The following is a 57,671-nucleotide window of genomic DNA, read 5'->3' on the forward strand; positions in this document are numbered from 1 at the left end:
TACACACAACGAATGAATCAAAAAGTGGGTGTCCAATAATTTGGGTCCAGTGCATTGCGCCTGCAGGGTCTCATCTACCTCGCTATTCCCGTAGGAGTCCGGCCGCCCTCCGCTGCACTGCACTTTGTGGTTATATGTAAAATCCGATTCTCTGCTGTTAGCGGATAGGATGGGGCTATCATCCATTCCCCGTCCCAATATTAAGGGGTGGGGTGAAAAGAGGATACCGTTCCGTTTCGCTGCGGGAGCCCGCTTTCCACGGGGCGTGCGGTGAGCCTCCTCATACTTGCGGGGTCTCACCCTGCCCGCTATTTCCCGCTGGAGTCGTTCTCCCTCCGCTGCACTGCACTGTGTGGTGGTAGTCAGTTGGAGTTCTCTACTTAAGGGAGTTGGTGACAGGACTATCTTCATTCCCATCCAGTAGGTAGAGGGTGGAGTGAAAAGAGAGGACCGTTTCGTATCGCTGCACTATGTGATGGGGATACCATGAAGTTTCCTCATCCTTCCCCAAATCGTATGAGAAAGACTTATTCCTCACTATAAACCCACCAGTCTAAGGTTCCTTTATCTCTAATCCCGAACCAAAGAGTGGATTGAAGTGGAAGGCGCCTGACTCCAGCGGAAAAGAAGGAGTGGCAAGACCCCGCAGGCACGAGGAGGCTTGACGCCCTTCCCGCAGGAAAGCAGGCGTCTGCAGCGGAAAGGAACGGTCCCAAACCTCAGCACACTATCATGAAGGAAACCGGTTTAGGTAACGGCCAGTGTCCCCCCGAAAAACCAATCAGCTCTGATAACTGTGCAGAAGTAATAAAAACTCACCTCATCTCGAACCAAAGAGTGAATTGCAGCGGAAAGGAACGGTCCCATACCCAAGCACACTATCATGAAGGAAACCGGTTTGGGTAACGAAGAGTGTTTCCCCGATAAACCAATCAGCTCTGGTTACTTTGAAATAGATTTCAGCTTTCTCAGCCATTCACCCATATACCCGTACTTTTTCCCCACCAAAAAGGCTGTCGCTCACCACGACAGCCTTTTACCCTATTTCATTTCTTTCTACTGCTCAGCCGATGAATAATCGACGTTCCTGCGAGGTCACCTGTGATGTTGATGGCCGTGCAGCCCATGCCGACAAGGGCGTCGATGGCGGTCAGGAGGGCAACGGCTTCCATGGGAAGGCCGATTTGGGTGAAGACGGTGGCGATCATGAGGATGCCGGCTCCCGGGACGCCTGCCGTTCCAATGGATGCGAGCGTTCCGACCACTACCACAAGGGCCATATCCGTCAGGCTCAACGGATCTCCGACGACATTTGCGGCGAACACGGCGGATACGGCAATCCGGATGGCGGCCCCGTCCATGTTAATTGTTGCACCAAGGGGGAGACTCAACCCGTAGAGGCTCTTCGGGATCCCCATTTCCCTGGCGGCTTGAAGGGATAAAGGCAGGGTGCCGGTGCTGCTCTGTGTCACGAAGGCCGTGATCATGGGAGTTCGTGCCTTTGAATAAAACGAAAGGGGGTTGATCTTGACCATGACCATGGCAACGGTGTAGAGAAGCAGCTGGACGATGAGTGCGATATAAAGGACCATGATCATATTCCCGAGGGACAGGAGTGTACCCGCCCCCTGTTCTCCCACCGTTTTGGCCATGATGGCGAAAATGCCGATTGGGAGATAGTGCAGGATCGCCTTCATGATGGCGAGGCTTGCTTCATTGAGTCCCTCAATGACTTTAAAGACGTGTTCACCCAGTTCGCCGTATTCTTTCGTGGAACGCAAATAGGAGATGGCGGTCCCGAATACGATGGCGGTGAAGATGATCCCCAACAGGTTCAGCTCGGTAAAGGCCTTTATGATATTGTCGGGAATGATCGACAGGAATACGCTCTTCAAGCCGGGGTCATCGGGAACGTCGAATGACTGAGATTGATCGAGCTCCATTCCGGTCCCGGGTTGGAATATGCTCGCGACGGCTAACCCCACGATGATGGCGAAAGCGGATGAAAGAACGTAGTAGAGGAACACTTTGCTCCCCGTCTTCCCAAGTTCCTTGATGCTCGTTTGGTTCACACCTGTCATGAGTGTGAAGAGGATAAGGGGGATGATCAGGAACGACAGGAGATGGATGAGGATGTCCCCCAGGATGGATATGGAGGCGGCACGCTCTCCGAAGATTACCCCTGCGATGACCCCAAGGACCAGGGCAACGGTGATTTTCGTGATCAGGGATATGCTTTTGTATTTCGTCCATAATGACTTCATAGTTGGTCCCTCTTTTCTTACGATTGTCATCATATAAAAAAGCCCGGAGAGGGGCTTAGAATATGCTTAAATGTCGATTCTTCCCTCGGAGGATCTCAAAGACCCCGTAGAGGAACAGGCCGGCCGCCACGATGGCCAGTAGCCATTGTCCGAAAGGCTGCTGGGCAATTTCGGATAGTGCCCCGTCCAATCCCTTGGTTTTATCGGGGTCAGCCGTGATGGCGGTCCGGATGAAGAAGTATCCTACGAGAAGGAATACGATGCCTCGGGCAGTGAGACCGATTTTTCCGGTCCTTTTACTGAACTTCCACTCGTGCTTTGACATGCTTCCTTTCTTGAATTGCTTCGCGAATTTTTCTGTATAAGCCGAGTAAAGCTCGTGAAGCGCGAATCCGATGATAGCCAGCCCGATGATGCCGACAATCCATTGACCGAAAGGCTGGGAAAGGAGCTTTGCAGACATGGTCTGCTCAGAACTCGAGCCGCCTTTGGCGTGAAGGGCGATGGCAATGGCATTGAAGCCGAGGATCCCGTAAGCTGCACCCGTAAAGATGTGGGTAATCCTCCGTACGATGGATTTCCCCTGATCTCCGTGGTATTCAGGATCGGTAATGGCTTGGATTAAGCTCCAGATGACCACGCCGAGAAGTCCGATGCCGACGATCCATAATAATACCTCACCGAAAGGCTTGGATGCAATGGCTGCGAATGCGCCGTTCGAGTCAGATGTGCTTCCGCCCACTCCGAAAGCTGCCATGACGGCCAGGGCGCCAATCAGCATGTAGACGAGTCCCCTTGATATGAATCCTATGCGGGCGAACCCCCTGATCCATGGTTTGATATCCTTTGAGTTGTCCTTACCGGAAGGCAGGACCGATGTAATGTCAGCCATGGCTACTTCTTCCCTTCAGTTTGCATTTTATAAGCAATATTCCCTAAACGCAGGGTTCGAAACCATGGACGGAGCAAGTAAATGATGGTGGTTCATCCATTTCTCATTCCCCGCGAAAAAAAGGCTAAAATAGTTATAGACAACGAATGTGTCTAGGAGTAATATATCTATCATCAAAGCTGGTTGCTTTATATCATATCATCGCTTAATTCTGCAAAGAAGCGGGGGACCCGAGTTCATTAGGGGTGAATCCTTTTTAAGGTAGGGCTGCTTCCATGGCCCGAATCCGTCAGCTAACCTCGTAAGCGTAAATGGGAGTGAATGAACCTTGGAATCGTATAGACGATGGCCACAGGCTTAGTTCCTGCGGTCTTTTTTGTGCCTTCATTTAATGAATCAGCATGATTCATCATGGAAGATGAATGAACAAGTGGAAAACAACAAAAGATACGAAAATATCAGTAAAGTCAGTTGGAGGAGTACATCATGAAAAAGCAATTCGCCGTTATCGGTCTTGGAAAATTCGGGGGGAACCTGGTGGAGGAATTGAGCAGGCTTGATACAGAGGTGCTGGCAATCGATCTGCACGAAGAGGTGGTTCAGCGCTACGCGGATGTGGCGACTCACGCCGTCCAGGCCAATGCCATGGATGAGTCCGTATTGAGATCCCTCGGCCTCCGTAATTTCGATCACGTGATCGTATCATTCGGAGAAAGCGTGGAGGCGAGCATCCTGACGACACTGCTTCTGAAAGAGCTGGGTGTCAAGGAGGTCTGGGTGAAGGCGTCGAATGCGTACCATCAAAAGGTGCTTGAAAGGATCGGTGCCGACAAGGTCATCCATCCTGAACGGGACATGGCGAAAAAAATCGCTCATCATATGACATCGGAGAAAATCATCGACTACATCGAACTTTCAAAGGAGCATAGCATCGTAGAGGTCAGGGCTTCGTCCAAAGTTGCGAACCGTACGCTCATGGATCTTGACGTCCGTGCGCGGTATGGATGCAATATCATTGCCATCCATCGCGGGGATGAGGTCATTGTCTCACCGAGTGCAGACGATACGGTTGAACTGGGAGATCTGTTGATTGTGATCGGCCATAATCGCGATATCAATCGATTTGAAAAAGAAGGGGTATAACCATGAAGTACAGGGTCATCCATTTAAGTCCACCGCAGCTGCTGGTGGCAGTCTTTGCCTTTTTCATCATGGTGGGTATGGCTCTCTTGAAGCTTCCCATCTCGACGACAGAGCCGATCACGTGGCTCGAAGCCCTTTTTACGACAACCTCAGCCATGACCGTGACGGGGCTTGCCGTTGTCGATACCGGTTCCGTCTACACCATTTTCGGTCAGATTGTCGTCATGTGTCTGATCCAGCTTGGAGGGCTGGGCATCATGTCGTTCGCTGTCCTGATCGTCATGATGCTCGGGAAGAAGATCGGATTCAAGGAACGGCTGTTGCTGCAACAGTCGTTGAATCAGACCTCTGTGGGCGGGGTGATCATGCTCGTGAAATACCTTTTCACCTTTTCATTGCTGGTGGAGGGGATCGGAATGACCTTCCTTGCCACTCAATGGGTGCCCCGATACGGGTGGTCAGAAGGCTTGTTTTATAGCCTTTTCCATTCTGTTTCCGCTTTTAATAACGCCGGATTCGGTTTGTGGCCCGACAACATGATGCGATTTGTGGGGAATCCGGTCATCACCTTCACTCTATCCTTCCTTTTCATCATCGGTGGGATAGGATTCACCGTCTTGGTGGACGGGTGGAAATCACGTGCGTTTAAGAAGCTGTCCCTCCACTCGAAGATCATGATCCTGGGTACGCTTTTGATCAATGTGGTAGCAACGATCATCATCTTCGTCCTGGAGTATAACAACCCGGGTACACTGGGACCTCTTTCTCTCGGTGACAAAGGATTGGCTTCCTACTTTCAGGCCGTGACACCGAGGACCGCAGGGTTCAATACGCTTGATTATGGTGAGATGGAAAGTCCGACTCTTTTCTTTACGGTCCTTCTCATGTTCATCGGGGCAGGAAGTGCATCCACAGGTGGGGGGATCAAGCTTACGACATTCCTCATGATCCTTCTCGCGGTAGGTGCCTTCTTGAGGGATAAAAAAGAAGTCAAGATCTTCCGGCGCTCCATTGATCAAACGGTCATCCTGAAATCCCTGGCGATATCCACCCTTAGCGTCCTTTTGGTTGTAGGGGCCTTATTCATCCTTACCATCTCGGAAAAAGGAGCGGATTTCCTCACGCTATTATTCGAAGTGGTATCGGCATTCGGCACCGTCGGCTTATCCATGAATTTCAGTCCGGAGTTAAGTACCGTCGGGAAGTGGGTCATCATCTTCGTCATGTTCGCAGGGAAAATGGGTCCGTTGACCCTCGCATACTCCCTCTCGCGACCGGGTAAAGAGAAAATCCGATACCCGAAAGAAGATATCCTTACAGGATAAGGCAGCTATTGCTGCCTTATTTTTTGTGTTTGAGTGATTATTCCAAAAACAATAAGAACCCCGCAATTTTTGCGCTATCTCTTAAAATCTTACTTCGTAAGCGTTTTCTTCGTTCGTCAGGGTTGTTGACGAATGTCATGTTTCTTCATATACTTTGGAAAAATTCTGAACGATTGTGTAGGTGGTGTTTTTGTTGAAGCAAGTGTTCAATTTTTCTGCAGGTCCAGCCGTTCTTCCCCGTCCAGTATTGGAAAAAGTGCAACAGGAATTATTGAACTACGACGGGACGGGCATGTCTATCATGGAATTGAGCCATCGTTCCGGTCCGTTCGAAGAAGTCATCGAGGGGGCAGAAGCCCTGCTGAGGGAGCTTATGACCATCCCTGAAGAGTATGAAGTCCTTTTCCTTCAGGGAGGCGCTTCTCTGCAGTTTTCCATGGTCCCGATGAATCTTCTTGCTGAACATGGTGTCGCTGACTATATCGTGACGGGAAGCTGGTCGAAGAAAGCGGTCAAGGAAGCGGGAAAACTCGGAAGCATCCATCAAATTGAGTCACCGGAAGATATCCCTGCGTATACAAAAGAAGATTTCTCTCCTGATGCAGCGTACGTCCACATCACGTCCAACAATACAATAGAAGGGACAAGGTACGCCACTTATCCCGAAACAGGCGGCATTCCCCTCGTGGCGGATATGTCATCCCATATCCTGTCGGAACCGATCGATGTGTCTTCGTTCGGCCTGATTTATGCCGGGGCCCAGAAGAACCTTGGTCCATCGGGTGTCACCGTTGCGATCGTCCGCAGAGATTTCATCGGGAAAGCACCGGACACATGCCCGACCATGTTGAATTATGAAACGTACGTGAAGAACGGATCCATGTTCAATACGCCTCCTACCTTCGCTATCTATGTGCTTAAGCTCGTTCTTGAGTGGGTGAAGGAAAACGGCGGGGTGGCAGGTATGGAGGCACTCAACCGGGAGAAAGCGGGGCTGCTATATAGCTGTATCGACGAATCAAGCCTGTTCTCCAATCCTGTACCTGAAGCAAGCCGCTCACTGATGAACATCCCGTTCACCACAGACAGTGATGAACGGAACAAGCTCTTCCTGGAACAAGCGAAAGAACGCGGGTTCGAGTTCCTGAAGGGACATCGTTCCGTTGGCGGCATGCGGGCGAGCCTCTATAACGCCATGCCCCTTGAAGGAGTCAGGGCATTGGTGGATTTCATGAAAGAATTCGAAGCAGACCAAGGAGGAACATCACATGTTGACCATTAATACATTCAATGCCATCAGCCAACGGGGGTTGTCCCTTATTGAAGAAGATTTGAATTATTATCTGAACGGAAGCGGTGATCCCGATGGAATTCTTGTCAGATCCAAGAATCTCCATGACTTCGAGTTTCCACAATCTGTGAAAGCCATTGCGAGGGCCGGTGCCGGAGTGAATAATATCCCCATTGACGAGTGTACGGAAAAAGGGATTGTCGTATTCAATACGCCTGGTGCCAATGCCAATGCCGTGAAGGAACTCGTTCTTGCCAATCTCATTGCTTCTTCGAGGAATCTTTTTTCGGCGGTGGGATGGGCAAAAACCCTTCAGGAACATGGGGATGATGTGGCAGCTGTCGTGGAAGCGAAGAAGAAGGAGTTTGTAGGAAGTGAAATCAAAGGCAAGAAGCTGGGCGTCGTCGGTCTTGGGGCCATCGGTGTCCTTGTGGCCAACGATGCACTCGCCCTTGGGATGGACGTGGTTGCGTATGATCCGTTCATTTCGGTGGATGCGGCCTGGAGGCTTTCGCGCGACGTCAATCGTGCCATGCACATCGATGAAGTATGGGCGGAATGCGATTTCGTCACCCTTCATATCCCGTTGACTGATAAGACAAATCGCCTCGTGAACGAATCGAGCTTCAACAAGATGAAACAAGGAATGACCATCCTGAACTTCTCACGTGGTGAGCTGGTGGATGAGAGTACCCTCGGGCAGGCTCTCGAGTCCGGAACGGTAAGTAAGTATGTGACCGACTTCCCGAATTCCCGGGTCCTTTCCATGAAGAATGTCGTCCCCGTACCCCACCTGGGCGCTTCGACCGTGGAGTCCGAAGAAAACTGTGCCGTCATGGCGACGAAGCAGTTGAAGACCTATCTGGAAACAGGGAACATCAAGCATGCCGTGAATCTGCCTGATGTCGAGCTTCCGTACAGCGGAAAGATGAGGCTCACCGTCATGCATCAGAATATCCCGAACATGGTGGGGCAGATCACGACGGCCCTCTCCGGCTTCGCTGTCAATATTGCCGACATGATCAATCGAAGCAAAGCCACATGGGCCTACACGATGATCGATCTTGATCACGTCCTGACCGAAGAAGAGCAGGCGGGACTGAAACAGAAGATTGAAGGCATCGATGGGGTCGTATCGGTCAGATTGATTTAATATAGACCCCACAAATCCTCCCTTGCACCGTGCAGGGGGGATTTGTTTATATTCAGGTAAGCGGGGAAGTCTATGGCAAAGGGCTTCTGCCATTGGCAATACATCCGGCACATCATAGTATGCCTTAGAGAGGAGAATCGAAATGGGGATCCATCACTACTTTAAAAGTCTATCAGACCTCGAGACGCTCATCCGTTGTCCAGGTCGGTTCAAATATCATCAGCACAATGTGGCCAGCCACTCTTTCAAGGTGACGAAGATTGCACAATTTCTCGGAACCGTGGAAGAACAAGAGGGACAGGATGTCGATTGGAAGTCCCTGTATGAAAAGGCGTTGAATCATGATTATGCAGAGCTTTTCACCGGGGACATCAAGACGCCTGTGAAATATGCGTCGAAGGAACTCAGGGAACTGTTCAGCCAGGTGGAGGATCAGATGGTGAAAAAGTTCATCACAACAGAATTCCCTCCGCAATTCCATGATGTATACAGGAATCGCTTCAAAGAAGGGAAGGACGAGACACTGGAAGGCAGGATTTTATCCGTAGCCGACAAAGTTGATCTTCTGTATGAATCGTTCGGCGAGATCCAAAAAGGGAATCCGGAGCCGCTTTTTATGGAGATCTATCAGGAAGCCCTTTCGACGATCATTAAATTCAAGGAGCTTGCGAGTGTGAAATACTTCCTTGAGTACGTCTTGCCGGACATGCTGGCCGAGAAATTCATCCCCCACAGTGAATTGAAAGAGAGGACGGAACGGATTCTGTCATCAGGGGTCTGATGCCTCTTTCCAGAAGAGGGAATATCCGTTAAACTAATTGATATTCCTTCTTTAAGGAGAGTTGAATGTGTCCAAGATCATTCTGGCAGCCTTCCTGCCCGGCCTCCTCGTCGTATTCTTTTCGAGGGTGACCTATAATCGATATATCGGACTTCTCTTGACCGTGGCACTGATCGCCGCTTCCGTTTCCAAAGGATATACGGACTCCATTCTGCTGATCGTGATCGACGCAGCCAGTTTGACAGCGGGTTTTTGGTACAGCGGGCGGATGAAGGGAAAAGGGCGAAAAAGTGAATAACCGGGCATTCCCAGTAGGGAGTGCTTTTTTTGTTTTCTTGAGTTATGCACAGTTTGTATGCGTTCTCAATTTTAAAGTACACAAGAATTTTGACGAATTGTGGGTAAAGGGTCTTCTTTTCCACAGCACCATAGTGGTTATCAACAGATATATCCACAAGGTGTGTGTAAAAGTCGTCGAATGCTGTCGATTGCCAGCAGGAAGATTGTCGAACCGGAGATTGTCCACAGTTTAAGGCGTCCTGTGGAATAAAAACGAACTTTTGTTCGCTTATTGATGGTTAAATTCCGACCGATTGTGGTAAAATGGGAAGAGACGAATGGACAGTGCAAGGGATGGGTATAGACAAGCATAGAACATACTGTTCCTTACCTATAGGAGGTTTCACGGTGAAAGATCAATTCGAGCTAAAGTCTAAATACAAACCTGAAGGGGACCAGCCCCTGGCAATCAAGAAGCTGGTAGAGGGCATCAAGGAAGGCAAACGCCACCAGACGCTCCTCGGGGCGACGGGAACGGGAAAGACGTTCACCGTTTCCAATGTCATCAAGGAAGTGGAGAAGCCCACTCTTATCATTGCCCACAATAAAACGCTGGCCGGACAGCTCTACAGCGAGTTCAAGGAATTCTTTCCCGACAATGCCGTAGAGTACTTCGTAAGTTACTACGATTACTACCAGCCGGAGGCATATGTCCCTCAGACCGATACGTTCATCGAGAAGGATGCGAGCATCAATGATGAGATCGATAAGCTTCGCCACTCTGCCACCTCCGCACTGTTTGAACGGAAGGATGTCATTATCATCGCAAGTGTATCCTGTATCTACGGGTTGGGTAATCCGGAAGAATACAGGGAGCTTGTCCTGTCCCTGCGCGTTGGGATGGAAATTGAACGTAATCAGCTTTTGAGGAAGCTTGTGGATATACAATATGAACGAAATGATATCGACTTTCAGCGCGGGACGTTCAGGGTCCGCGGTGACGTGGTGGAAATCTTCCCGGCATCACGGGATGAACACTGCATGAGGGTCGAGTTTTTCGGTGATGAAATCGACCGGATCCGTGAAGTCGATGCCCTCACGGGGGAAATCATGGGTGACCGCGATCATGTCGCGATTTTCCCGGCTTCCCACTTCGTCACCCGCGAAGAGAAGATGAAGGTGGCCATCGAAAACATCGAGAAGGAGCTTGAAGAACAGCTCAAGGTCATGAGGGAGGAAGATAAGCTCCTCGAAGCACAGCGTCTGGAGCAGCGGACCCGATATGACCTTGAGATGATGAGGGAGATGGGCTTCTGTTCAGGAATCGAGAACTATTCCCGTCATCTTACGCTGAGACCGCCCGGCTCTACGCCTTACACCCTGATGGATTACTTCCCGGAAGACTTCCTCATCGTCATCGATGAGTCCCATGTGACGCTTCCGCAGGTCCGCGGTATGTTCAACGGGGACCAGGCGCGTAAAAAAGTGCTCGTGGACCACGGATTCCGCCTGCCATCCGCCATGGATAACCGTCCGTTGAAGTTCGATGAGTTCGAAGGGAAGACGAATCAGCTTCTTTACGTGTCTGCGACGCCGGGTCCTTATGAGCTTGAGCACAGTCCGGAAATGGTCGAGCAGATCATCCGTCCGACGGGTCTGCTTGATCCGATTATCGAAGTGCGTCCCATCGAAGGGCAGATCGATGACCTTATCGGTGAAATCAATGAACGGGTGGAAAAGGACGAACGTGTCCTTGTCACCACCCTCACGAAGAAGATGTCCGAGGACCTCAGTGCCTATCTGAAGGAAATCGGCATCAAGGTCCAATACCTGCATTCCGAGATCAAGACCCTGGAGCGGATCGAGATCATCCGTGATCTCCGCCTCGGAAAATATGATGTTCTCATCGGGATCAACCTCCTAAGGGAGGGGCTGGATATACCTGAAGTGTCCTTGGTGACGATACTCGACGCCGATAAGGAAGGTTTCCTCCGGTCCGAACGATCCTTGATCCAGACCATCGGACGTGCGGCCCGTAACAGCGAAGGGAAAGTCATCATGTATGCAGATAAGATGACCGATTCCATGGAGAAGGCGATCAGCGAGACGAAGCGTCGCCGGGAAATCCAGGAAGAATACAACGAGAAGCACGGCATCACCCCGACGACGATCCAGAAGGAAATCCGTGATGCCATCAAGGCCACTCGCGAAGTGGAGGATACAGAGGAGATGGACGGAGGTCGCACAAATGTGTCGAAACTGTCCAAACCGGAGAGACAAAAACTTATTGCCAGCCTAGAAGGGGAAATGAAGGAAGCGGCCAAAGCCCTCGATTTCGAACGGGCAGCCCAGCTTCGCGATACCATTCTCGAGCTGAAAGCGGAAGGATGAACGACTTATGGCGCAGGAAAATATTATTGTACAAGGAGCTCGCGCTCATAATCTTAAAAATATAGATATCACCATCCCGAGGGATAAGCTGGTCGTATTGACCGGCCTTTCGGGTTCAGGGAAATCATCCCTTGCCTTCGACACGATCTATGCGGAAGGTCAAAGGCGTTACGTGGAGTCCCTGTCTGCCTATGCCAGGCAGTTCCTCGGTCAAATGGATAAGCCGGATGTGGATGCCATTGAAGGGCTGTCACCGGCGATTTCCATCGATCAGAAGACGACGAGCCGGAATCCCCGTTCCACAGTAGGGACCGTAACCGAGATCTATGATTATCTCCGACTCCTGTATGCAAGGGTAGGGAAGCCGATCTGTCCGAATCATGGAATCGAAATTACTTCACAAACGATCGAACAGATGGTGGACCGCATCCTTGAGTATCCGGAACGCACGAAGCTACAGGTGCTTGCTCCCGTTGTATCGGGCCGCAAGGGAACTCATGCGAAGACCCTTGAGGATATCAAGAAGCAGGGATACGTAAGGGTGCGGATCGACGGAGAGGTGGAAGACCTCGGCGAAGAAATCACCCTTGAGAAAAATAAAAAGCACACCATCGAAGTCATCATCGACCGCGTCGTGGTAAAAGAGGGCGTGGCGGCCCGCCTATCGGACTCCCTTGAATCAGCACTGCGCCTTTCCGACGGTCAGGTGATCATCGATGTGATCGGGGAAGAGGAGCTTCTGTTCAGCGAGCATCATGCGTGCCCGTACTGCGGATTCTCGATTTCAGAGCTCGAACCGAGGATGTTCTCATTCAACAGTCCGTTCGGGGCATGTCCGACATGCGACGGTCTTGGAACGAAACTCGAAGTCGATAAAGAGCTTGTGATCCCGAACTGGGATAAGACCCTTGATGAGCATGCCATCGCTCCGTGGGAGCCGACAAGTTCACAGTATTACCCTTCCCTGTTGAAGGCGGTTTGTGATCATTACGGGATCCCCATGGATGTACCGGTGAAGAACCTGCCGAAGCACGATATGGACAAAATCCTTCACGGGAGCGGAAAAGACGAGATCTATTTCCGCTATGAGAATGACTTCGGTCAAGTCAGGGAGAATTACCTTCGGTTCGAAGGCGTCATGGCGAACGTGGAGAGACGTTACCGCGAGACAAGCTCCGATTACGTGCGTGAGCAGATGGAGAAATACATGGCTACACAAAACTGTCCGAGCTGCGATGGTCACAGGCTCAAGGAAGAGTCCCTCGCCGTGAAGGTCGATTCCCTTCATATCGGTCAGGTAACGGCCTTCTCGATCCAGGAAGCAGATCAATTCTTTGATGCGCTGGAACTTTCGGAGAAAGATATGCAGATCGCGAGACTTATCCTGAGGGAAATCCGCGAGCGTCTCGGTTTCCTCGTGAACGTCGGGCTTGAATACCTGACCCTCAGTCGGGCTGCCGGTACACTGTCAGGCGGGGAAGCACAGAGGATCAGGCTTGCGACCCAGATCGGTTCGCGTCTGACTGGCGTCCTCTATATCCTCGATGAGCCGTCGATCGGACTTCATCAGCGCGATAATGACAGGCTCATCGATACCCTCAAGAATATGAGGGATATCGGAAACACCCTCATCGTCGTCGAGCATGATGAAGACACGATGATGGCCGCCGACTATCTCGTCGATATCGGTCCTGGTGCAGGGGCCCACGGGGGAGAGATCATCTCGGCCGGAACCCCTCAGGAAGTCATGGATGATGACAAATCTTTGACCGGACAATACCTGTCAGGGAAGAAATTCATCCCGCTTCCGCAGGAAAGACGCAAACCGGACGGCCGTTATCTGGAGATCCTCGGAGCGAAGCAGAACAACTTGAATAACGTAAAAGTGAAGCTGCCCCTCGGTCTGTTCATGGCGGTGACTGGCGTCTCGGGTTCGGGTAAGAGTACCCTTATCAATGAGATCCTCCACAAATCCCTTGCCCAGAAGCTTCATAACGCCAAGTCGAAGCCTGGGATTCATAAAGAAATCAAGGGGATCGAGCATCTCGATAAGGTCATCGACATCGACCAATCCCCGATCGGCCGTACGCCTCGATCGAATCCAGCGACCTATACGGGGGTATTCGATGATATCCGTGACGTATTCGCTACCACGAATGAAGCGAAAGTGCGCGGTTATAAAAAAGGCCGCTTCAGCTTCAACGTGAAGGGCGGTCGCTGTGAAGCCTGCCGCGGTGACGGGATCATCAAGATCGAGATGCATTTCCTTCCTGATGTTTACGTCCCTTGTGAGGTTTGCCACGGAAAACGATATAACCGTGAAACCCTCGAAGTGAAATACAAAGATAAAAATATCGCCGATGTCCTTGAGATGACGGTGGAGGACTCCCTGCAGTTCTTCGAAAACATTCCGAAGATCAGAAGGAAGCTTCAGACCATCTATGATGTCGGCCTCGGCTACATCACCCTCGGACAGCCTGCCACGACCCTTTCCGGAGGGGAAGCGCAGCGCGTGAAGCTTGCATCCGAGCTTCATCGCCGCTCGACGGGCCGCTCCCTGTATATCCTCGACGAGCCGACGACGGGCTTGCATGTGGATGATATTTCACGTCTCCTTGTCGTCCTTCAGCGTCTTGTGGAAAACGGAGACACGGTCCTTGTCATCGAACACAACCTCGATGTCATCAAAGCCGCCGACTATCTTGTCGACCTTGGTCCTGAAGGGGGAGATAAAGGAGGCACGATCGTTGCTACCGGAACTCCTGAGAAGGTGGCCGAAGCGAAGGGGTCGTATACAGGTAAATACTTGAAACCTGTCCTCGAGCGTGAGCGCGAACGGATGAAATGGAAAGTCAGGGAAAAAGAAGGCGTGACGAACTGATAGAAGCGGAGGTGCCCGGTGCGCCTCCGTTTTATTTTTTTGTCAGGAGGGTATGGGACAGTGATGATATTTTTTTACGGGAATGAAACCTTTGGGCGCTTAAAACGTACATACTATAGAAGCAATGAATGACGGATCAGGTATAACTTTGCCTCGTCGGTTATATTCATGATAGTACTCAGATAATCTGAAAATGGGAGTTGAACGGGTATGAATGAAGAGCGTAAACGTATTTTGGATATGTTGGAGAACGGAACGATTTCTGCTCAGGAAGCCGTGGCCCTTTTGGAAGCACTGGAAAAGAAATCGGAAGAACCGAAACCGAAGGAGAAAAGCTTCGTGGATGAATTTGTTTCGATCTTCCAGGATCCGGACGATAACCACAAGCAAAAGTCGACAACATCCGGTTCGTCTAATTCCAAGGATAAAGTCGTTGATTTCATGAATACGGCCCTCAATAAGATTAAAAACTTCGATTTCGATTTCCAATGGAGTCAATCGGTCGAAGTGTCCCATGTGTTCCAGCAGCCCGAGGTATCCTTTGATAAGATCGATATTGATGTGGCGAACGGCAAGGTCGAGATCCATCCTTGGAGCGGTGGGGAGGTCCGGGTGGAATGCGACGCAAAGGTATATCGGACAGAAGACCGGGAAGAAGGCCTTAAGCAGTTCCATGATACCTCTTCCTTCTCCATTGACGGTGATACGCTTTATTTTGGCACCCAGTCCAAATGGATGAAGGTGAATGCGAAATTCTATGTGCCCGAACATCAGTATAAAAAGATCTCTGTCCGACTGTTTAACGGAGGGCTGAACGCAAACAACCTGGAAGTGGAAGATCTGAAGGCAAAGGCGGCAAACGGTAAGATCATCGTCGAGGGATTGAAGGCGAAGAGGGCCGATGTGGAAACCTCCAACGGAGCCATCACCCTCACCCGTGTCTCAGCCGAGCATGTGGAAGCAGAGTCCATCAACGGGAAGGTCCTCGTCGAAGGTGATATCCTTCATACGGATGCCCAGTCATTGAATGGGAACATCGTCTGCTCCCTGACGGGTGAGAAAGCCGATACCGTCCATGCGAAGACCGTGACGGGAAGCGTCGACTTCTACGTACCGGAGAACATCAACATATCCGGTGAAGCGAAATCGAATCTCGGTGGTTTCAAAATGGAACTTGAGGGTATCGATGTATTGGAAGAAAAAAATGAAGTGGTGCAGAAATCGATCCGCTTCTCTCGTAAAACTGCCTCTCCGGATAAGCTTCATCTCTTTGCTGAAACAAAAACCGGTTCCGTGCTCATAAAAAAGTACGAATCGAAGAATGTTAATAGCAACAAAGAGACGAACTAGAAAGAGGGTATCAACATGAAGAAAACATTGGCACGAACAAGGTCTGATAGAAAGCTGGCAGGGGTGCTCGGGGGCTTGTCGAGGACGGTGGGGATCGACCCCATCATCCTGAGGGTGGCCTTCATCCTGCTTTTGATCCCGACGGGCTTCTTCCCCCTGATCGTGGTGTATGCCCTACTTGCCTTTGTACTGCCAAATGAGGAGGATTCCATCAGATAATGAGGTGGATTATAGGTATACTTATTAATGCAGTCATCTTTATTGCATTAGCCGGTTTTTTTGAAGGATTCCAGGTGACGGGGATCGGAGCCGCCATCTTGGCGAGCATCATCCTGTCATTCTTGAATGTGCTTGTCAGGCCGATCTTGATCATCCTGACGCTGCCGGTTACGATTCTTTCCCTCGGACTATTCCTGTTTGTCATCAATGCCATCACCTTGATGCTGACGGATAAGATCATGGGAAGCAGCTTTGAAATTTCAGGATTCGGAATGGCCCTCGTGGCGAGCATCATTCTATCCGTGTGCAACCTGATCATTCAAAAAGCGGTATTCGAACCGAAACGATAAGCATAAGTAAGTGGCCCGTGCCATCATCAGGCACGGGCCGCTTTTTTGCATGCTTACCATTACCTTGCGCTTTTCCACATAATTGCTAAAATAGGTTAGAGGTACAGCAAGTTGAAGGAGGAGTAAAGAGTGGCAAAAGTGCGCACAAAAGACATCATGGATAAGTTCCATCTTGAGCTTGTAGGTGGAGAAGAAGGATTACATAGACCGATCACGATGAGTGATATTTCAAGACCCGGCCTTGAAATCGCCGGTTATTTCAACTATTATCCTGCAGAGCGGATTCAGCTCCTTGGGAAGACGGAAATCACGTTCCTTGACTTGCTAGACGACGCAGAGCGGAAAAGAAGGCTCGAATCCCTCTGTACCGATATCACCCCAGGCATCATCATCTCTAGGGAACTGGAAGTACCCCCTGAATTGATCGAAGCGGCCAATCGCTATGATGTTCCGGTCATGAGATCACCCATGAAGACGACGAGATTTTCTTCGCATCTCACGAACTACCTGGAAAGCAAGCTGGCACCGACAACGGCGATCCACGGGGTCCTTGTCGATATCTATGGAGTCGGCGTACTCATCACCGGTAAAAGCGGCGTCGGTAAAAGTGAAACCGCACTCGAACTTGTGAAACGCGGCCACCGCCTTGTTGCCGATGACTGTGTGGAAATCAGACAGGAAGATATGGATACCCTCATCGGGAATTCCCCTGATCTCATCGAGCATCTCCTTGAGATCCGTGGTCTTGGCATCATCAACGTCATGACCCTGTTCGGTGCGGGAGCCGTGAGAAGTCATAAGCGCATCACCCTTTGCATCAATCTCGAGCTTTGGGATAAAGCGAAGCAGTATGACCGCCTCGGTCTTGACGAAGAGAAAATGAAAATCATCGACACGGAAATCACGAAGCTGACGGTGCCTGTACGACCAGGACGAAATCTGGCCGTCATCATCGAAGTGGCCGCCATGAACTTCCGTTTGAAGCGGATGGGTGTGAACGCAGCCGAGCAATTCACCAATCGTCTATCAGATGTCATCGAAGACGGCGACCATGACGACATGGATTGAAAAACCGGGTCACGGGCCCGTTGACGAAGGAGAAAAACTATGAACGAGACAATCACGCCGATCGATCCCATTGCCTTTCAGCTCGGTCCCATCTCGGTCCATTGGTATGGGGTCATCATCGGCCTTGGCATCGCACTCGGGATGTATATGGTCATCCGCGAAAGCAAACGCCAGGGACTTCACCCTGATACATTCATCGATCTGCTCGTATGGGCGATCCCCATCGCCATCATCTCTGCCCGCATTTACTATGTAGCATTCGAGTGGAATAACTATTATGCCGACCATCCAGAGGACATCATCAAAATCTGGAACGGCGGGATCGCTATCCATGGAGCCCTGATCGGCTCCGTACTCACGACCATCATATTTGCCAAGGTGAAGGGACTTTCCTTCTGGAAGCTCGCCGACATTGCGGCTCCGAGTCTGATCGTCGGCCAGGCAATCGGACGCTGGGGGAACTTCATCAATCAGGAAGCCCACGGCCGTGAAGTATCACGTCAGTTCCTTGAGAATCTGCATCTGCCGAGATTCATCATTGATCAGATGTATATCGACGGATCCTACTATCACCCTACATTCTTGTATGAATCACTCTGGAATGTTGTCGTCCTCATCCTTTTGTTGATCATCCGCCGGAAGGTGAAATCACTGAGAAGGGGAGAATTGTTCCTGACGTATGTAATCGGATATTCGATCGGTCGTTTCTTCGTTGAAGGCATGCGTACGGACAGCTTGATGCTTGGAGACTTCAGATTTGCACAGGTCATTTCCATCGCTCTGATCGTTGTAGCAATCGTGACGATGATCTATAGAAGGAAAACAGGTCTCGCCAATCACTACTACGAAGAGAAAGAAAACGCAAAAAGTTAAAGGGGGAAGATAGCATGCTCGGATCGATCAGAACTGGCGGCCTCGTCGGCTTGAAAACGACCTGGTCCCTCGGGAAGGTGATCTTCCCGATCACGCTTCTCGTCTTCATTCTCCAGTACACCCCTGTCCTGCCGTGGGTCATGGACAGGATCGCTCCATTCATGAAGGTCCTCGGCCTTTCTGGGGACGCGGCGATTCCATTGGTTCTGGGGAATTTCCTGAACCTCTACGCAGGAATCGGGGGAATCCTTTCCCTGGACCTGACGGTGAAGGAAGTGTTCATCATTGCCGTCATGCTGTCTTTCTCCCATAATCTATTCATCGAATCCACTGTGGCTTCCAAAGTTGGCGTGAAGATCTGGCTGATCCTGCTCGTCAGGATCGGCCTTGCCCTCTTGTCTGCCATTGTCATCAACCTTGTATGGGATGGCGGAGCAGAGCTTGCCCAGTACGGAATGATTCCTGCGGAGCAGGCTGACCCTGATGGCTGGGGACAAATCATCCTCCTTGGACTGCAAAAAGCGGGATATGGGGTGATTCAGCTCGCCATCATCGTCATTCCCCTCATGATGATCATCCAGATCATGAAGGATCTCAAGTGGATGGATGTTTTCTCGAGATGGATGGCGCCTGTCACCCGTGCCCTCGGTATGAATGCCAACACGTCCTCCACCATGGTGACGGGTCTGGTCGTGGGTCTTGCCTACGGGGCAGGGGTCATGATCCAGGCGGTGAAAGAAGAAGGTGTAAGCAAGCGGGATGTGACCCTTGCCTTCATCTTCCTTGTTGCCTGCCATGCAGTGGTAGAGGATACGTTGATCTTCATCCCTCTTGGAATCCCGGTGTGGCCGCTGCTGGCCATACGACTCACCACGGCCATCCTGCTTACGGTGACAATCGCCTACTTCTGGCGAAAAGTCGATGTGAAGAAAGAAAAGGAGCGTCAATATGAGGAAGATTACAACCATACTGTTTGACCTGGACGGAACACTGATCGATACAAACGAACTGATCATCTCTTCGTTCCTCCACACCTTGAATCACTTTTACCCGGGTGATTATGATCGCGAGAGTGTCCTCCCGTTCATGGGGCCGCCCCTTCAAGAATCATTCGGAAAATTGAATCCGGAAAAATGTGATGACATGTGTGCCCACTACCGGGAGCACAACCGGGCGCACCACGATGAACTCGTAACGGAATTCGAAGGGGTCACGGAAACGATCGAAACCCTTCATGAAAAGGGCTACAAGCTTGCCATCGTCTCCACGAAGTCGCGTATGATGGTTATCCGCGGTCTGGAGCTCATGGGGCTGAAAACATACTTTGATGTTATCATCAGCCTTGATGAAGTGGAGCATCCGAAGCCGCATCCGGAACCTGTCCAAAAAGCATTGGAGGCGCTCGGATCCAAACCTGAGGAAGCGCTCATGGTCGGTGACAACCACCATGATATCCTTGGTGGACGGAACGCGGGAGTGCTGTCTGCAGGGGTGGCTTGGAGTGCGAAAGGCAAAACCCATCTGGAGCAGTATGAACCAGACTTCATGCTCGATACGATGAAGGACATCCTGGCGATCGTAGGGGCAGAGTGATGAGACGGACGACAAGGTACCCGGTCGAGGGAGCGAACTCCCTATGGCATGTGTACAAAACCGTCCCCTTCACCAAAGTGGTGAAGAACTTCCTTGTCATACAGGCAGCGCGGTACACCCCGTTCCTCGCCTTGAAGAACCGGCTTTACCGCACGTTCCTCAAGATGGAGATCGGGGAGCAGACGTCTTTCGCCCTGATGGTCATGCTGGACGTCATGTTCCCGGAGAAGATCTCCGTCGGCCGGAATACGGTCATCGGCTATAACACGACCATCCTTGCCCACGAGTATTTGATCAAGGAGTACCGGTTGGGGAACGTTGAGATCGGTTCCGAGGTCATGATCGGAGCAAACACGACGATCCTCCCCGGTGTCACCATCGGGGACGGAGCCATCGTGTCTGCCGGTACCCTCGTGCATAAAGATGTGCCCCCGGGTGCCTTCGTCGGAGGAAACCCCATGCGCATCATCTATACAAAAGAAGAACTCGCCGATCGCTGGAATGACGACGAGATTTATGGAACCTCCAAAACCGGAAGGGACTGATGTCCTTTCCGGTTTTTTTTGATCATGTAGATGGTGGGGGTGAGCTCAGGGACCGATAGAAGGAGTAGGGTATCTGTTGAAACGAATGAAATACGGTCATCTGTTCTGGCAAGAATGGGAGTATCCAGTTCCCGCTCCTCACGAACGGAAGTCGGTAATGAAAATCCTTGCCGGAATCAGCTTCAAATCGGTTGACGGAATCGGTAAGAAGCGCTACACTACATGTAACTTTATTTTATTAGTATATTAGCGAACTAAAGGATTGAGAAAGTTCAATTAAGGGAAAAGATCAGATACTACGTTCAAAAGGTGGTTCGTATGACAAAGCTATTCATGTTCGAAAAACCATTGGGGATGAGAGATACATTCCCTGATTTATATGAGGTGAAAGACCGTACGAAAAGCAGGATGGTGGCGGAAATGTCGCGTTGGGGTTATCGCTTCATCGAGACACCGACCCTGGAATACCACGAAACGGTCGGGGATGCTTCTGCCATCCTTGATCAACAATTGTTCAAGCTCCTGGACCAGCAGGGTCATACCCTCGTCCTGCGTCCGGATATGACGGCTCCCATCGCAAGGATCGCGGCATCCAAACTGTTGAAGGACGAGGCGCCGCTGAGGCTCGCTTATTCCGACAGCGTGTTCCGGGCCCAGCAGCGAGAAGGCGGCAGGCCGGCGGAATTTGAACAGGTGGGAATCGAGTGCATCGGTGATCCGTCCGTCAGTGCAGACGGGGAAGTGATCGCCCTGATGGTCGAAACCTTGAGGGAAGCGGGGCTGAAGCATTTCAAAGTCTCGGTCGGTCACATCGGTTTCGTCCAGGAATTGTTCAAAGGAATCGTGGGAACGGACGAGCGGGCCGATATCCTGCGCCGTTTCCTTTATGAGAAGAACTATGTCGGGTATCGCCGACACGTGGAAGACCTCTCCCTGTCTTCCATTGATAAGGAACGCCTGAAGGGATTCTTGAATCTGAGGGGAGCAGACGGTGTCCTCGAAGAAGCGGAAGCACTCCTTGAAGGCAGCAAAGGAAGGGAAGCATTGGATGAGCTCCGTGAGCTGTGGGAGATCTTGAAAGATCACGGCGTGGAGGATCATATCAAATTCGACCTCAGCCTGATAAGTCATATGAGCTACTATTCCGGCATCCTGTTCGAGGTGTACGGTGAGAACGTCGGCTTCGCCATCGGGAATGGAGGCCGCTACAATAAGCTTCTTGAGAAATTTGGGAAGGATTCAGGGGCGACGGGCTTCGGACTCCGCCTCGATTACGTACTGGAGGCCCTTCAGGTGAGCCTGGAGCGTCCGGAGCAGGAATGCATCCTGTACAGTGATGAGCGCAGGAAGGAAGCGTTCGGACTCGCCCATGAGCTGAGGGATGAAGGACGATCCGTCGTCCTGCAGAGCCTGCGTGGCGTGAGTGACGTGGATGAGTATACGAAACTATTCAACTCGGTTCATTACTGTATCGGAGCCGGCGGGAAAGGTGGTGGCATCCGATGAGTCTGACCATTGCCATGCCGAAAGGTAGAATTTTTGAAGAGGCCGTAGAGCTGTTGAGGAGAGCCGGATACGATCTGCCGCCGGAATTCGATGATTCACGGAAGCTGATCATCGAGGTGCCGGCAGAAGATCTCCGATTCATCCTCGCCAAGCCGATGGATGTACCAACTTATGTCGAACACGGTGTAGCAGACCTCGGGATTGCAGGCAAGGATGTGATGCTGGAGGAAGAACGGGATGTATACGAGCTCCTCGACCTCCGAATCAGCGACTGCTATCTGGCCGTCGCGGGACTGCCTGATACGAAGATGAGCGATGTGGCACCAAAAATCGCGACAAAATATCCGAATGTTGCCTCATCCTACTTCCGTGAACAAGGGGAGCAGGTGGAAATCATCAAGCTGAATGGTTCCATCGAGCTCGCACCGCTCATCGGACTGGCCGACCGCATCGTGGATATCGTCTCCACGGGCAGGACCTTGAAAGAAAATGGACTTGTGGAGTTCGAAACGATTGTGGATATCACATCGAGACTGATCGTCAATCCGGTGAGCTACCGGATGAAGGACGAGAAAATAGAAGACCTTGTGGACCGATTATCAAAGGTGATCGGGGAATGAAATCGGGAAGGGGGAACCTCAGTGGAAATCGTCGATAACATTAAAGGAGCGTCCATCAAGCGTTCCGTGGACAGTGGAACCGAAGAACAGAGAAGAGCCGTACAGGCGATCATTGCAGAGGTGAAGGAAGCTGGCGATGATGCCCTCTTCCGCCTCACCGGTAAATTTGACGGAGTGGACCTCGAAAGCCTGGCTGTTTCTAATGAAGAAATCGAGGACGCCTTCTCGAGCCTTGATCCCGAGTTGATTACGATCATCGAGGAGGCGGCATGCAACATCCGGGACTTTCATGAAAAGCAGAAGCGCCCTTCTTGGTTTGAAACAAAAGCGGACGGCACCATGCTCGGTCAGAAGATGACCCCACTCGACTCTGTCGGGGTGTATGTGCCGGGCGGAACCGCCGCCTATCCGTCTTCGGTCCTGATGAATGTCCTTCCTGCAAAAGTCGCGGGAGTGGAGCGGATCGTCATGGTTTCTCCACCGGGCAAGGACGGGAAGGTCCCGGCGGGTGTCCTCGTGGCAGCGGAGATCGCCGGCGTGAAGGAAATCTATAAGGTCGGAGGCGCCCAGGGGGTTGCGGCCCTTGCCTATGGAACCGAATCAATCGCATCCGTCGATAAGATCACCGGACCGGGAAATATCTACGTGGCCCTAGCCAAGCGGGAAGTATTCGGCGATGTGGATATCGATATGATCGCCGGACCGAGTGAAATCGTCATCCTTGCCGATGAGCATGCGCATGCCGATGAAATCGCGGCAGACCTGCTTTCACAGGCTGAGCATGACGTCCTGGCATCAGCGGTCCTTGTGACCGATTCGAGGGAGGTTGCAGAAAAAGTTTCCCGTGAGGTGGAGGAGCAACTTTCAAGCCTTCCGCGAGAAGCGATTGCCAGAAGGTCCATTGAAGAGTACGGCACCATCTATGTCGTTGATTCCATGGAGGAAGGCGTAGAGGTCGTGAATGATCTTGCGCCGGAGCATCTTGAAATCCTGACGGCCAAGCCGTTCGAGACGATGGCCACGATCCGCCATGCGGGTGCGGTCTTCCTCGGAAGGTTCAGTTCAGAGCCTGTGGGCGATTATTTTGCCGGCCCGAATCACGTCTTGCCCACCAACGGAACGGCACGATTCTCAAGTCCGTTGAATGTAGATGAATTCATGAAGAAGACAAGCATCATTTCATATAGTGAAGCAGCCCTGAAGGAACATGGAGACAAGATTGCAAAGCTTGCCAGACTCGAAGGGCTCGAAGCCCATGCCAGAGCGGTAGAGATCAGATTCAAGGGTGAAAAGTAAAAGGAGTGCAGACCATGACGAGAAATGCGACCATCACACGTAAGACGAATGAAACCAATATCAGCCTGTCTTTTGGAGTTGACGGGGAAGGGAACTCGAAGATCGAGACCGGGGTGCCGTTCATGACCCATATGCTCGACCTCTTTACCAAGCATGGCCAGTTCGATACGGTCATCGAAGCGAATGGGGATATCGAAGTGGATGATCACCATACAACGGAGGATATCGGCATCTGTCTTGGACAGGCACTGATGGAAGCCCTGGGTGACAAACGGGGGATCAAGCGATACGGTTCTGCCCTTGTTCCGATGGATGAGGCCTTGGCCCAAGTCGTGGTGGACTTGAGCAATCGTCCGCATCTGGAATTCCGTGCCGAGCTACCGAGTCAGAAAGTGGGGACATTCGATACGGAGCTTGTCCACGAATTCCTCTGGAAGCTCGCCCTGGAAGCGCGGATGAATCTTCACGTCATCGTTCATTACGGCCACAATACCCACCACATCATCGAGGCGATCTTCAAGGCTCTCGGGCGCGCCCTTGATGAAGCAACGACGATCGATCCCCGCGTGAAAGGGATCCCGTCGACGAAGGGGATGCTGTAATCATGATCGGAATCGTCGATTATGGCATGGGGAATTTATTCAGTGTGAGCAAAGCACTGGAAAGACTCGGTGTCCCGTATGTGATCAGCGATGATCAAGAAGAACTCTTGAAGGCGGACGGGATCATCCTCCCTGGTGTTGGGGCGTTCAAGGATGCCATGGCCCTGTTGGAGTCCACTCATCTGAAGGAAACGATCACGGCCTTTGTACACACAGGAAAGCCGCTCCTTGGCATCTGCCTCGGCATGCAGCTCCTGTTTGATGATAGTGAAGAAAACGGCCGTACAAAGGGACTTGGGCTCCTGCCGGGAACGGTCGTCCGCATCCCCAAGGAAGATCAGGACGGGAACACGTATAAAGTGCCCCATATGGGTTGGAATCACCTCAACTACGCCAAGCCGTCCATCCTGACCGAAGGATTGGAAGAAGGGTACGTTTATTTTGTCCACTCCTACTACGTTCACGAGGGAGAGCCAGATGTGACTGTCGCGTCCGCCGACTACGCCGGCGTGCGGATCCCGGCTGTCGTGAGCCGTGACAATGTATACGGCATGCAGTTCCACCCTGAGAAAAGCGGAGAATTGGGCATGGAACTTCTCAAGAATTTCACAACACGTGTGGAGGTTAGAGCATGAGTTTTACCATCTATCCCGCCATTGATATGCGCGGAGGCAAATGTGTCAGACTGATCCAAGGGGATTATAATCAGGAAACCATCTACGGAGACTCTCCGTTCGACATGGCGGCAGGCTTCGTGGACCAAGGGGCGTCCTGGATTCATATGGTGGATCTGGACGGGGCGAAAGCAGGCTCCCGGGTCAACGGGGAGCATGTCCTGAACGTCGCCAAAAACCTCGGTGCCAAGGTGCAGATCGGTGGAGGGATCCGTACCGAAAACGATATTGACTATTACCTTGATGCAGGGGTCGACCGGGTCATCCTTGGAAGCATCGCTGTATCCCAAACGGAACTCGTGAAAACCTGGATCAAGCGCTACGGGGGAGACCGGATCGTCATCGGGCTTGATGCGAAGGATGGCTATGTGGCCACCCATGGCTGGCTTGAGACGTCGGAGCTTACCGCCATTGACCTCGGGAAGGACCTTGCCGATGCAGGGGCGAAGACATTCATCTTCACGGATATCGCAACAGACGGGATGCTGTCCGGACCCAACGTCGAGGCGAACCGGGAACTGGCAAAGGCGACCGGCGCCTCCGTCATTGCTTCAGGTGGGGTAAGCTCCCTTCAGGACCTGAAGACGCTGAAGGAAAGCGGCGTGGGTGGAGCCATCTGCGGCAAATCCCTCTACACGGAGAAATTCACCGTGGCTGAAGCCATCAAAGAGGTGACATCATGCTGACGAAACGAATCATCCCCTGCCTCGATGTAAAGGAAGGACGCGTCGTCAAAGGCATCCAGTTCATCGAACTGCGTGACGCAGGCGACCCGGTGGAGCTGGCAAAGGCCTATGATGAGCAGGGAGCAGACGAGCTTGTATTCCTTGATATCTCCGCGTCCCATGAAGGGCGCGAAACGATGGTCGAAGTGGTGCGGCAGGTAGCAGCAGAGCTTGCAATCCCGTTCACCGTCGGCGGCGGGATCAATTCCGTCGATGACATGAAGCGGATCCTCCGTGCCGGTGCCGATAAAGTTTCCCTTAACACGGCGGCGGTGCTGAGACCGGATTTGATCAAGGAAGGCGCAGATTATTTCGGTTCCCAGTGCATCGTCGTCGCCATCGATGCGAAGAAGGATGTAGAGAACGGGACATTCGGCGTCTACACCCACGGCGGCAGAAAGCTGACCGACCTCGATGCCATCGAGTGGGCAAAGACAGCAGAATCCCTTGGGGCCGGTGAGATCCTCCTTACCAGCATGGACAGCGACGGGGAGAAAAACGGCTTCCATCTTGAACTGACAAAGGCGGTGAGTGAAGCCGTCTCGATCCCGGTCATCGCATCCGGTGGGGCAGGCAATGCCGGGCACTTCAAGGAAGCCTTCACTGAAGGACGGGCCGATGCCGCCCTTGCTGCATCGATTTTCCACTATAAAGAAACAAGCATAGAAGAAGTCAAACGATACTTACGAACGCAGGAGGTGCATGTACGATGACAGAATGGCTTGGAGATGTCGTCTATGATGAGGCGGGACTCGTACCTGCCATCATTCAGGATGCAGGGACGAAGGAAGTACTGACCCTGGCTTATATGAATGAAACATCATTGAAGAAGACGGTGGAGACCGGAGAGACCTGGTTCTATTCACGGTCCCGTCAGGAACTTTGGCATAAAGGGGAAACGAGCGGGAACACCCAGAAGGTACGGAACATCACGTGGGACTGCGATAAGGATGCCCTCCTCGTGATGGTCGAGAAGGCAGGACCGGCGTGCCACACCGGTGCAGAAAGCTGCTTCAGTGAAACCGTACACGGGGAGAAGGCTTCGACCGGGGCAGAAATCCTGAAGACGCTGGAAACGCTCATCGCCGACCGCGACACAGAGCGTCCGGAAGGGGCCTACACGACCTACCTTTTTGAAAAAGGAGTCGATAAGATCCTCAAGAAAGTCGGAGAGGAAGCATCAGAAGTCATCATCGCGGCGAAGAACCGCGACCCGGAAGAGCTGAAGTGGGAAACCGCCGATCTCTTCTACCACGTCCTGGTCCTCCTGAGGGAGCAAAAACTTCCATTGGATGACGTATTCAACGTGCTGCTCGAGCGTCATAATAAGTAATCCCTCAAGGGGCGGTCCCTGCATATCCTGCGGTGGCCGCCCCTTAAAATATGGTAGTTCAGTAGCGGTGCGTTGTATGTTATACTACGGTAGTTACATTACGAACGTTTCGGAGGATTTTGATGAAAAAAGGGTCAAAAACAGTCAGTGAGCAAGCAAAGGTGCTGTCCTTCGTCCCAACAGGTGAGTATTACTTCACGAAAGGGATGAAAGCATACCACCATCGTGAACTGAAAAAATCATTAAAATATTTAAATAGAGCATTACAACTGGAACCATTGGAGCCGATGATCGCATGTCAGCTTTCCATTGTCCTGACAGAACTCGGTGATTTTAAAAAAGCCAATGAGCTGCTGCATGAAATCCTGAAGGATCTTGATCCGCGCATGAGCGAGTGCCATTATTTCCTTGCAAACAACTATGCGCATCTCGGTTTGTTCAAGGAAGCATATGAACAGGTGTCCGCCTACCTTGAAAAGGACCGCTTCGGTGAATTTGCCGAAGACGCCGAAGACCTCCTCGAGCTCCTCGAATTGGATTCCGACCTGATCACCGATGAGCTGTACGAACATGATGACCTGATCGCCAAGCAGGAAAAAGCGAAAACGCAGCTGGAGGCAGGCAACTTCCAGAAGGCGGCCGATACCCTTCAAGGTGTGATCAAGGAGTATCCCGAATTCTGGTCTGCTTATAACAATCTGGCCCTCGCGTACTTTTACCTTGGTGAAGTGGAACAGGCCGCTTCCACTCTGGAAGAAGTGTTGGAGAAGAACCCGGGGAATCTGCACGCCTTGTGCAATACCGCCGTCTTCTACTTTTATCAGCGGAGATTCGATGAGTTGGATGAGCTCATTCTCGGCCTGGAAAAAGTGCGTCCGATCAACTTTGAGCATCGCTATAAGCTCGGCGCGACCTTTGCCCTCATCGGTCATGCGGAGAAAGGCTATGAATGGCTGAAGTCACTGCAAAAGACGGGCTTTGAAGGAGATGCAAGCTTCTTTTACTGGCTTTCACATTCAGCGTTTGAAACCGGAAGGCACGATACGGCCCAGAAGGCATGGAAGAAGGTGCTCGACCTGGCCCCGGAAAAAGAAGGACAGGAACCATGGAGCGGGAAACCGAAAGGCGAAGGATTTGAGAATCATATCTCATCGATCCTGAAAAAGCTCAAAAGCGAAGATGCTGAAGAGCGCCTATTCGGGCTATTCCTGCTGTCTGTGTCTGATTATCAGGAAGCGATTCTTTCCCATGCCGATTTTTGTGAAATCGATGATTTGTCCATTGTGGAGAAGCTTTACCTTGCCCAGATCCTGAATGGCCGGGGAGGGAAGTCGGTGCAGGTGAATGAGATGCTTGAGTCCATCCATGCGACCGCCCTTCACTTGTATAAGAACCACCATCCGATTTCAAGTGTCACGTCCGGCCTGTACCTTACATGGTTCACCGTTGCGTATAGGGGCTTAAAAGAAGGAGAAGACTTTAAGAATACAAAGGCCTTCGCGGCTGCGTTGGAGTACACGTGGTATCGCCTCAGAAGCGAAGCGAAGACAAAGAAGGAAGTCAGCGGACGATACGGGATTTCCCCGTCCACATTGACAAAATATATCGCTACCGTTGAGGATTACCTCTCCTGAGCATATATTTGGACGGTTCTTTCCTAATTTTATAGGATAGACGTAGGAAGTTCATACTAAGGAGGAAACCAAACGGTCCACCCTCCATAGTATTTAAATAAGAACTCTGTTCGGAAGGAGAATCAGCTATGTCAGAAGAGCAAATTTATGATGTCATCATTGCCGGAGCAGGACCTGCAGGCATGACGGCTGCAGTATATACATCCCGTGCGAACCTTTCCACCCTCATGCTTGAAAGGGGAGTTCCAGGCGGGCAGATGGCCAACACGGAAGAGGTCGAAAACTACCCTGGATTCGATACGATCCTCGGTCCTGACCTTTCCAACAAGATGTTCGACCACGCGAAGAAATTCGGAGCGGAATACGCATACGGCGACATCAAGGAAATCATCGACGGGGAAGAGTACAAGATCATCAAAACCGGTTCAAAGGAATTCAAAGCACGTGCCGTGATCATCACAACAGGTGCCGAATACAAAAAAATCGGTGTCCCTGGTGAAAAAGAACTCGGCGGACGCGGTGTTTCGTACTGTGCCGTATGTGATGGTGCCTTCTTCAAAAACAAAGACCTCGTTGTCATCGGAGGAGGAGACTCTGCCGTAGAAGAAGGGGTATACCTCACCCGTTTCGCGAACAAAGTGACCATCGTTCACCGTCGCGATGAGCTGCGCGCCCAGAAGATCCTTCAACAGCGCGCATTCGATAACGAAAAAGTTGATTTCATCTGGAACCATACCATCAAAGAAATCAACGAAGGCAACGGGAAAGTCGGAAGTGTGACACTCGTGTCCACTGAAAGCGGAGAAGAAACAGAATTTAAAGCAGACGGTGTGTTCATCTACATCGGTATGCTTCCTCTGACAAAACCATTCGAAAGCCTCGGCATCACAAATGCAGAAGGCTACATCGAAACGAACGAACAAATGGAAACGAAAGTGCCCGGCATCTTCGCGGCTGGTGACGTACGTGAGAAACAGCTTCGTCAGATCGTTACCGCAACCGGTGATGGAAGCATCGCGGCTCAAGCCGTCCAGCACTATGTAGAAGAACTGAAAGAAAAGGTTAAGCCTGTATAATACGGTGAAAGCCCTGCAGACCCAAAGTCCGCAGGGCTTTTTTTATTTCTTTCTCAAATGGTTCTCCAAAAGCAGGGCAAGCTCGGTCAAGGTCAACGATTCCGCATCTTCCTTCCGCTCGTATACCCCTTCCTTCACCAGTCGACAGATGAACTGCTCCTTCTGTTTCTCAACGGCTTCGCGCAAAAAAGGCAACAACTCCACTCCCTTTCTACCTGATTGAGAAAAGTGTAAGAGATTCTACAGGCGATTTCATCCTTTATGTAAGCTTTTCTACCTAAATTCTATTTTTCTTGTCAGGTTTCCTCACATAACAATCCAAATTCAGGATGTTTCATGTATAATCAAGGTATTCCCTTTTCAGGAGGATGAGTGAGTGTGGAGAAGGAGCCTTCCTATAAGGATAAAAAAGTGATTTCCATTGGGGTCGTCAGTGAGCTCACCGGTTTGACAGAGAGAAAAATCCGGTATTATGAAGAGAAGAATCTGATTTTCCCTGAGCGGTCCAATCGGGGGTACCGAAAGTATTCGTTCCGTGATGTGGAGCGATTGATGGATATTGCCGACCAGCGGGAGGAAGGCGTCACGACCAAGGAAATCAAACACGAGCTGTCTAAAAAAGAGAAAAACGAAGCGAAGCAGAAAATGATTAGGGGTCAATTGAATGCACGGTTCGGAGTACAAAAGAAATAGGGGATCAAATGAAAATCGGACTCTTTCCGCGGAGAGTCCGGTTTTTATTTTGTTCATGATAGTGGCGTGAGGGAGAGTGTTTGGATTGGTGTGTGATTGTAAGGGACCGTTCCGTTTCGCTGCGGCCGGCCGCTTTCCTGCGGGGAGGCAGTTGAGCCGCTTCGGCTGACGCCTCCAGGGTCTCAACCTTGCCTCTATTCCCGTGGGAGTCGGCCGTCCTCCGCTGCACTGTACTCTTCGATGATTGATGGTGATTGTGCTGTTCTGGTCATTTGATGTCCTGTGGGGTCACTTGCTGTTGCATGGTTAGGTGATAGGAGACTGCTTTGATTTTCGCACTTGTTGCTCTATGGTTCACTTGTTCCAGATTCTCGAAAAAATAGAGGACCTCTTCTTCATTGCAGTCCTATATGATAAACGCTCTTCACCTTAGTCTATTTGAGAACATGTGATGGGAACATCCTCACCAATGAACTTGAAATTTGTTTCCGTCGGGGTCGTGAAAGTGGAAGTAGGCGTGGCCTTCATCGTGTTGGATGTTATCGACTTTGACTTGGTGATCCGTTAGGTGCTGATGAAATCCGGGTATGTCCGGGGAGGTGAATGCGATGCTGAACGCTTGTTCCTGATCGATGGTGAAATGAGCATATGTTTCATCCCGCGTAGGAACGAGGATGAGGAGGGAGGGACCTTCATTGATCTTCAATATCGCAAGCTCCTCGTTATGGGACAGCAATTGAAGCCCCAGGATATCCCTGTACCAATGCGCGGACAGCTCCAGGTCTTTTACGGGGATTCGGTTATAATGCACTTGTTCAATAAACGATGTACTCATGTATTCATCTCCTTGTATTGGTTTATATGTACAATATTTCATTCTGCCTTCCCTTCTCATTCCCCTGCTTTCCATCTCGAAATATTGTCCATTTTTTTACATTGTTTAACGTGAGTAAAATGATAAAGGAGTTTATAGCTTGGGTACCATTTCTTCAATAGCATGAATGACTAAGTGGGGCTCGTCGATGTGGACGGCATGTCCAGCGTCGTGAAGTAGAAGATGATTACTTCTGGTGGAGAGGGCAGCGAGTTCCTTCTGGAATGTCATCCACTGATCCATAGAATGGGTTGTGTGATGGGGCTGTGAACCACCTGTAATAACAAGTAGAGGGGTTTTTCCTAGATTTATTCCTTTTACTTGCTCCAAACTTTCTTCAAACTCTTCTAAAGAAGCTTCTACTGTGAACTGCCCATAATATTCTCTTTGTACGTTCTGAGCGAATAGTGGTACCATCTTTTTGTTTTGTTCTTCATGAACAGCATCCAACAACATAACACCAGCCACTTCTTCAGGATACAGGTTGGCAAATAACCTCACATTCACCCCTCCGAAAGAATGCCCAACAAGAAGGTACGGGGGTTTCACCTCAGCTTTTATGAGTAGGTTTCTCAAGTTTTTAATGATTTGAATACTATGTTTCGGTTTATTGCTTCTTCCGCTCCTGCCGATGCCATCCCGATCATACAAGAATACATTCGCAAACGTTGAAACATCATTTCTAATCGGATCCCAGTTAGTCAAGTCCCACCCATAACCTGACTCGAAGACAATCGTTAAACGGTCACTAAAGCTCCTTGTGTATTCATAATATAGTTCGACGCCTTCAATATTCACCCTATGTCCAGTTATATCTACAGTCATAAACCCCTCCGGAAATATGTCATTACAGAAGTAATTCTCGGGATTCTTCCATTCCCCTTCCTATTTGTGTGAAATCGCATGAAAACCATGTAAGTGCTTCTGCAATAAAGGTCTGAAGATCAATCATGGGATATACCCTCATCTGCGCATACCTTCTAGACCGAAGCGAAGCGAAACGGTCCCCAACGCCAAACCGCATCCCAATATACAAAGAAAATGATGACCCCACCCTGTAAAATCCAGCACAGATTCCTACCACGCACAAAGTGAAGTGAAGCGGAGGCCGGCCGACTCCTATGGGAAAAGCGGGCAGGGTGAGACCCTGCAGGCTTGCCGAAGCGGCTCACCGCACGCCCCATGGAAAGCGGCCGGCCGCAGCGAAACGAAACGCCCCCATCACAACGGGACCCCCCATTCAAAAATAGGACTTCCCTCACAAAATCCACCCATCCAAAAATAAACAGGATTATAACCGCATTTTCAGGGAAAATAACCACACATACATCCAAGTTTAAACGGAAGGTCGGGGTAAGATGAAAGTGTGGAAAATGGTCGGAGTGCTGGTGGTTGTGGTCCTCCTGGCCGGAGCATATTATTTATTCTTCACAGATAAAAAAGAAGCCGCAGACAAAAAATATGTGGTCGCCCTCGGAGACTCCCTCGTATACGGAAAAGGGGACAAGGAGAACTCAGGTTACATCGGTCGCCTGGAGGACAAGGTGAACAAAGAAAAGACGGATGAAACCTACTCATTCGAAAACCTGGGCATCCCTGGTCAAAAGTCAAACCAGCTTCAGAAGCAGCTCATGAAGCCGGACGTGACGAAGGATCTGCCCGATGCGGATCTGTTCATCATCAATATCGGGACGAATGATCTCATCAAAAGCAATGGCGGAGACTTCAAGCCCCTTCACCATGATAAAATCATGGCGGCGAAGGAAGAGTACCTGGACAATCTTGACGAAATCATTGATACCCTTCACACGATGAATGAAGATGCTCCGATTCTCGTGATCGGGCTGTATAATCCGTATCCGGACCGGGACAGCGACAAGATCGAAGCCTATGTGGATGATTGGAATGAGACGATCATCAAGGAAGTGAAGAAGAAAGAAAATGTGAAATACGTTTCGTCCAATCCCCTGTTCAAAGGAAAATCGAAGGGAGAATATTTCTCTGATTCCCTTCATCCGAACGGGAAGGGATACGACCTGATCGCGGATCAAATTATGGACTCTTATACCTTTTGATGCGCATTTCGACAAGGGTCAGCAAGGATTCGACAAAGGTTAACAATTCCGTAATACCGTTTTAAATCTGCTGTAACACAGGTGCAATATTTATCGGGTAATATAGAAAATAAGAAATTGACCCCCTTTTAAGTAATAAATCCCTTTTAAGACACAGGACTCGCCTGTGTCTCTTTTTTTTGCCACAAAACTGTAACAGTGAAGCTGGATGGCCTGTATTGGTCTGCGGGCAACGGGATTTGGACAAATTATTCGATGTTTATCGACATTGTCCCGCCACCGCAGACATTGTAGCTTGTATGCGTTCATAGTATAATGAAAAGAATGATAAAGAATGGGGGAGCTGTACATCCCCATAGTCGGATTGAGGTGAATGGAGTGCAGAGAGTTACGAATTGTTTATATCAGGATGGAGACAAGGTTCTCCTTCTTCAGAAACCGAGAAGGAACTGGTGGGTCGCGCCCGGCGGCAAGATGGAGTCCGGTGAATCGATCCGTGACGCCGTCATCCGCGAATATCGGGAAGAGACGGGGATCTACTTGAAGAATCCTGATTTGAAGGGGGTTTTCACCTTCATCATCAAAGACGGAGATCAGATTGTCCAGGAGTGGATGATGTTCTCGTTCTTCGCAACGGAAGCCGATGGCGTGAACTTCCAGGAGTCGGAGGAAGGAACGATCAAGTGGCATAATATCGAAGAGATCCGGGAGCTTCCGATGGCAGAAGGGGATTTCCATATCCTCGATTACCTCCTGCACGGAAAGAAGACCATTTATGGAACCTTCACCTATACACCAGATTTCAAGCTTTTGTCCTACCGATTGGATCCGAGCTGAATAGGGTTTACACGAAAGCAGATAGATAGAAATCTTACAGGGGGGAAGAGCATGAGTACGGGTTCAGTAAATGAAGTACAATTAGTCATCATCACCGGGATGTCGGGTGCCGGCAAGACGGTCGCCATGCAGAGCTTTGAAGATCTGGGATTCTTCTGCGTAGACAACCTGCCGCCGACCCTGCTTCCGAAGTTCCTGGAACTGATGAAAGAGTCGGGTAATAAGATGAATAAAGTCGCGGTCGTCATGGACCTCAGGGGAAGGGAGTTCTTCGACCACCTCTTTAAATCACTGGATGAACTGGCGGAAACGTCTTGGGTGACGCCTCAGATCCTATATCTGGATGCCGATGATGCGGCCCTTGTCCGCCGCTACAAAGAAACGCGCCGTACCCATCCGCTGGCACCTGCAGGTCTTCCACTTGAGGGAATCAAGCAGGAGCGGGAGCTGTTGGAGGAATTGAAAGGTCGCGCCCAGATGATTTATATGACGTCGGATATGAAGCCGCGTGAGCTCCGCGAGAAGATTTTGACGGAGTTCTCCGTGAATAAACAGAGTATCTTCACTGTGAATGTCGTCTCATTCGGATTCAAGCACGGCATTCCGATCGATGCCGATTTGGTGTTCGATGTGCGCTTCCTGCCGAATCCCCATTACATCGAGTCCATGCGTCCACGGACGGGCCTCGATGAGGATGTATCGACTTACGTTCTGAAGTGGAATGAGACGTCGAAGTTCATCGAGAAGGTGACGGATCTCCTTTCCTTCATGCTTCCTCAGTATAAGCGGGAAGGGAAGAGCCAGCTTGTGATCGCCATCGGCTGCACGGGCGGTCAGCATCGTTCCGTCGCCCTGGCGGAGTATATCGGTCATCATTTTGAAGTGGATTATGAGACCATCATTTCCCACCGGGACATCCAGAAGAGAAAGGGCATAACAACATGACCTATCAGCCTAAGGTTGTCGTAATCGGTGGAGGGACAGGACTTCCTGTCCTCCTCCGGGGATTGAAGCGGCACCCGATCGATATTTCGGCCATTGTGACCGTCGCAGATGATGGCGGGAGCTCCGGCCGGCTGCGTGACAGCCTGGACATCCCTCCGCCTGGAGACGTCCGGAACGTACTCGCGGCCCTGTCTGAAGTAGAGCCATTGATTGAACAGATGTTTCAGCATCGATTCGAGACGGAAAATGAGCTGTCCGGTCATGCACTAGGCAATCTGATCATTGCTGCCATGACGTCGATCACGGGGGACTTTGTCCACGCGATCCAGGAGATGAGCCGCGTCCTGAATGTGAACGGGAAAGTCCTTCCTTCTGCAAATCAGAGCGTGGTGCTAAAAGCCGAGATGGAGGACGGTTCCATCGTGACGGGAGAATCAAGTATCCCTGAAGCGGGGAAACGGATCAAGCGCGTCTTCATCGACGCGGATTCGGTGAAACCGCTGCGTGAAACAGTCCGCGCCATCGACGAAGCCGATTTGATTGTGATGGGACCGGGAAGTCTATATACTAGTATATTGCCGAATCTTCTTGTACCGGGTATCGGTGAAGCGATCTGCCGGTCAGAAGCGAAGAAGCTTTATATATGCAATATCATGACCCAGGCGGGAGAAACGCTTGATTACTCCGCGAGTGACCATGTGAAGGCGATCTTTGATCATATGGAAGTGCCGTGCATCGACTGCGTGCTTGTGAATAAGAAGCAGGTGCCGGAAGGAGTGAAGGCCCTCTACCGTGAAGAGCAGGCAAAGCCTGTCCATTACGATGTGGAGAAGCTGTCGTCCATGGGGCTCGAAGTGGTGGCGGAGGATATTCTATCCTACGAAAACCAGCTTGTGCGTCATAATACAGAGAAGGTGGCCGATATGATCTTTTCATATCTGAAGGAGTCACTGGAGAAATAATGTTGTTTGCTAGGAGGTGATGGGGATGTCGTTTGCGTCAGAAACGAAAAAGGAACTTACCAATATCGAGGTGAAGGATTGCTGTGCGAATGCCGAGCTTTCAGCACTGATCCGGATGAACGGATCACTGTCCTTTTCCAATCAGCAGCTTGTGGTGAACATCCAGACCGAGAATGCTGCCATCGCCAGAAGGATCTACACATTGATCAAAAAGGGATACGACACCCCCGTGGAACTCCTTGTCCGGAAGAAAATGAGGCTGAAGAAGAATAACGTCTACATCGTCCGGATCAAGGAAGACTCGAAGATGATCCTGGAGGATTTGAAGATACTCGGTGAGGGCTTCACCTTCATCCATAATATATCCGAAGACCTGATCAAGAAGAAGTGCTGTAAGCGTTCTTATCTGCGCGGGGCCTTCCTTGCAGGGGGATCCGTGAACAATCCGGAAACCTCGTCCTACCATCTAGAAATCTTCTCTCTTTACGCAGAACACAACGAAGCGTTGTCAGAGGTGATGAACTCATTCGGGCTCAACAGCAAGACCCTTGAGCGCAAGAAGGGCTTCATCACCTATCTGAAGGAAGCAGAGAAGATCACGGAGTTCCTGAATGTCATCGGGGCCCATAATGCCCTCATGAGATTCGAGGATGTCCGGATCGTCAGGGATATGAGGAATTCGGTCAACCGGCTTGTAAACTGTGAAACCGCCAATCTGAATAAGACCATCGGTGCAGCATTGAGACAGGTCGAGAACATCAAGTTCATCGAGAAGCACGTGGGGCTCCAGGTGCTCCCGGATAAGCTCCGGGAAATTGCCGAGCTGCGCGTGACGTATCAGGATGTGACCCTGAAGGAACTAGGTGAAATGGTATCCGGAGGGACAATCAGTAAATCAGGAATCAACCATCGCTTGCGCAAAATCGATCAGCTTGCTGAAAAAATCAGGGCGGGCGAGAAAATCCATTCGTAATCGACGACAAAGGGGAGAGAGTGTCCAATGGTAGAAAAACGCATAGAAGTGAAATTGAAAACCGGTCTTCAAGCAAGGCCCGCTGCACTATTCGTTCAGGAGGCAAATCGCTTCTCATCCGATATTTTTCTTGAGAAGGATGGGAAGAAAGTGAATGCCAAAAGCATCATGGGACTCATGAGCCTGGCTGTCGGCACCGGCGTTTCCGTCAACCTGATTGCGGATGGAAGCGATGAGGATGAGGCAGTGAAAGCACTTGAAGAATTTGTTTCGACCGAGGGGTAATGAAAATCGGCGTCCGTACCATAGGGCGCCGATTTTTTAATGGGTCAAACATCCTTATTTTTCTAAAAGAAGAGGAGACCCCTTAAAAATGTCTCATTTTACCCTGTTTCAGCCATTCTTTCATGGAAGAGGATTACGGAATTTGGTACATTGGGGAGTGAGAGGTTTTTTCTTACATATGAAGAAAAAATGCTTAATAAAGTATCTAGATAAGATGATTTGGCAGGAGTATAATTAGTTAGCTATGTTGACGGTCTACGGCTGAAAGATCAGCCGATCAATGAGAAAAGGAAGACGGGTATATGGATAAGTATACAAAGCATTTCTTTGAAAATATTCGCAAGAAGCTGTCGGAATGGGAAGCGGTAGAGAAGATTCCGCATGAAGAGGTCTATCGTTTCATCCATTCACTGGCGGGGTCTGCCTCTGTTTTGGGCTTGGATGCAATCGGTAAGAAGGCACGTATCATCATGGATGGGCTCAAGGAGAAGGATTCACGTATCTGGAGTATGTCCGAAATACGGGATGAACTCTTTGACATCATCGAAGCCTGCTATCTTCATGTAGAAGGAGAGATCCCCGATTTCTCCGGGAAGTACGAGCGTAGGGGAGAGGGGCCGGTTGTCCTCATCATGGATACGGATACCCAGTTTTTGATGGAGGCAAAAGAAAAAGGAGAAGCAGAGGGATGGCATGTGGTGCCTGTCGTCAGTACGGAAAAGGCGATTGGTCTCTACTATGATGTCCGCCCCGACTGCGCGATCCTCAATGTGGATATGGCGGATGATGAAGAGCTTGATTCCTTCAAGCAGAATCTGAAAAGCCACTATGTTCCTGCTGTGATGATGAGTGCCGATAGAAGCAAGGATGTACGGGTCAAGGCTTATAGGGTGGGGGCCGATGACTTCATGGCAAAGCCTGTGGATATGGATGAATTCCTTGTCAGGGTCGACCGTCAGCTTCAACGGAAGAAACACCTCGAAGCCCTCGTCCTCATTGACGAGCTCACCCATGTGTATAACCGGAAGTATCTTCAACAAGCGTATTCCAGACTGAAGGATCAAGGGGATCGTCAGCTATGCGTGGCGATCCTCGATATCGATCACTTCAAGAAGGTGAATGATACATATGGCCATCTAATCGGAGATCAAGTGCTTAGGGAGTTTGCCGGCTACCTTAAACAAAAGGTGGGGGCACAGGACATCATCTTCCGTTACGGTGGAGAAGAGTTCGTCATCCTGTTTCACGGAGCTTCCCTTCATGAAGCGGTGGCCAAATTGAATGTCCTCCGTGAAGATTTCAGCCTTCATACTTTCTTTGCCGGAGAGGCGTTCAGCTGTACGTTTTCAGCGGGAGTGGCCGAGATCACCGATCCCGGCCAACCGTTCGAACACTGGCTTGGTCTCGCTGATACGGCTCTGTATGAAGCGAAGGAAGGGGGGCGGAACCGGGTTAAATCCGAGGTCTTGAAGCTCGACCCTTCCCACGAGAAGATCATCAAGGTGGCCATCGTGGATGATGACCCCATCATCCGGACGGTGATGAGTGACATCGTGGAGAAGCTTCCGCAACAGGCGGGGGTGCGTTACGACGTCAACACATTCGATAACGGCGAATCCTTCCTCTATGATGAATGGCATGGCAGTGAACAGACCCTCGTCGTCCTAGATGGGGTGATGCCGAAGATGGATGGCCTGGAGGTACTGGAACACCTGCGACGCCGTCAGGATTCCGATCGCTACAAAGTAATCATGCTGACATCGAGAAGAAGCGAACGTGACATCTCGAGATCCCTGCAGCTTGGAGCCGATGATTACATCACCAAGCCCTTCAAGCTTCTTGAGCTCGAGGCGCGTTTGAATCAAATACTGAAAAGAATGAGGTAAGGCCATTGTTCAAAGATGAGCTGTTGTTTTTTGTCGTGATGCTCGGGATTTTCCTGATCATCTTATTCTCGATCTTTCTTTATCTCGTCATGAAAAAAATAAGAGAAACGAAGAAGCGTGAAAATATAGAGGCATATAAAGAGGAACTCCAGCTTCCTCTTTTCCATTTCCTCAGGGAAGGAGCGGAGGAAGTTGAAGTGGGAAGGGATCCCCTTCAAATCAGGGCATTGATCGAGCTGATGGCTGGTTTCTCCCAAACATTCTCAAGCGAAGATATCCTCATGAGGATCCGCCTTTTCGCAGAGGACCACTTTGACGGGGAGATCAAGAAGCATCTCCGTCACCGGCGGTGGAGTATGCGGATGAATGGTCTGTACTGGATCGAGGACTTCGGGATGCGCACCATGACAGTCGAACTCGACAGGGTCTATCAATCACGCAGACTGACCAAACAGGAAGAAATCCAGATTCTCAAAATCTACATCAAGAATGGATCATCCGATGTGATGAAAGCCCTTATGCATCCGAAGCATGAATTCACGGAATTTGAGTACAGCCTTCTGTTCCAAGCCCTTGGAAATGAAGATTTTGAGGGACTCATGGAGGTGGCAGGGGAGTTGCCGGAGGTCATGCATCATTCCCTCATTGATAGCATCGGCATGAGGCAGAATCCACGTTATGCAGGATTTTTGGAGGAGAAGCTCGGATCGGCATCTTCCGAGATACGGATCCGTGCCTTGAAAGCAATCGTGGCCATGGAGCATTATCCTCCGCCTGACCTACTTGCCGAACACCTGGAGTCAGAGTCTTGGCAGGAACGCCTCATGGCCATCAAGGTATGTGAATACGTACGGAATCCTGAATTGACAGGCCTTCTCATTGGCTTGATGAGGGATCCGTCCTTCTATGTGCGGTCGCAGGCGGCTCAGGCCATCATGCGTCTTGAGCGCGGGCAGGAGGTCCTGAGGGAGATTGCTGTATCGGAAGAAGATCTTTACGCCAGGGATATGGCGGAACAATGGTTGGAAAGGGGGAGGATCACATGAACATTTCAGACGCATGGGGAAACGTCCTGCTCGGCATCGGGTGGTTCGTTCTCATTTATATGATTCTCGTCATCTCTTTTTATACAATCCTGCTTGTGATCTCCATGTTCCAGCTGCGGAAATCGTATCAGCTTGACGACTGGGAGCCGTATGAAGAGCTCCTTCATCTTTCCCAGACGAAGCCGGTATCGATCCTGGTGCCCGCCTATAATGAATCCGTCGGGATCATGGCCACGGTCCGGTCCCTCCTGAGCATTGAGTATCCGGAATACGAAGTGATCATCGTGAACGACGGGTCGACGGATGATTCCCTTGAGAAGCTCATCGAGACGTTCCAGCTGGTGAAGATCAAGTGGGTCATCCGGCAGCAGCTCGAAACCCAGCCCGTCAAAGCGGTCTATCAATCGAAGCTGTATAAGAACCTCCTTGTCGTCGATAAAGCAAACGGAGGGAAGGCCGATGCCCTCAATGCAGGGATCAATGTGTCCAACTTCCCGTATTTCTGCTCCATCGACGGGGATTCGGTCTTAGAGCGTTCTGCCTTCCTGAAGGTCATGAAGCCCATCATTGAATCTGATGGAGACGTCATCGCCTCAGGTGGAAGCATACGGATCGCCAATGGATGTGACATCGAGAGCGGAGAGATCGTGAAGATCGGGTTATCCCGTTCTCCGCTTGTCGTCATGCAGGTAATCGAGTATTTGAGGGCGTTCCTGATGGGACGAATCGGACTCAGCCGGCACAATCTCCTCCTCATCGTATCCGGGGCCTTCGGCGTCTTCTCAAAAAGCTGGGTCATCCGGGCCGGGGGCTATGCCCATACGGTGGGGGAAGACATGGAACTCGTCGTGAGGCTCCATCGATTCGTGAAAGAAGAGAAGGCAGACAAACAAATCGTCTACGTCCCGGATCCCGTCAGCTGGACGGAAGCACCGGAATCCATGAAATACTTGCGGAGACAGCGGAGCAGATGGCACCGCGGACTGTTCGAGAGCCTTTGGATCCACAAAAAGCTCCTGTTCAATCCGAAATACGGCTCCATCGGCATGGTGTCCATGCCCTATTTCCTCATCATCGAGTTCCTCGGACCGGTCGTGGAGCTCACGGGCTATCTCATCATGATTGTCTCGCTGCTGTTCGGCGGCGTGTATCTGGAGTTTGCCATCCTATTATTCTTATTATCGATCTTCTACGGTTCGATCCTTTCCATGTCAGCTGTGCTACTGGAGGAATGGACGATCCGGAAGTATCCGAAGGCATCTGACATTACGAAACTATTCTTCTATTCCCTAACAGAGACCCTCTGGTATCGCCCATTGACCGTTCTGTGGCGCTGTGAAGGCATCATCGACTTCCTCCGCAAGAAGCGGGGCTGGGGTGAAATGGCGAGAAAAGGAGTATCCAAATGAACAAGTTGAAACGATATGGCTTCCTGATCTTCATCATAGGAATCGTCCTGCTCCTGACCTCCCCATTTTGGGTGTGGCAGTTGAAGGGGAAGAAGGATCTTGATCTGATGATCGTGGATAAGACCGTTCCCGATGAAAGCTACCGAGAGCATAAAGGCCTGATGTGGCTATTGAATCAGCAGAAATATAGGAAGAGCAACGGAGGTATTTATCAGGAAAATCAAGACTATGTCGGGTATGACCCTAAGGAAGAAAAGGGTTCATCCGTTCCGGAATCCGCTGAAGGCTATGATGCCGTCTACATCACCGATACATACGGGGTGTATGAAGAAGACCTGGATAGGGAAAATGTATCCGGTTCCCGCTCCTCCAAGGTGTATGGAGGGCTCGAGGAGGCAGAGATCGACTCTCTGAAGTCCATGGCCCTGAATGAAGGAAAGACCATCATCGCCGAGTTCAACTCCATGGCCGATCCCACAGATGAAAAGGCCAGGCGTAAATTCTACTCCCTCTTCAATCTTGAATGGTCTGGGTGGATCGGGCGTTATTTCCCCGACATGACAAGTGAAGAGGTCCCCGAGTGGGTCCGCAGCAACTATAAAGAGCAGTACGGGAAGGACTATGTGTTCAAAGGCGGTGGCTTCGTCCTTGTCGATCGGTCGGATCGCCTGATGATCTTGAACGGGGACGACATCACCGATAAAGGAGCCATCTTCTCCACCACCAAAAAGGGGGAAGGGGAATTCGGTGAAGACATGTCGGTTGCCTATTCCTACTGGTTCGATATCGTCGAAGCCATCAATCCGGACGAGGTGCTGGCCGAGTATTCCATGTCCCTTACCGACAAGGGAAAAGATAAGCTGAAGGGGATCAATCTGCCGACAAGCTTCCCGGCTGTGATCCACCAAGAGAACCGTCAATTCGAAACATACTACTTCAGCGGTGATTTCGCCGACCAGCCGGACGTACCGAATCTGTATCAGACATCAGGACTGCCGACATGGCGGAAGTGGACGGGGCGCTCGGGACCGGATGAAGAAACGGCATTCTACTGGAAGGCGTATGCCCCGATGATGGACACAATCCTCGATAGGATCCATCGCCAGAAGGATGAGCCCAAGGCGAAAGCGCAGAAAACGGAAGTCGTGGACGGCATCAAGCTTGCGGGCAAGGTGGGATCTGACTACGTTCAGATCAACCAGGACGGCAAGTGGAAGGATATGACCATCAAGGGCGTCAACATGGGGATTGCCAAGCCCGGACATTTCCCCGGCGAGACGGCCATCACCAAGGAAGAGTACCTGAGATGGTTCAAGCAGATCGGAGCCATGAATGCCAACTCCCTACGGGTCTATACGATCCATCCTCCGGAGTTCTATGAAGCCTTTTATGAATACAATCAGATGGCTGAAAAACCCCTCTACCTCTTCCACGGGGTATGGGTGAATGAAGAGATCTTCCTGAAGACGAAGGATGCCTTCGCCAAGGAAAACACCGAAGAATTCCAGGATGAAATCAAACGCACGGTCGATCTGATCCACGGGAATGCAGACATTCCCGATCGTCCTGGCCATGCTTCTGGTCAATACAAATATGATATTTCGCCTTACGTCCTCGGCTGGGTGTTCGGGGTCGAGTGGGATCCGGAAGTGGTCCTCTCGACGAACGAAAAACATAAGGGCATGAAGGATCTGAAGGGTGAGTATCTCTATACGGAAAAGGCCCAGCCATTTGAGGTATGGATCTCCACCATGATGGATGAAGCCGTATCGTATGAGACCTCCACCTATAAGTGGCAGCGCCCTGTCAGCTTCACCAACTGGGTGACCACGGATCTCCTCGACCATCCGTATGAACCTTCTGAGAAGGAAGACATGGTATCGGTGGACCCGAACGTCATCAAAGCAACGGATCAGCTGCATACGGGTTTGTTCGCATCGTATCATATTTATCCGTACTACCCGGACTTCCTCAACTATGAGCCGGCGTACATCAACTATCTCGATCACCGCGGCGAGAAAAACAACTATGCAGGCTATCTGAATGATATGAAGAAGCACCATACCATGCCGCTCGTCGTTGCCGAATTTGGTGTGCCGGGCTCCCGTGGCCTGACCCACCGGAATGTCGACGGACTTGATCAAGGGCATCATTCTGAAAAAGAGCAGGGTGAAATCGACCGCAGGCTCTTTGAAGATATCATTGCGGAGAACCTGGCCGGCGGAATGGTCTTCACCTGGCAGGATGAATGGTTCAAACGGACATGGAACACGATGGACTACGATGATCCGGACAGACGTCCGTTCTGGTCCAATGCCCAGACCAATGAGCAGCAGTTCGGCGTCCTGAGCTTTGATCCCGGCAAGAACCGAACCGACGTCCTACATGTCGATGGACGCAGAGAGGACTGGGCGTTCAAGGGCATTGAACCTGCATTCGAGGACGGTGACCACGCCCTCTACGTTTCCAGTGATGAACGATATGTATACGTGAGGGTCGATACGGATTCCGTGAAAGATAAAGATTCTTATCTTCTCTTTGATACGATCCCGGATCAAGGTCAATCGACCATCCCGGGGGTCGACGATGTGAAGACCAAAGGAGTGGATTTCGTCCTTCATATGAATGGGGATCAGAGCGCCCGACTCCTCGTCGACAGCTATTACGATAGCTACTACTATCACTACGGCAACCTCCTCGAGATGATCGACAAGGAGCCGTATGCTGGGAAGAAGGATAACGGCGTCTATCATCCAATCCGCCTGACCCTGAATAAGGAGCTGACGATCCAGGGCAAGACCCTGCCGTTTGAATCCTATGAAACGGGCAAGATGCAGTTCGGTACGGCTAACCCCGGGGATGAAGACTATGACTCCCTCACGGATATCAGCGTATCCCCTGAAGGCGATATGACCGAAATCCGCATCCCGTGGCAGCTCCTGAACATCAAGGATCCGAGCCTCAAGGATGCCATGGGGGATATGTGGAAGACGGGAATTGAAGGCAAGGAAAAATTCGATTCCATCAGTATCGGACTTTATGAAACAGACGGGAAGGCATCCTACGCTTATCCGGCATTGAAAGACGGCTTCATGGATCCGGCGGCATTTTACCGGTATTCATGGAAAGAGTGGGAAGAGCCGACCTTCCATGAAAGACTGAAAGATTCCTATTATATTCTGCAAGAAGCGTATGGAAAAGGAGGGAAATGAACATGGCGAAGATCTTGATTGCGGAAGACGAAGAAGTGCTGCGCATGCTCATGGTCGACACTCTTGAAGATGAAGGATATGACATCGACGAAGCGGCCGACGGCCAGGAAGCGATCGACCGAATCCTCGGCACCGACTACGACCTGATCGTCCTTGATTATATGATGCCCGCCTTTACGGGCCTCGAGGTCATCGATCAGGTGAGGAACCACCATGGAAAGAGCGATGTGAAGATCATGATGGTCTCAGCGAAGAATCAGCAGGCGGATAAGGACCTTGTCCTTGCCGCCGGTGCTGACTACTTCATGTCGAAACCTTACAGCCCGGTCGAACTCATGGAGAAGATCGGGGACATTCTGAATGGATAAACTCCTTGAATTTTACCATTCCAGCCTGAGACGGCGGATCATTGTCCTCATGACAGGATTCATCCTCGTGTTCCTGATAGGAGCAGGCTGTTTATACTGGTATGATCACAGACTTTCCGTAGAGTACGATGAGACGAAAGCCAAGCTCGATGATCGGAAGGAAGTCGCCCAGAAACTTGACCGACAGTTCAACCGGATCTTCTTTGAAGGGCGCGGGTATGTGGCGTTTAAACGACCTGAATTTAAGCAGAGCATTAGAAACCTCGAGAAGAAGTTGAAAGTCACCATACGGGAAATGAATAAGATTTCTGAGTCTGATGATGATCGCGCCTTCGCCTCCGAGGTAGAAGATTTCAATGAATACTATGTTGATATCGTTAACAATACAATTGAGCTCGTGGAAAATGGCGACGAACAGGGTGTCCAAGATAACTCTGCCAATGGTGGAACTGCTAAAGTAGAAGAATTTCTTGAAAAATTGGATGCCTATAATGACAACATCCAACAGTCCACTGATGAAGCTTATGAAGAACTCCGGGCCAAGGAAGCGACGAGTCAGACGATCTTCCTGGTCTTCGTCTTGCTCATGCTCCTTCTCCTCATGCGTATCATGCGCTCGATTGCCAAGCAGATCGGTCATCCCCTTGAAGAAGTGGCGTCCTCTGCCCAGCATATCGCCGAGACCGGTACGTATCAAAACTGGACGTTCAATAAGGATCGCCGCGATGAGATCGGCCAGCTTTCAAGTGCCTTCGAAAAAATGATCTTCACCGTCCAGGAAAAAGAAGATCATCTCGTCTCCCAGAATGAAGAACTCCAAGCCCAGCAGGATGAGCTCGAAGTCCAGCAGGAGGAATTGGAACGATTGCTTCATCTTGCGCGCGACAGGGGAGAGCAGCTTGAACGCCGGAACGAATTCATCAATGGGATATCGAACTCCCTCAATAAGAAAGAGGTACTGGAAAGCATCGTCAAGAGCATGTGTAGCATCATGGGCGCACCACGGGGGATGATCGTCCTCATGGATGACCAGGATACCCATGCTTCATTCGGGGTATCCAAGGAAGCCATCGGCCAGTTCCTTGCCCATATCCAGAATGGCCTTCATCAACGGTTATTCGAGACGAAGGAACCGTTTTGCGTAAAACGTGAGCTCGTCATGGCAGAAAAAGGCTATCATGAGGAAACCATGTATTCTTATGACCTGTTCATCCCAGTCCTGTCGGCTCAAGGAGAAGTGGAGGCCTTCATGGTGTTCAGTCGCTTCGGTGAAGGATTCACCGACAAGGAACAGCAGGAGTATAAAGGGTTTGCGAAGCAGATCTCCATTTCCTTGAGAAACATCCTTCTTTATGAAGATTCCGAACGGGTTCGTCATATGAACCAGGATATCCTGAACAATCTCCAGGAAGGGATCCAGCTCGTTGACCCGATGGGCGACAGCCTGCTGGTGAATACCAAGTTTGCGAGGATCATCGGAAGTGACATGGGAGCACTGAAGGATGCTCCATATTCGAAATGGGGCTGCAGCATTGTCACCCAGGTGGAGAACGGTGATGAACTGAAGGAATACTATCAAAATGTCATCCGCCGGCAGGAATCCGGCAGTAGTATGATCTACAGGCTTACAGAAGGAAACGATGTCTTCCAGGTGTACTCTACTTCCCTTTATCACGAAGATGAGCATATAGGTACCATCTTCGTACACCGCGATATCACGAAAGAATACGAAGTCGATCAGATGAAATCTGAATTCGTGAGTACCGTAAGCCATGAGCTGAGGACGCCACTTGCAAGTGTTCTGGGATTCACGGAGCTTATGCTTACTCGGGATCTGAAGCCGGAGCGGACGAAGAAGTATCTGACCACAATCTACAAAGAAGCCCAGCGTCTCACGTCCTTGATCAACGATTTCCTCGACGTGCAACGGATGGAATCCGGGAAACAGACATTTGAGAAGAAGTATGAAGACGTCCTGGATATCGTCCGGAATATCGTGGATCTCACGAAGGTGAGTTCACCCCATCATACCTTCACGATCGGAAGGGAAACGGATTGCACCGTCGTCCTCGGAGACGGGGATAAACTCACGCAGGCGTTCACGAACCTCATCAGCAATGCGGTGAAATACTCACCGGATGGAGGGGACGTCACGATCCTCATGAAGGAAAAAGAAGACCGCATCTCCATCGAGATCCGCGATGAAGGACTGGGCATCCCGGAAGAGGCAATCGGTAAGCTCTTCACGAAATTCTACCGGATCGACAATTCAGACCGGCGGAAGATCGGAGGCACGGGCCTCGGCCTTACCATCGTCAAGGAAATCATCGAGGCCCACGGCGGGTCTGTGACCGTGTCGTCTGAACTCGGAAAAGGAAGCACCTTCACGGTCACCCTCCCGGTCATCACCCTTGATACGTTCAAGGAGGAAGAACAGGGGAACGGCCACAACATCCTTGTGATCGAAGACGATATGAGCCTTGCATCCCTTCTCGCCACAGAGCTTTCCGAGAGCGGCTTCCAGGTGGATCACACGACGAATGGCTCAAGTGCCATCGAGCGTCTGAAGCGGACGAAACCCGATGCCATCGTCCTGGATATCATGCTTGGGGGTAAACTGAATGGATGGGATGTGCTTGAGGAAATCAAGAAGGAAGAGAGCCTGACCGGCATACCAATCATCATCTCCTCCGCCCTTGATGAGAAAGAAAAGGGGTTGACCCTTGGGGCAAGCGACTACCTGATGAAACCCTATCATCCAAGCAAACTATCAAAAACCATTCTTCACCTTCTATTGAAAAAAGGGACAAAAGGAGATATCCTTGTCCCGACAGAAGACCGAACGATCGAATGACACGAAGGGGCGGTTCCCGTACTTCCATCAGGAAGCATGGAAACCGTCCCTTTTTGCTTTCATGTGGCGCATGGGTGACGCATGGGGACGGTTCCTGTGCGCCAAAAAGTAGCCCCCGAACGTTTCCCTCTATTCGCTAGTTGCTCTCCACTCTTTTGCAAGTAGGCTGTAGGTGACGATGTCGTTGTAGTGGCCGTTGATAAATTCTGCGTCGCGGGAGATGCCTTCCTGCTTGAATCCGAGACGTTCGGGGATATGGCGGCTTCTCTTGTTGCCTTCTGCGCACTGGATGTCGACTTTGTTCAGGTTGAGGTCGTCGAATGCGTGCTGGAGAATGGCGGTGACGCAGGCCTGCATGATTCCGTTGCCTTGGGCTTCTTCTGATAGGTAGTAGCCGATGCTGGTGCTTCGGGTTTTCCAGTTGATGAAGTGGAGGTTGATCATCCCGACGAGTTTGCCGTGGTGGCGGATGCCGGCGGTGAATCCGTCGTTGGCGGCGAGTTGTTGGAGCCAGGCGGGGATGATAGAGTCGCGGTAGATGTCGGGTGATTGGACGCCGTCTACCCAGCCGAGCCAGTGTTTGAGGTGGTGGCGGTTGGTGTCGACGAGGGTGTAGATTTCTTGGGCGTGGTGGGGTTGGAGAAGGGCTAGTGTTAGGTTTGGTTGGACTTGGAATGTGAACATGGTGGTGGTCTCCTTTGGTAGTGGTTTGTGTAGTTGGTTATTGGTTCGTTCCGTTTCGCTGCGGCCGGCCGCTTTCCATGGGGCGTGCGGTGAGCCGCTTCGGCAAGCCTGCAGGGTCTCACCCTGCCCGCTTTTCCCATAGGAGTCGGCCGTCCTCCGCTGCACTTCACTTTGTGGTGTGTACAAGTGTAGTAAGTTAAATCCACACCTCTCACCCCTTTTTTATGGGAGTGAAGAAGGGAAGGGTTCGTTTCGTTCCGCTGCGGAGGGCCGCTTTCCATGGGGCGTGCGGTGAGCCGCTTCGGCAAGCCTGCAGGGTCTCACCCTGCCCGCTTTTCCCATAGGAGTCGGCCGGCCTCCGCTTCACTTCACTTTGTGGTATGTACGAGTGTTGTAGGTTAAATCACACCTCTCACCCCCTTTTTTATGGGAGTGAAGAAGGGAAGGGTCCGTTTCGTTCCCGCTGCACTTTATGGTGTGTACGAGTGTAGTAGGTTAAAATTCAAACGCATCCCTTCCTTTTGGCTGGGTACAGGTATTATAGCTCGCATTCTTGTATTTTCCAATACTTATTTTTCCATGGGTAAGGATTGATTTATGGGGGTGTGGGTGGTACGATTAGACTAATGTTAAGGGAAAGGGATGATGGGTGAACGATGGATAACTAATCTTGGTAGGTAGAATTTGAAATTGAATGAATTTCGAATGATATTTAGTAGGATTAGTCTGCCCATTTTTCCCATAGGTCCCATTTCCGTCGGGCTTATTTGTGTATGGTACTTTGCGGCTAATCCTTCCAGAAATCGTGGGAGGATTTTTTGTGTTCTCCCGGAATGAGGAGAGGATTGTATGCAGGAATTAATGAAAATCGATTCAGTGAATATTGAAATAGAAGGAACGCTTTTGTTGGAACAGGTGAAGGCAGGGGTGAGAAGAGGGGAGGTGATCGGTCTCATCGGAAATAATGGGGCCGGTAAATCGACTCTTCTGAAGCTGTTGAACGGTGACATTGCACCGTCGTCAGGCAGCATCACACCGCTGATTCAAGGGTTGAAGACCGTGATGGTAGAGCAGGAAGCCATGGATCATTCAAGGGAAGCGTTGTCCCCTGGGGAAACAGCGCTCCTTCAGAAATGGGATGTGCCGGATGGAGAGTATGAACAGCTGAGCGGTGGTGAGAAGCTGAAGGTGAGACTCGCACGCGGAATCGCTCAGAATGCACATTTGCTGCTTCTAGATGAACCGACCAACCATCTCGATGAAGAAGGGATCGGATTCCTGATCAATGAGCTGAAGGGATATCGCGGGACCGTCATCCTGGTCTCCCACGACCGGGCGTTCCTTGATGAGGTGGCCGATGTGATCTGGTCCATCGAGAACAAGACGATCGTGACATATGAGGGGAACTACTCGGCATACGTGAAGATCGTCGAGCAGCGCAGGCTCACCCAGCAGCGGGCATATGAGAAGCAGCAGAAGCTCATCGAACGGATCGAGGGACAGATCCAGGACCTTACTTCCTGGTCAGGAAAAGCCCATGCCCAGTCGACAAAGCAGGAATTTCCGAAGGAGTTCTACCGTTCGAAGGCCAAACGGATGGACGCCCAGGTGAAATCGAAGAGGAAGCGGCTTGAGAAAGAAATCGAGCGGATCAATGCCGAGCCTGTCGAGGTGGAGGAAAAGAAACACCTCTCCGTCCGTGCGGGCAGAAAGGCCGGCAAACGTCTCCTTGAAGTGAAGGATCTTGGTAAAGCCCATGGAAGCAAGGTGCTTTTCCGCGGTGCCTCCTTCACGATCCAAAACGGAGAGCGGGTGGCGGTGACCGGTGCCAACGGGAGCGGGAAGACGACGTTCCTCAATATGATCATGGGAAAAGAAACGCCTGATGAAGGGGAGATGTGGCTTTCACCTTCCGCGAAGATCGGCTACCTCACCCAGGAGGTCTTCGACTTACCCCTAGATGAGACACCGGAGAATCTTTTTTACAGGGAGACGTTTCACGACCGGGGGCAGGTGAGGAACCTCATGACCTATCTCGGATTCGACAAAAGCCAGTGGGAGGAGCCGATCCGCCATATGAGCATGGGAGAGCGGGTGAAGTGCAAGCTCATCAAATATATCCTCGAGGACCGGGACGTGCTGATTCTCGATGAACCGACCAATCACTTGGACCTCCTGAGCCGCGAGCAGCTGGAACATACCCTGGCAGCCTACGATGGCACCCTCATCGTCGTTTCCCACGATCGCTACTTTTTAGAAAAGACGACATCGGCTGAGATTGCGATTGAGAACGGTAAAATGGTGAGGAAATGGGAACAGGCAGAGCCTTCAAAGGACGAACGGGAAGAGCTCAAGATGCAGCTTGAGACCGAGCGCCAGGAGGTCCTCGGGAAGCTGAGCTTCCTGACCCCTACCCAAAAGGAATACGCCGAGCTTGATGCGAGGTTCAATGAACTGACGAAACGAATCAGGGACATGTAGGAAAAATATGCTAGGATAGAAGAAAAGCAAGCAGGGGAGAATTCAATGAAAACTGTAATCTATTTCGTCAGACATGCCCATTCCACCTATACACCGGAGGAGCTCACCAGGCCCCTGTCGGAGAAAGGGATGAGGGATGCCAGGCGTGTGACCAGGATATTTGAATCCGAAAACCTCGACCATGTGGTATCCAGCCCGTTCTTGCGTGCGGTGCAGACGGTGGAGGGCACAGCGGCATCCTTGAATCAAGACGTGATCCTGATAGACGGATTTAGGGAACGGCTTCTATCTTCGGAGCCCTTAGACGATTTTCAAGGAGCCATCCGCAAGGTGTGGGAAGAGCCTTCATTCCACTGGGAAGGCGGAGAATCGAATGTGGATGCTCAGAAGCGCGGCGTCGCAGCCATGCTTGAACTTCTAAAAGAATATGAAGGGAATCACGTGGCCGTCGGGACCCACGGGAATATCATGGTGCTCATCATGAATCACTTTGACCCCAAGTATGGATTGGCGTTTTGGGAGAACCTCGATATGCCCGATGTGTACCGGCTGACCTTTGAGGGTGTCGATCTGGTGGAAGTGTCGCGGTTGTGGGAACCCCGTTCAGAAAGAGAGAAGAGGCCATGATAAGCAGGGCCGATCAGGAGGCGTCCCTGGACTCCCTGGAATCGACCTACCGCAAGCTCTCGAACGCCTATGAAAGCATGGAGGTGAAAGGAGCGAACACCACCCTGGTGAAAAAGAGGCTCGATGCTATTAAGGCAGGTATCGACAGCCTGAGAAGCGATTGGTACGGTACCGGTTTTTCATATGAAAGAGACGTCATCGCTACTTCTCAACAAACGCTGGAAGACATCCTTCCTTCGATTCATAAACAGATAGTGAAGGCCAAAGATGGAAGCCCCCAGCTGACATTGAATTAACGGAGACTGACCGCACTGAATCTGGCCATCGAATCGTTGAAGAACCGCCTTGGTTGAGGCGGTTCTTTGCTTTATTTCGAATTATTCATGAAAGAAAGGGTCTTCTCGAATAAAAGCGGTTGAACATCGGGGTAGGTCAAGGGATGGAGTTGAGTGTCAAAATACCTTATCTCTCCGATCTCAGATGGTGGTTTTGAACCAATCTCTTTCACCACTGCGTAGAACAGTCTGCCACTTCTGGTTCCGATAGAGTAGTCACAAATCGGAGCGAATGTGGCACTCTGGCATCCGGTTTCTTCAAACAGCTCTCTCTTGGCCGTTTCCTCAATCGTTTCACCCGGCTCCCTGTGCCCTCCTGGGATTTCCCAGGTTTCTCGTGAAGTATGCCTCACAAAAATCCATTGCCCCTGAAAATCAACGCTGATCACGGCGAAATCAAAAGCCTTCTCTTCCGTTACATCAAGTTCGTGAAATACAATATCCATCATCCACCTCTTAGCCATAAATAATATCTATATTCTACTGTTAAATCCTTTTATTGTAAATTAGAACAAAAACCCCCCTTGCACTCATGCAAGGGGGGTTCATTCAAGACTTATTTAGTTTCTGCGTCGTTGCGAGTGATGATACGGTCGATCAGACCATATTCCAAAGCGCGGTCCGCAGTCATGAAGTTGTCGCGGTCCGTGTCTTTAGAAATCACGTCAAGTGGTTGACCAGTGCGGTCAGCAAGGATTTGGTTCAATTTCTCGCGAAGGAAGAGAATGCGTTTAGCTGCAATTTCGATTTCCGTCGCTTGACCTTGAGCTCCTCCAAGTGGTTGGTGAATCATCACTTCTGCGTTTGGAAGGGCAAGACGTTTGCCTTTTGCTCCGGCAGCTAGAAGGAATGCACCCATGGAAGCGGCCATACCGATGCAGATCGTTTGAACATCAGGTTTGATGTACTGGATCGTATCGTAGATCGCCATACCGGCTGTGATGCTTCCGCCTGGTGAGTTGATGTAGATGGAGATGTCTTTCTCCGGATTTTCAGACTCTAGGAATAGAAGCTGGGATACGATTGAGTTTGCCACATTATCATCGATGGCGCTCCCAAGCATGATCACACGGTCCTTCAATAGACGGGAATAGATGTCATACGCACGTTCACCGCGGTTTGTTTGTTCAATAACTGTAGGAATTAAGTTCATCCTCGTTCCTCCTTAAATGCATCTGTGTATTTTTGAATCATTTCATATTCACTTTGTACTGTTATCATACACTGTTGGTCAATAAAGGTCAAACCTAATGCTTCCTTTATTAACCTGTATGTAAATCCTTTCTACATCATACCCACTCATCCCTTTTTTAAACGGTACAAAAGGCGAAAGTTTCGTGATTGCTCCCCCTTGCCAACGGGTAAAATGAGAAGTGCACCCCTCTATGGGAATCAGATCAGAAATAGAACAAAAGGAGCCGATACTATGAACCTACAACTCATCAGAAACGCGACCCTGATCATTGACTATGCAGGCACGAGATTCCTCATTGACCCCATGCTCGCACCGAAAGGGACCTATCCTCCCTTCACACCGTCCAAACGGGATGACATCCAGAATCCCATCGTCGATCTGCCGGAATCCGTTGACGCCATACTGGAGGGGATCGACGCCGTGATCCTCACCCATCTTCACCTGGATCACTTCGATGACAAGGCAAAAGAAGTACTCCCTAAATCCATCAATCTATATGTACAGAACGAAGCCGATGCCGGAGAAGTCCAAAAAGCAGGCTTCACAAATGTGCATGTGCTAAATAACGAGCAGTTCAACGGCATCCAGCTCATCAAAACCAAAGGCAAGCACGGAAGGGGAGAGATCCTCAAGCGCACCGGGACCGTCAGCGGCATCGCCTTCAAACATGAGAACGAGAAAACCCTCTACGTTGCCGGCGATACCGTATGGAATGAAGAGGTGGAAGAAGAAATCCTCACCCACCATCCGGACATCATCGTCGTCAACGCAGGGGACAACCAGTTCCTCGAAGGAGGATCCATCGTCATGGGCAAAGAAGACGTCCTTCAGACAGCGAGCGCAGCACCCGAAGCCACCATCGTCTCCACCCATATGGAAGCCGTCAACCACGGCACGCTTTCAAGGGAAGAACTTAAGAACACCGCCACAGAGAAAGGACTCCAATCCCGCATCCTGGTGCCGGAAGACGGAGAGTCCTATACGTTCTAAATCATATTAAAAGCCAAGATCCTTCCTAAGGAATCTTGGCTTTTTCATAAGGTATTAAGATGAGAAGCCAAAAACATCTTGCATTGGAGACTTTTCTCTATTATAATTAGTTCTCGTGACAGTAACTAAAACATGCCCTCGTGGTGCAACGGATAGCACGTAAGATTCCGGTTCTTAAAATGGGGGTTCGATTCCCTCCGAGGGCGTACCAGAGACCTTGTGTTTGTTGAGATTATCAGCAGGCACAGGGTCTTTTTTATTTTTCCTGTTTTGGGTGCTTTTCAAATGTTTATACCACGCAATGAATAACACGCAATGGGAGGAATAAACATGGCAAGAAGAAAAGCAGCGACTAGCACCAAGGTATTAAATAAGTTAACTCTAAAGAAAGAAAAGGTAGTTTCTGATTTTGAAACGGCTTCTAAAGAATTTTTAAGACATTGCACTATAAAGGGACTTTCACCAGATACAGTTAAGTTCTACGATAAAGAACTAAAAGGACTTCTTAGAGCGTTTCATGAATTAGAAGTCTCATTGGATGAGGTTCGAACCATTAAGGCAGAAGATATTGAGAAATGGATTGAATATATGCTTAAGGATAACAGAGCCATTTCTTCAATAAACGCTCGAATGAGAGCTGGTAGGACATTCTTTAATTTTTGCTTGAAAAAGAATTATGTTGGTATTAACCCGTTTGAAGGTATTTCTCAACTTAAAAAGCGCCATACTGTTGGTTCAACCTTCACAAAAAAGCAATTAGAGCAGTTGTTAAGCGCTCCAGATATTACACAGTTTGTTGGTCTAAGAGACCTTGCCATTATGTTGACTTTTGCCCATGTAGGTCTTCGTTTAAAGGAGCTATGTTCTCTAAAGATTCAAGACGTAAGGTTTGATGGTTATGGAGAAGTGATTATTCAACAGGCAAAGAATCGGTACGCAAGGCGTATACCAATGACAAAGCGTCTGAAAACAGTTTTGAAAGCTTATTGTGAAGAAAGGGGTATTCTTGATACAGATGCTTTATTTGTGAGTGTCGAGAATGCCCCAATTAACCCTCGAACGGTTCAAGAAAGGTTAAAGCACCATGGGGTTAATTCAAGCGTTGAGAAGGATGTTTCAGTGAGTCCACACGCTTTCCGAAGGACATTCTGTAGACTGAAAGTAGAAGCGGGGGTAAATTTATTCGTCTTGCAAAGGCTAACTGGTCATAGCGACCTTGAAATGCTCCAACGGTATGTTCAGATTTATGGGAAAGACCTTGAACAAGCAATTGAGAAGGGTTTCGATTAAAAATAAGAGAATGTGTTTTACTTAATGATTGAGTAAATATATAAAACAAGTTATTTTCTCTGTGTAAATGATAGAAGCAGTCAGAGGACTGCTTCTAAATAAAGGATTACAAAAAAAATAGAAAATGCGCCGCAAATTATTATTTTAATATATTTTTTTATCGTTATATTCTATTCTCTTTAACAGGCGATAAATTAGATGAAAATCCTGATATTGCAATACTTTTGTTTAAATATTCTGAACATTAACTTTACATTCCATCATTTTCTCTATATAATAAAATTGTTTCAAAACAGGGGAGGTAGATACGTGTTTATAGCATATACAGATGCTTCAATTAAAGAGGAGAAAGCATATTTAGCATTCTTGATTATCTTCGAAGATAAAAGTATGGTACGCAGAAGAATAATCGTAAACCAGACAGATAGCAACATTGCCGAAGCTTTGGCAATAAACGAGCTGCTATCATTTCTCCGTTACTATAAATTCACCAACGGATTAATTTTATTCGACGCAAATGGGGTGAAAAAACAGCTAAAGTGGAAATATAGGCAGATACATAAGTATATACATAAAAACACTTATAAAGAGCTTAGAAAACTTAATGTGAGGACTCAATTAATTAATAGAAAATTGAATCTTTCGCATAAAATCTGTCAACATGATAAATATCTTCAATCACATCCTATATCTAAAATTAATCGTAAGTGCTATCTAAGTGCTGAAAAATCTCCGGAATTGTATATGCAACCGTCAGTACTCAAGGAATACAGGGAGATTTACAATAAACATTTTGTTACCTTTCACGAAGCACAGATGAATCTAAATAATATAATATGTCTTGCAGACCTTGTTGAGGATACTGAGGGTACAAAAGTCTATGCAATAAGTAATAGAAGAATAAAAGTTACGAATGATACTGTAGTAAAGCTATGGAAAGTTAATCATTAGAGATGGAATAATACGCTATTTCGTATCAGAGGTAAAGATTGAGACGGAGAAGTATAACGAGATATCTAGAGAAAGGAGAACTTGAATGTTTGGTTGGAGGAAAAGAGATATTGATAGGCTTAATAAGATTAATATATCTAAAGTGGAATTAGAATTAACACACTCCAGAGATGAAGTGCAAAATTTAGAAAAGCTTTTGCACCAACAAGTCAAAGAATTTATAGAACAGAAAACTAAAGTGGAATTAGAATTAACACATTCCAGAGATAGAATACGAAGTTTGGAAGCGCTCTCTGTAGAACATTCTAAAGATTTAAGTGAACATAAAAGAAAATTAGATTCAATAGGTCAAATTTTGTGTGATATAAGTAACGAAGTAAAAAAAGATGTAACATCCAGTAAAACCGAAACGACTATAGGTGAAGAGCTTGAAGAAATCGATAAGGAAAATAGAGAAATAACAATCCAGGTGTTAAAGCTGGAAACAATCGAACTTAAGAAGAGGCTACTCAACTATGTTGAAGAAAGGCAACAACCATTAGACCACTTCGAATTCGCTCTTACAAACTATAAGAATAGAGATTTTACAAAAAAAGCACCTAAGATATGGGGGTATAATAGATATGATGTTGAAAAACACTTGCCGAGAAGTGTAAAAAATAATAAAAATTGTTTAGTATGGGCAAGAATTCAAAAGGAATTTGGTTATGGGTGTGCAATTACAGGAGTTAATCATTATGATTTTGAACATTTTATTCCAATCCATACAGGGCATGGTGGAGCTTATGAGGGTAATATAATTCCTATGAAATGGCAACTTAACAGTTCGAAGCGT

The 57,671-nt window shown here is 49.9% G+C and carries 55 protein-coding genes, 1 tRNA gene and 1 riboswitch (1 of these 57 only partly in view); of the genes, 48 read left to right on the forward strand and 8 right to left on the reverse strand.

All coding sequences use genetic code 11. The annotated features are described in order from the left end of the window. Positions 1 to 1,046: 1,046 nt before the first annotated feature. Positions 1,047 to 2,264 carry a dicarboxylate/amino acid:cation symporter gene (locus ACNA6I_RS17255; protein ID WP_416313842.1) on the reverse strand — a complete coding sequence of 406 codons (1,218 nt, stop codon included), beginning with the start codon at positions 2,262 to 2,264 and terminating at the stop codon, positions 1,047 to 1,049. 55 nt (positions 2,265 to 2,319) lie between these two features. Further along, on the reverse strand, positions 2,320 to 3,156 hold the full coding sequence (locus tag ACNA6I_RS17260) for a DUF1206 domain-containing protein (RefSeq protein ID WP_416313843.1): 837 nt from the start codon (positions 3,154 to 3,156) through the stop codon (positions 2,320 to 2,322). A 192-nt stretch (positions 3,157 to 3,348) separates the two neighbouring features. Continuing rightward, positions 3,349 to 3,479: riboswitch (cyclic di-AMP (ydaO/yuaA leader) on the forward strand. 163 nt (positions 3,480 to 3,642) lie between these two features. Here ACNA6I_RS17260 and ACNA6I_RS17265 point away from each other — a divergent pair. The 27 genes from ACNA6I_RS17265 to trxB all read left to right on the forward strand — a co-directional run bounded on the left by ACNA6I_RS17265 (position 3,643) and on the right by trxB (position 29,864). Continuing rightward, complete coding sequence (locus tag ACNA6I_RS17265) at positions 3,643 to 4,299, forward strand: potassium channel family protein (protein WP_048006679.1); 657 nt, start codon at positions 3,643 to 3,645, stop codon at positions 4,297 to 4,299. Positions 4,300 to 4,301: 2 nt separating this feature from the next. Further along, positions 4,302 to 5,624: a TrkH family potassium uptake protein gene (locus ACNA6I_RS17270; RefSeq protein WP_048006680.1), complete on the forward strand. Its 1,323-nt coding sequence runs from the start codon at positions 4,302 to 4,304 to the stop codon at positions 5,622 to 5,624. Between the two features lie 193 nt (positions 5,625 to 5,817). Next, positions 5,818 to 6,906 (forward strand): 3-phosphoserine/phosphohydroxythreonine transaminase, encoded by a 1,089-nt coding sequence (serC, locus tag ACNA6I_RS17275; protein ID WP_416313844.1) that lies wholly within the window; start codon positions 5,818 to 5,820, stop codon positions 6,904 to 6,906. Beyond that, on the forward strand, positions 6,893 to 8,068 hold the full coding sequence (locus tag ACNA6I_RS17280) for a phosphoglycerate dehydrogenase (RefSeq protein WP_048006682.1): 1,176 nt from the start codon (positions 6,893 to 6,895) through the stop codon (positions 8,066 to 8,068). The genes serC and ACNA6I_RS17280 overlap by 14 nt, the downstream gene beginning before the upstream one ends. Positions 8,069 to 8,210: 142 nt before the next feature. Beyond that, positions 8,211 to 8,849: an HD domain-containing protein gene (locus ACNA6I_RS17285; protein ID WP_048006683.1), complete on the forward strand. Its 639-nt coding sequence runs from the start codon at positions 8,211 to 8,213 to the stop codon at positions 8,847 to 8,849. 67 nt (positions 8,850 to 8,916) lie between these two features. Further along, positions 8,917 to 9,147 (forward strand): CsbA family protein, encoded by a 231-nt coding sequence (locus tag ACNA6I_RS17290; protein WP_048006684.1) that lies wholly within the window; start codon positions 8,917 to 8,919, stop codon positions 9,145 to 9,147. 389 nt (positions 9,148 to 9,536) lie between these two features. After that, positions 9,537 to 11,519 carry an excinuclease ABC subunit UvrB gene (gene uvrB, locus ACNA6I_RS17295; RefSeq protein WP_148796339.1) on the forward strand — a complete coding sequence of 661 codons (1,983 nt, stop codon included), beginning with the start codon at positions 9,537 to 9,539 and terminating at the stop codon, positions 11,517 to 11,519. 7 nt (positions 11,520 to 11,526) lie between these two features. Next, positions 11,527 to 14,400, forward strand: a complete 2,874-nt coding sequence (gene uvrA / locus ACNA6I_RS17300; protein WP_416313845.1) for an excinuclease ABC subunit UvrA — start codon at positions 11,527 to 11,529, stop codon at positions 14,398 to 14,400. 210 nt (positions 14,401 to 14,610) lie between these two features. Continuing rightward, the gene (locus ACNA6I_RS17305) at positions 14,611 to 15,750 is read left to right on the forward strand and encodes a DUF4097 family beta strand repeat-containing protein (RefSeq protein ID WP_416313846.1); all 1,140 of its coding nucleotides are present in this window, start codon (positions 14,611 to 14,613) and stop codon (positions 15,748 to 15,750) included. 15 nt (positions 15,751 to 15,765) lie between these two features. Then, positions 15,766 to 15,969 carry a PspC domain-containing protein gene (locus ACNA6I_RS17310; RefSeq protein ID WP_048006688.1) on the forward strand — a complete coding sequence of 68 codons (204 nt, stop codon included), beginning with the start codon at positions 15,766 to 15,768 and terminating at the stop codon, positions 15,967 to 15,969. Continuing rightward, positions 15,969 to 16,319, forward strand: coding sequence for a phage holin family protein (locus ACNA6I_RS17315; RefSeq protein WP_048006689.1), 351 nt, complete (start codon positions 15,969 to 15,971; stop codon positions 16,317 to 16,319). Before ACNA6I_RS17310 ends, ACNA6I_RS17315 begins: the two co-directional genes overlap by 1 nt. 129 nt (positions 16,320 to 16,448) lie before the next feature. Beyond that, positions 16,449 to 17,387, forward strand: a complete 939-nt coding sequence (hprK, locus tag ACNA6I_RS17320; RefSeq protein ID WP_048006690.1) for an HPr(Ser) kinase/phosphatase — start codon at positions 16,449 to 16,451, stop codon at positions 17,385 to 17,387. 39 nt (positions 17,388 to 17,426) lie between these two features. After that, positions 17,427 to 18,260 carry a prolipoprotein diacylglyceryl transferase gene (gene lgt / locus ACNA6I_RS17325; RefSeq protein WP_048006691.1) on the forward strand — a complete coding sequence of 278 codons (834 nt, stop codon included), beginning with the start codon at positions 17,427 to 17,429 and terminating at the stop codon, positions 18,258 to 18,260. Positions 18,261 to 18,274: 14 nt separating this feature from the next. Continuing rightward, positions 18,275 to 19,237: a nucleoside recognition domain-containing protein gene (locus tag ACNA6I_RS17330; protein WP_252265157.1), complete on the forward strand. Its 963-nt coding sequence runs from the start codon at positions 18,275 to 18,277 to the stop codon at positions 19,235 to 19,237. Beyond that, entirely contained in the window at positions 19,209 to 19,853 is a 645-nt protein-coding gene (ppaX, locus tag ACNA6I_RS17335; protein ID WP_416313847.1) for a pyrophosphatase PpaX, read from the forward strand. The genes ACNA6I_RS17330 and ppaX overlap by 29 nt, the downstream gene beginning before the upstream one ends. Continuing rightward, positions 19,853 to 20,398 carry an acyltransferase gene (locus tag ACNA6I_RS17340; protein ID WP_416313848.1) on the forward strand — a complete coding sequence of 182 codons (546 nt, stop codon included), beginning with the start codon at positions 19,853 to 19,855 and terminating at the stop codon, positions 20,396 to 20,398. The genes ppaX and ACNA6I_RS17340 overlap by 1 nt, the downstream gene beginning before the upstream one ends. A gap of 76 nt (positions 20,399 to 20,474) precedes the next feature. Continuing rightward, on the forward strand, positions 20,475 to 20,648 hold the full coding sequence (locus ACNA6I_RS17345) for a hypothetical protein (RefSeq protein WP_370297038.1): 174 nt from the start codon (positions 20,475 to 20,477) through the stop codon (positions 20,646 to 20,648). Positions 20,649 to 20,716: 68 nt separating this feature from the next. Beyond that, positions 20,717 to 21,904 carry an ATP phosphoribosyltransferase regulatory subunit gene (locus ACNA6I_RS17350; RefSeq protein ID WP_416313849.1) on the forward strand — a complete coding sequence of 396 codons (1,188 nt, stop codon included), beginning with the start codon at positions 20,717 to 20,719 and terminating at the stop codon, positions 21,902 to 21,904. Continuing rightward, positions 21,901 to 22,524, forward strand: coding sequence for an ATP phosphoribosyltransferase (gene hisG / locus ACNA6I_RS17355; protein WP_048013425.1), 624 nt, complete (start codon positions 21,901 to 21,903; stop codon positions 22,522 to 22,524). Before ACNA6I_RS17350 ends, hisG begins: the two co-directional genes overlap by 4 nt. A 21-nt stretch (positions 22,525 to 22,545) precedes the next feature. Next, on the forward strand, positions 22,546 to 23,820 hold the full coding sequence (hisD, locus tag ACNA6I_RS17360; RefSeq protein WP_416313850.1) for a histidinol dehydrogenase: 1,275 nt from the start codon (positions 22,546 to 22,548) through the stop codon (positions 23,818 to 23,820). 14 nt (positions 23,821 to 23,834) lie between these two features. Continuing rightward, positions 23,835 to 24,422 (forward strand): imidazoleglycerol-phosphate dehydratase HisB, encoded by a 588-nt coding sequence (gene hisB / locus ACNA6I_RS17365; RefSeq protein ID WP_159130041.1) that lies wholly within the window; start codon positions 23,835 to 23,837, stop codon positions 24,420 to 24,422. Positions 24,423 to 24,424: 2 nt separating this feature from the next. Then, positions 24,425 to 25,057 carry an imidazole glycerol phosphate synthase subunit HisH gene (gene hisH, locus ACNA6I_RS17370; RefSeq protein ID WP_063190649.1) on the forward strand — a complete coding sequence of 211 codons (633 nt, stop codon included), beginning with the start codon at positions 24,425 to 24,427 and terminating at the stop codon, positions 25,055 to 25,057. Beyond that, positions 25,054 to 25,782 carry a 1-(5-phosphoribosyl)-5-[(5-phosphoribosylamino)methylideneamino]imidazole-4-carboxamide isomerase gene (gene hisA, locus ACNA6I_RS17375; RefSeq protein WP_416313851.1) on the forward strand — a complete coding sequence of 243 codons (729 nt, stop codon included), beginning with the start codon at positions 25,054 to 25,056 and terminating at the stop codon, positions 25,780 to 25,782. The genes hisH and hisA overlap by 4 nt, the downstream gene beginning before the upstream one ends. Beyond that, positions 25,776 to 26,534 (forward strand): imidazole glycerol phosphate synthase subunit HisF, encoded by a 759-nt coding sequence (gene hisF / locus ACNA6I_RS17380; RefSeq protein ID WP_048006701.1) that lies wholly within the window; start codon positions 25,776 to 25,778, stop codon positions 26,532 to 26,534. The genes hisA and hisF overlap by 7 nt, the downstream gene beginning before the upstream one ends. Then, positions 26,531 to 27,154, forward strand: a complete 624-nt coding sequence (gene hisIE, locus ACNA6I_RS17385) for a bifunctional phosphoribosyl-AMP cyclohydrolase/phosphoribosyl-ATP diphosphatase HisIE (RefSeq protein WP_416313852.1) — start codon at positions 26,531 to 26,533, stop codon at positions 27,152 to 27,154. The genes hisF and hisIE overlap by 4 nt, the downstream gene beginning before the upstream one ends. A gap of 122 nt (positions 27,155 to 27,276) precedes the next feature. Further along, on the forward strand, positions 27,277 to 28,788 hold the full coding sequence (locus ACNA6I_RS17390; protein WP_416313853.1) for a tetratricopeptide repeat protein: 1,512 nt from the start codon (positions 27,277 to 27,279) through the stop codon (positions 28,786 to 28,788). Positions 28,789 to 28,916: 128 nt separating this feature from the next. Next, positions 28,917 to 29,864: a thioredoxin-disulfide reductase gene (gene trxB, locus ACNA6I_RS17395; RefSeq protein WP_048013419.1), complete on the forward strand. Its 948-nt coding sequence runs from the start codon at positions 28,917 to 28,919 to the stop codon at positions 29,862 to 29,864. Between the two features lie 42 nt (positions 29,865 to 29,906). Here the strand turns inward: trxB and ACNA6I_RS17400 are convergent, their stop codons facing one another. Next, positions 29,907 to 30,059, reverse strand: coding sequence for a hypothetical protein (locus ACNA6I_RS17400; RefSeq protein WP_156183431.1), 153 nt, complete (start codon positions 30,057 to 30,059; stop codon positions 29,907 to 29,909). A gap of 183 nt (positions 30,060 to 30,242) precedes the next feature. On the opposite strand from ACNA6I_RS17400, the gene ACNA6I_RS17405 reads away from it, so the two are divergent. Next, positions 30,243 to 30,557 carry a MerR family transcriptional regulator gene (locus tag ACNA6I_RS17405; RefSeq protein WP_048006705.1) on the forward strand — a complete coding sequence of 105 codons (315 nt, stop codon included), beginning with the start codon at positions 30,243 to 30,245 and terminating at the stop codon, positions 30,555 to 30,557. A 463-nt stretch (positions 30,558 to 31,020) separates the two neighbouring features. Here the strand turns inward: ACNA6I_RS17405 and ACNA6I_RS17410 are convergent, their stop codons facing one another. Continuing rightward, entirely contained in the window at positions 31,021 to 31,392 is a 372-nt protein-coding gene (locus tag ACNA6I_RS17410) for a VOC family protein (RefSeq protein ID WP_048016200.1), read from the reverse strand. Positions 31,393 to 31,524: 132 nt separating this feature from the next. Continuing rightward, positions 31,525 to 32,256, reverse strand: coding sequence for an alpha/beta fold hydrolase (locus ACNA6I_RS17415; RefSeq protein ID WP_416313854.1), 732 nt, complete (start codon positions 32,254 to 32,256; stop codon positions 31,525 to 31,527). A 533-nt stretch (positions 32,257 to 32,789) separates the two neighbouring features. Between ACNA6I_RS17415 and ACNA6I_RS17420 the strand changes: the two genes are divergently transcribed. The 12 genes from ACNA6I_RS17420 to ACNA6I_RS17475 all read left to right on the forward strand — a co-directional run bounded on the left by ACNA6I_RS17420 (position 32,790) and on the right by ACNA6I_RS17475 (position 48,283). Beyond that, complete coding sequence (locus ACNA6I_RS17420; RefSeq protein WP_416313855.1) at positions 32,790 to 33,506, forward strand: GDSL-type esterase/lipase family protein; 717 nt, start codon at positions 32,790 to 32,792, stop codon at positions 33,504 to 33,506. Between the two features lie 378 nt (positions 33,507 to 33,884). Beyond that, entirely contained in the window at positions 33,885 to 34,343 is a 459-nt protein-coding gene (locus tag ACNA6I_RS17425; protein ID WP_048013415.1) for an 8-oxo-dGTP diphosphatase, read from the forward strand. A gap of 51 nt (positions 34,344 to 34,394) precedes the next feature. Then, the gene (gene rapZ / locus ACNA6I_RS17430) at positions 34,395 to 35,288 is read left to right on the forward strand and encodes an RNase adapter RapZ (RefSeq protein ID WP_048013414.1); all 894 of its coding nucleotides are present in this window, start codon (positions 34,395 to 34,397) and stop codon (positions 35,286 to 35,288) included. Then, positions 35,285 to 36,250: a gluconeogenesis factor YvcK family protein gene (locus ACNA6I_RS17435; RefSeq protein WP_416313856.1), complete on the forward strand. Its 966-nt coding sequence runs from the start codon at positions 35,285 to 35,287 to the stop codon at positions 36,248 to 36,250. Before rapZ ends, ACNA6I_RS17435 begins: the two co-directional genes overlap by 4 nt. A 25-nt stretch (positions 36,251 to 36,275) precedes the next feature. Then, on the forward strand, positions 36,276 to 37,223 hold the full coding sequence (gene whiA / locus ACNA6I_RS17440; RefSeq protein WP_048006711.1) for a DNA-binding protein WhiA: 948 nt from the start codon (positions 36,276 to 36,278) through the stop codon (positions 37,221 to 37,223). 27 nt (positions 37,224 to 37,250) lie between these two features. Continuing rightward, positions 37,251 to 37,508 (forward strand): HPr family phosphocarrier protein, encoded by a 258-nt coding sequence (locus ACNA6I_RS17445; protein ID WP_048006712.1) that lies wholly within the window; start codon positions 37,251 to 37,253, stop codon positions 37,506 to 37,508. Positions 37,509 to 37,810: 302 nt separating this feature from the next. After that, the gene (locus ACNA6I_RS17450) at positions 37,811 to 39,394 is read left to right on the forward strand and encodes a diguanylate cyclase (RefSeq protein WP_416313857.1); all 1,584 of its coding nucleotides are present in this window, start codon (positions 37,811 to 37,813) and stop codon (positions 39,392 to 39,394) included. Positions 39,395 to 39,399: 5 nt separating this feature from the next. Beyond that, a complete protein-coding gene (locus tag ACNA6I_RS17455) occupies positions 39,400 to 40,440 on the forward strand; it encodes a HEAT repeat domain-containing protein (RefSeq protein WP_416313858.1) in 1,041 nt (346 codons plus the stop codon). Beyond that, positions 40,437 to 41,849, forward strand: a complete 1,413-nt coding sequence (locus ACNA6I_RS17460; RefSeq protein WP_048006715.1) for a glycosyltransferase family 2 protein — start codon at positions 40,437 to 40,439, stop codon at positions 41,847 to 41,849. Before ACNA6I_RS17455 ends, ACNA6I_RS17460 begins: the two co-directional genes overlap by 4 nt. After that, positions 41,846 to 45,061 carry a hypothetical protein gene (locus ACNA6I_RS17465; RefSeq protein ID WP_416313859.1) on the forward strand — a complete coding sequence of 1,072 codons (3,216 nt, stop codon included), beginning with the start codon at positions 41,846 to 41,848 and terminating at the stop codon, positions 45,059 to 45,061. The genes ACNA6I_RS17460 and ACNA6I_RS17465 overlap by 4 nt, the downstream gene beginning before the upstream one ends. A 2-nt stretch (positions 45,062 to 45,063) precedes the next feature. After that, positions 45,064 to 45,429 (forward strand): response regulator transcription factor, encoded by a 366-nt coding sequence (locus tag ACNA6I_RS17470; protein ID WP_317949425.1) that lies wholly within the window; start codon positions 45,064 to 45,066, stop codon positions 45,427 to 45,429. Next, the gene (locus tag ACNA6I_RS17475; RefSeq protein ID WP_416313860.1) at positions 45,422 to 48,283 is read left to right on the forward strand and encodes an ATP-binding protein; all 2,862 of its coding nucleotides are present in this window, start codon (positions 45,422 to 45,424) and stop codon (positions 48,281 to 48,283) included. Before ACNA6I_RS17470 ends, ACNA6I_RS17475 begins: the two co-directional genes overlap by 8 nt. 129 nt (positions 48,284 to 48,412) lie before the next feature. Here ACNA6I_RS17475 and ACNA6I_RS17480 read toward each other — a convergent pair whose 3' ends face one another. Continuing rightward, positions 48,413 to 48,967 carry a GNAT family N-acetyltransferase gene (locus ACNA6I_RS17480; RefSeq protein ID WP_416313861.1) on the reverse strand — a complete coding sequence of 185 codons (555 nt, stop codon included), beginning with the start codon at positions 48,965 to 48,967 and terminating at the stop codon, positions 48,413 to 48,415. 849 nt (positions 48,968 to 49,816) lie between these two features. Between ACNA6I_RS17480 and abc-f the strand changes: the two genes are divergently transcribed. The 3 genes from abc-f to ACNA6I_RS17495 are packed head-to-tail and all read left to right on the forward strand — an operon-like array spanning position 49,817 to position 52,371. Further along, positions 49,817 to 51,448, forward strand: coding sequence for a ribosomal protection-like ABC-F family protein (abc-f, locus tag ACNA6I_RS17485; RefSeq protein WP_416313862.1), 1,632 nt, complete (start codon positions 49,817 to 49,819; stop codon positions 51,446 to 51,448). A 45-nt stretch (positions 51,449 to 51,493) separates the two neighbouring features. Continuing rightward, a complete protein-coding gene (locus ACNA6I_RS17490) occupies positions 51,494 to 52,075 on the forward strand; it encodes a histidine phosphatase family protein (RefSeq protein ID WP_416313863.1) in 582 nt (193 codons plus the stop codon). Then, the gene (locus ACNA6I_RS17495) at positions 52,072 to 52,371 is read left to right on the forward strand and encodes a hypothetical protein (protein ID WP_416313864.1); all 300 of its coding nucleotides are present in this window, start codon (positions 52,072 to 52,074) and stop codon (positions 52,369 to 52,371) included. Before ACNA6I_RS17490 ends, ACNA6I_RS17495 begins: the two co-directional genes overlap by 4 nt. A gap of 71 nt (positions 52,372 to 52,442) precedes the next feature. Here ACNA6I_RS17495 and ACNA6I_RS17500 read toward each other — a convergent pair whose 3' ends face one another. Together ACNA6I_RS17500 and clpP are read right to left on the reverse strand one after the other, a co-directional pair. Beyond that, positions 52,443 to 52,874, reverse strand: coding sequence for an NUDIX hydrolase (locus tag ACNA6I_RS17500; RefSeq protein ID WP_416313865.1), 432 nt, complete (start codon positions 52,872 to 52,874; stop codon positions 52,443 to 52,445). Between the two features lie 92 nt (positions 52,875 to 52,966). After that, positions 52,967 to 53,563, reverse strand: coding sequence for an ATP-dependent Clp endopeptidase proteolytic subunit ClpP (gene clpP, locus ACNA6I_RS17505; protein ID WP_048006724.1), 597 nt, complete (start codon positions 53,561 to 53,563; stop codon positions 52,967 to 52,969). 273 nt (positions 53,564 to 53,836) lie between these two features. On the opposite strand from clpP, the gene ACNA6I_RS17510 reads away from it, so the two are divergent. The 5 genes from ACNA6I_RS17510 to ACNA6I_RS17530 all read left to right on the forward strand — a co-directional run. Further along, a complete protein-coding gene (locus ACNA6I_RS17510) occupies positions 53,837 to 54,595 on the forward strand; it encodes an MBL fold metallo-hydrolase (protein WP_416313866.1) in 759 nt (252 codons plus the stop codon). A 134-nt stretch (positions 54,596 to 54,729) separates the two neighbouring features. Then, a tRNA-Arg gene (locus ACNA6I_RS17515) sits at positions 54,730 to 54,801 on the forward strand. A gap of 124 nt (positions 54,802 to 54,925) precedes the next feature. Further along, positions 54,926 to 55,885 carry a tyrosine-type recombinase/integrase gene (locus tag ACNA6I_RS17520; RefSeq protein WP_416313867.1) on the forward strand — a complete coding sequence of 320 codons (960 nt, stop codon included), beginning with the start codon at positions 54,926 to 54,928 and terminating at the stop codon, positions 55,883 to 55,885. Positions 55,886 to 56,194: 309 nt separating this feature from the next. Next, positions 56,195 to 56,836 carry a hypothetical protein gene (locus ACNA6I_RS17525; RefSeq protein ID WP_416313868.1) on the forward strand — a complete coding sequence of 214 codons (642 nt, stop codon included), beginning with the start codon at positions 56,195 to 56,197 and terminating at the stop codon, positions 56,834 to 56,836. An 85-nt stretch (positions 56,837 to 56,921) separates the two neighbouring features. Further along, on the forward strand, positions 56,922 to 57,671 hold the 5' portion of the coding sequence (locus ACNA6I_RS17530; RefSeq protein ID WP_416313869.1) for a hypothetical protein. The gene runs 234 nt beyond the window's last position; 750 of the gene's 984 nt are visible here — the first part of the coding sequence; its start codon is at positions 56,922 to 56,924; its stop codon lies beyond the right edge, outside the window.

This window comes from Rossellomorea sp. FS2, from assembly GCF_047915635.1.
GTDB lineage: Bacteria > Bacillota > Bacilli > Bacillales > Bacillaceae_B > Rossellomorea > Rossellomorea marisflavi_A.

Bases quoted from the DNA above. Each gene is read 5' to 3' on its own strand.
- ACNA6I_RS17410 (WP_048016200.1), bottom strand. From the start codon at position 31,392: ATGAGTACATCGTTTATTGAACAAGTGCATTATAACCGAATCCCCGTA.
- ACNA6I_RS17415 (WP_416313854.1), bottom strand. From the start codon at position 32,256: ATGACTGTAGATATAACTGGACATAGGGTGAATATTGAAGGCGTCGAA.
- ACNA6I_RS17500 (WP_416313865.1), bottom strand. From the start codon at position 52,874: ATGGCTAAGAGGTGGATGATGGATATTGTATTTCACGAACTTGATGTA.
- ACNA6I_RS17420 (WP_416313855.1), top strand. From the start codon at position 32,790: ATGAAAGTGTGGAAAATGGTCGGAGTGCTGGTGGTTGTGGTCCTCCTG.
- ACNA6I_RS17315 (WP_048006689.1), top strand. From the start codon at position 15,969: ATGAGGTGGATTATAGGTATACTTATTAATGCAGTCATCTTTATTGCA.
- clpP (WP_048006724.1), bottom strand. From the start codon at position 53,563: ATGAACTTAATTCCTACAGTTATTGAACAAACAAACCGCGGTGAACGT.
- hisB (WP_159130041.1), top strand. From the start codon at position 23,835: ATGACGAGAAATGCGACCATCACACGTAAGACGAATGAAACCAATATC.
- uvrA (WP_416313845.1), top strand. From the start codon at position 11,527: ATGGCGCAGGAAAATATTATTGTACAAGGAGCTCGCGCTCATAATCTT.
- trxB (WP_048013419.1), top strand. From the start codon at position 28,917: ATGTCAGAAGAGCAAATTTATGATGTCATCATTGCCGGAGCAGGACCT.
- ACNA6I_RS17285 (WP_048006683.1), top strand. From the start codon at position 8,211: ATGGGGATCCATCACTACTTTAAAAGTCTATCAGACCTCGAGACGCTC.
- ppaX (WP_416313847.1), top strand. From the start codon at position 19,209: ATGAGGAAGATTACAACCATACTGTTTGACCTGGACGGAACACTGATC.
- ACNA6I_RS17280 (WP_048006682.1), top strand. From the start codon at position 6,893: ATGTTGACCATTAATACATTCAATGCCATCAGCCAACGGGGGTTGTCC.
- hisG (WP_048013425.1), top strand. From the start codon at position 21,901: ATGAGTCTGACCATTGCCATGCCGAAAGGTAGAATTTTTGAAGAGGCC.
- ACNA6I_RS17310 (WP_048006688.1), top strand. From the start codon at position 15,766: ATGAAGAAAACATTGGCACGAACAAGGTCTGATAGAAAGCTGGCAGGG.
- hisA (WP_416313851.1), top strand. From the start codon at position 25,054: ATGAGTTTTACCATCTATCCCGCCATTGATATGCGCGGAGGCAAATGT.
- hisH (WP_063190649.1), top strand. From the start codon at position 24,425: ATGATCGGAATCGTCGATTATGGCATGGGGAATTTATTCAGTGTGAGC.
- ACNA6I_RS17520 (WP_416313867.1), top strand. From the start codon at position 54,926: ATGGCAAGAAGAAAAGCAGCGACTAGCACCAAGGTATTAAATAAGTTA.
- hisF (WP_048006701.1), top strand. From the start codon at position 25,776: ATGCTGACGAAACGAATCATCCCCTGCCTCGATGTAAAGGAAGGACGC.
- ACNA6I_RS17260 (WP_416313843.1), bottom strand. From the start codon at position 3,156: ATGGCTGACATTACATCGGTCCTGCCTTCCGGTAAGGACAACTCAAAG.
- ACNA6I_RS17435 (WP_416313856.1), top strand. From the start codon at position 35,285: ATGACCTATCAGCCTAAGGTTGTCGTAATCGGTGGAGGGACAGGACTT.
- ACNA6I_RS17350 (WP_416313849.1), top strand. From the start codon at position 20,717: ATGACAAAGCTATTCATGTTCGAAAAACCATTGGGGATGAGAGATACA.
- ACNA6I_RS17510 (WP_416313866.1), top strand. From the start codon at position 53,837: ATGAACCTACAACTCATCAGAAACGCGACCCTGATCATTGACTATGCA.
- ACNA6I_RS17255 (WP_416313842.1), bottom strand. From the start codon at position 2,264: ATGAAGTCATTATGGACGAAATACAAAAGCATATCCCTGATCACGAAA.
- ACNA6I_RS17265 (WP_048006679.1), top strand. From the start codon at position 3,643: ATGAAAAAGCAATTCGCCGTTATCGGTCTTGGAAAATTCGGGGGGAAC.
- ACNA6I_RS17480 (WP_416313861.1), bottom strand. From the start codon at position 48,967: ATGTTCACATTCCAAGTCCAACCAAACCTAACACTAGCCCTTCTCCAA.
- ACNA6I_RS17340 (WP_416313848.1), top strand. From the start codon at position 19,853: ATGAGACGGACGACAAGGTACCCGGTCGAGGGAGCGAACTCCCTATGG.
- lgt (WP_048006691.1), top strand. From the start codon at position 17,427: ATGAACGAGACAATCACGCCGATCGATCCCATTGCCTTTCAGCTCGGT.
- ACNA6I_RS17390 (WP_416313853.1), top strand. From the start codon at position 27,277: ATGAAAAAAGGGTCAAAAACAGTCAGTGAGCAAGCAAAGGTGCTGTCC.
- ACNA6I_RS17460 (WP_048006715.1), top strand. From the start codon at position 40,437: ATGAACATTTCAGACGCATGGGGAAACGTCCTGCTCGGCATCGGGTGG.
- ACNA6I_RS17305 (WP_416313846.1), top strand. From the start codon at position 14,611: ATGAATGAAGAGCGTAAACGTATTTTGGATATGTTGGAGAACGGAACG.
- ACNA6I_RS17330 (WP_252265157.1), top strand. From the start codon at position 18,275: ATGCTCGGATCGATCAGAACTGGCGGCCTCGTCGGCTTGAAAACGACC.
- ACNA6I_RS17445 (WP_048006712.1), top strand. From the start codon at position 37,251: ATGGTAGAAAAACGCATAGAAGTGAAATTGAAAACCGGTCTTCAAGCA.
- ACNA6I_RS17490 (WP_416313863.1), top strand. From the start codon at position 51,494: ATGAAAACTGTAATCTATTTCGTCAGACATGCCCATTCCACCTATACA.
- whiA (WP_048006711.1), top strand. From the start codon at position 36,276: ATGTCGTTTGCGTCAGAAACGAAAAAGGAACTTACCAATATCGAGGTG.
- ACNA6I_RS17450 (WP_416313857.1), top strand. From the start codon at position 37,811: ATGGATAAGTATACAAAGCATTTCTTTGAAAATATTCGCAAGAAGCTG.
- ACNA6I_RS17470 (WP_317949425.1), top strand. From the start codon at position 45,064: ATGGCGAAGATCTTGATTGCGGAAGACGAAGAAGTGCTGCGCATGCTC.
- hisIE (WP_416313852.1), top strand. From the start codon at position 26,531: ATGACAGAATGGCTTGGAGATGTCGTCTATGATGAGGCGGGACTCGTA.
- abc-f (WP_416313862.1), top strand. From the start codon at position 49,817: ATGCAGGAATTAATGAAAATCGATTCAGTGAATATTGAAATAGAAGGA.
- ACNA6I_RS17495 (WP_416313864.1), top strand. From the start codon at position 52,072: ATGATAAGCAGGGCCGATCAGGAGGCGTCCCTGGACTCCCTGGAATCG.
- rapZ (WP_048013414.1), top strand. From the start codon at position 34,395: ATGAGTACGGGTTCAGTAAATGAAGTACAATTAGTCATCATCACCGGG.
- ACNA6I_RS17270 (WP_048006680.1), top strand. From the start codon at position 4,302: ATGAAGTACAGGGTCATCCATTTAAGTCCACCGCAGCTGCTGGTGGCA.
- ACNA6I_RS17465 (WP_416313859.1), top strand. From the start codon at position 41,846: ATGAACAAGTTGAAACGATATGGCTTCCTGATCTTCATCATAGGAATC.
- ACNA6I_RS17475 (WP_416313860.1), top strand. From the start codon at position 45,422: ATGGATAAACTCCTTGAATTTTACCATTCCAGCCTGAGACGGCGGATC.